Origin of the sequence: Paenarthrobacter sp. YIM B13468 (assembly GCF_042788025.1) — a bacterium.
GTDB classification, from domain to species: domain Bacteria; phylum Actinomycetota; class Actinomycetes; order Actinomycetales; family Micrococcaceae; genus Arthrobacter; species Arthrobacter aromaticivorans.
This window is the reverse complement of the sequence record NZ_JBHZPI010000001.1, coordinates 343,706-401,376: the sequence shown is the minus strand read 5'-3', so window position 1 is coordinate 401,376 and position 57,671 is coordinate 343,706. Positions and strand designations below refer to the sequence as shown.

47 protein-coding genes and 1 pseudogene (2 of these 48 running past the window's edge) are annotated in these 57,671 nt (G+C 61.7%); 11 read left to right on the top strand and 37 right to left on the bottom strand.

Features of this window, described 5'->3' with window-relative positions; translation table 11 throughout:
* Positions 1 to 1,341 carry the 3' portion of a phosphomethylpyrimidine synthase ThiC gene (gene thiC / locus ACFX4T_RS01795; protein WP_275963194.1) on the top strand. 507 nt of this gene lie to the left of the window's left edge, so only the last 1,341 of its 1,848 coding nucleotides appear in the window; its start codon lies off the left edge, out of view; its stop codon occupies positions 1,339 to 1,341.
* Here thiC and ACFX4T_RS01790 read toward each other — a convergent pair.
* The gene (locus tag ACFX4T_RS01790) at positions 1,324 to 2,046 is read right to left on the bottom strand and encodes an alpha/beta fold hydrolase (protein ID WP_377650587.1); all 723 of its coding nucleotides are present in this window, start codon (positions 2,044 to 2,046) and stop codon (positions 1,324 to 1,326) included. The two genes, thiC and ACFX4T_RS01790, sit on opposite strands and share 18 nt — an antisense overlap.
* 106 nt (positions 2,047 to 2,152) lie before the next feature.
* On the bottom strand, positions 2,153 to 3,730 hold the full coding sequence (gene ffh / locus ACFX4T_RS01785; protein WP_216923851.1) for a signal recognition particle protein: 1,578 nt from the start codon (positions 3,728 to 3,730) through the stop codon (positions 2,153 to 2,155).
* A 172-nt stretch (positions 3,731 to 3,902) separates the two neighbouring features.
* Between ffh and ACFX4T_RS01780 the strand changes: the two genes are divergently transcribed.
* The gene (locus ACFX4T_RS01780) at positions 3,903 to 5,303 is read left to right on the top strand and encodes a glucose-6-phosphate dehydrogenase (RefSeq protein ID WP_216923852.1); all 1,401 of its coding nucleotides are present in this window, start codon (positions 3,903 to 3,905) and stop codon (positions 5,301 to 5,303) included.
* A 93-nt stretch (positions 5,304 to 5,396) separates the two neighbouring features.
* On the opposite strand, the gene ACFX4T_RS01775 is transcribed toward ACFX4T_RS01780, so the two are convergent.
* Both ACFX4T_RS01775 and ACFX4T_RS01770 read right to left on the bottom strand, forming a co-directional pair.
* Positions 5,397 to 5,735 (bottom strand): P-II family nitrogen regulator, encoded by a 339-nt coding sequence (locus ACFX4T_RS01775; RefSeq protein WP_017199639.1) that lies wholly within the window; start codon positions 5,733 to 5,735, stop codon positions 5,397 to 5,399.
* Positions 5,732 to 7,063: an ammonium transporter gene (locus tag ACFX4T_RS01770; protein WP_216923853.1), complete on the bottom strand. Its 1,332-nt coding sequence runs from the start codon at positions 7,061 to 7,063 to the stop codon at positions 5,732 to 5,734. The genes ACFX4T_RS01775 and ACFX4T_RS01770 overlap by 4 nt, the downstream gene beginning before the upstream one ends.
* 227 nt (positions 7,064 to 7,290) lie before the next feature.
* Here ACFX4T_RS01770 and ACFX4T_RS01765 point away from each other — a divergent pair, with 227 nt between their 5' ends.
* A complete protein-coding gene (locus ACFX4T_RS01765) occupies positions 7,291 to 8,520 on the top strand; it encodes an MFS transporter (RefSeq protein WP_377650586.1) in 1,230 nt (409 codons plus the stop codon).
* Between the two features lie 54 nt (positions 8,521 to 8,574).
* Here the strand turns inward: ACFX4T_RS01765 and ftsY are convergent, their stop codons facing one another.
* Entirely contained in the window at positions 8,575 to 9,783 is a 1,209-nt protein-coding gene (ftsY, locus tag ACFX4T_RS01760) for a signal recognition particle-docking protein FtsY (RefSeq protein WP_216923855.1), read from the bottom strand.
* Between the two features lie 20 nt (positions 9,784 to 9,803).
* Positions 9,804 to 13,388, bottom strand: a complete 3,585-nt coding sequence (gene smc / locus ACFX4T_RS01755) for a chromosome segregation protein SMC (RefSeq protein WP_377650585.1) — start codon at positions 13,386 to 13,388, stop codon at positions 9,804 to 9,806.
* 368 nt (positions 13,389 to 13,756) lie between these two features.
* On the opposite strand from smc, the gene ACFX4T_RS01750 reads away from it, so the two are divergent.
* Positions 13,757 to 18,499 (top strand): DUF4082 domain-containing protein, encoded by a 4,743-nt coding sequence (locus tag ACFX4T_RS01750; RefSeq protein ID WP_377650584.1) that lies wholly within the window; start codon positions 13,757 to 13,759, stop codon positions 18,497 to 18,499.
* 143 nt (positions 18,500 to 18,642) lie between these two features.
* Here ACFX4T_RS01750 and ACFX4T_RS01745 read toward each other — a convergent pair whose 3' ends face one another.
* The 6 genes and pseudogenes from ACFX4T_RS01745 to ACFX4T_RS01720 all read right to left on the bottom strand — a co-directional run bounded on the left by ACFX4T_RS01745 (position 18,643) and on the right by ACFX4T_RS01720 (position 23,167).
* Positions 18,643 to 19,680: a hypothetical protein gene (locus ACFX4T_RS01745; RefSeq protein WP_377650583.1), complete on the bottom strand. Its 1,038-nt coding sequence runs from the start codon at positions 19,678 to 19,680 to the stop codon at positions 18,643 to 18,645.
* On the bottom strand, positions 19,677 to 20,987 hold the full coding sequence (locus tag ACFX4T_RS01740) for an MFS transporter (protein ID WP_377650582.1): 1,311 nt from the start codon (positions 20,985 to 20,987) through the stop codon (positions 19,677 to 19,679). The genes ACFX4T_RS01745 and ACFX4T_RS01740 overlap by 4 nt, the downstream gene beginning before the upstream one ends.
* An 8-nt stretch (positions 20,988 to 20,995) precedes the next feature.
* The gene (locus ACFX4T_RS01735) at positions 20,996 to 21,703 is read right to left on the bottom strand and encodes a hypothetical protein (RefSeq protein WP_216923859.1); all 708 of its coding nucleotides are present in this window, start codon (positions 21,701 to 21,703) and stop codon (positions 20,996 to 20,998) included.
* The gene (locus ACFX4T_RS01730; RefSeq protein WP_377650581.1) at positions 21,700 to 22,134 is read right to left on the bottom strand and encodes a hypothetical protein; all 435 of its coding nucleotides are present in this window, start codon (positions 22,132 to 22,134) and stop codon (positions 21,700 to 21,702) included. The genes ACFX4T_RS01735 and ACFX4T_RS01730 overlap by 4 nt, the downstream gene beginning before the upstream one ends.
* A gap of 46 nt (positions 22,135 to 22,180) precedes the next feature.
* Positions 22,181 to 22,348: pseudogene (locus tag ACFX4T_RS01725) on the bottom strand (DNA-formamidopyrimidine glycosylase); the annotation flags it as partial.
* A 354-nt stretch (positions 22,349 to 22,702) separates the two neighbouring features.
* Positions 22,703 to 23,167 carry a GNAT family N-acetyltransferase gene (locus ACFX4T_RS01720; protein WP_377650627.1) on the bottom strand — a complete coding sequence of 155 codons (465 nt, stop codon included), beginning with the start codon at positions 23,165 to 23,167 and terminating at the stop codon, positions 22,703 to 22,705.
* 284 nt (positions 23,168 to 23,451) lie between these two features.
* Here ACFX4T_RS01720 and ACFX4T_RS01715 point away from each other — a divergent pair, with 284 nt between their 5' ends.
* Positions 23,452 to 23,973 (top strand): GrpB family protein, encoded by a 522-nt coding sequence (locus ACFX4T_RS01715; RefSeq protein ID WP_377650580.1) that lies wholly within the window; start codon positions 23,452 to 23,454, stop codon positions 23,971 to 23,973.
* Positions 23,974 to 24,095: 122 nt separating this feature from the next.
* Here the strand turns inward: ACFX4T_RS01715 and ACFX4T_RS01710 are convergent, their stop codons facing one another.
* The 8 genes from ACFX4T_RS01710 to ACFX4T_RS01675 all read right to left on the bottom strand — a co-directional run bounded on the left by ACFX4T_RS01710 (position 24,096) and on the right by ACFX4T_RS01675 (position 34,563).
* Complete coding sequence (locus ACFX4T_RS01710) at positions 24,096 to 25,223, bottom strand: ROK family protein (RefSeq protein ID WP_377650579.1); 1,128 nt, start codon at positions 25,221 to 25,223, stop codon at positions 24,096 to 24,098.
* Between the two features lie 106 nt (positions 25,224 to 25,329).
* Complete coding sequence (locus ACFX4T_RS01705) at positions 25,330 to 26,007, bottom strand: YesL family protein (RefSeq protein ID WP_377650578.1); 678 nt, start codon at positions 26,005 to 26,007, stop codon at positions 25,330 to 25,332.
* A 12-nt stretch (positions 26,008 to 26,019) separates the two neighbouring features.
* On the bottom strand, positions 26,020 to 26,997 hold the full coding sequence (locus tag ACFX4T_RS01700) for a carbohydrate ABC transporter permease (RefSeq protein ID WP_377650577.1): 978 nt from the start codon (positions 26,995 to 26,997) through the stop codon (positions 26,020 to 26,022).
* A gap of 13 nt (positions 26,998 to 27,010) precedes the next feature.
* Entirely contained in the window at positions 27,011 to 27,979 is a 969-nt protein-coding gene (locus ACFX4T_RS01695; RefSeq protein ID WP_377650576.1) for an ABC transporter permease, read from the bottom strand.
* An 82-nt stretch (positions 27,980 to 28,061) separates the two neighbouring features.
* On the bottom strand, positions 28,062 to 29,762 hold the full coding sequence (locus ACFX4T_RS01690) for a hypothetical protein (RefSeq protein ID WP_377650575.1): 1,701 nt from the start codon (positions 29,760 to 29,762) through the stop codon (positions 28,062 to 28,064).
* Positions 29,763 to 29,851: 89 nt separating this feature from the next.
* Positions 29,852 to 30,067, bottom strand: a complete 216-nt coding sequence (locus ACFX4T_RS01685; RefSeq protein WP_377650574.1) for a hypothetical protein — start codon at positions 30,065 to 30,067, stop codon at positions 29,852 to 29,854.
* A gap of 104 nt (positions 30,068 to 30,171) precedes the next feature.
* Positions 30,172 to 32,082 (bottom strand): family 49 glycosyl hydrolase, encoded by a 1,911-nt coding sequence (locus tag ACFX4T_RS01680; protein ID WP_377650573.1) that lies wholly within the window; start codon positions 32,080 to 32,082, stop codon positions 30,172 to 30,174.
* A gap of 63 nt (positions 32,083 to 32,145) precedes the next feature.
* Positions 32,146 to 34,563: a TIM-barrel domain-containing protein gene (locus ACFX4T_RS01675; protein WP_377650572.1), complete on the bottom strand. Its 2,418-nt coding sequence runs from the start codon at positions 34,561 to 34,563 to the stop codon at positions 32,146 to 32,148.
* A 137-nt stretch (positions 34,564 to 34,700) separates the two neighbouring features.
* On the opposite strand from ACFX4T_RS01675, the gene ACFX4T_RS01670 reads away from it, so the two are divergent.
* Positions 34,701 to 35,729, top strand: coding sequence for a LacI family DNA-binding transcriptional regulator (locus tag ACFX4T_RS01670; RefSeq protein ID WP_377650571.1), 1,029 nt, complete (start codon positions 34,701 to 34,703; stop codon positions 35,727 to 35,729).
* A gap of 150 nt (positions 35,730 to 35,879) precedes the next feature.
* On the opposite strand, the gene ACFX4T_RS01665 is transcribed toward ACFX4T_RS01670, so the two are convergent.
* The 6 genes from ACFX4T_RS01665 to coaD form a co-directional block, all read right to left on the bottom strand.
* Positions 35,880 to 37,931: an ATP-binding protein gene (locus tag ACFX4T_RS01665; protein WP_377650570.1), complete on the bottom strand. Its 2,052-nt coding sequence runs from the start codon at positions 37,929 to 37,931 to the stop codon at positions 35,880 to 35,882.
* 188 nt (positions 37,932 to 38,119) lie between these two features.
* Entirely contained in the window at positions 38,120 to 39,061 is a 942-nt protein-coding gene (gene mutM / locus ACFX4T_RS01660; protein ID WP_377650569.1) for a bifunctional DNA-formamidopyrimidine glycosylase/DNA-(apurinic or apyrimidinic site) lyase, read from the bottom strand.
* A gap of 19 nt (positions 39,062 to 39,080) precedes the next feature.
* The gene (gene rnc / locus ACFX4T_RS01655; RefSeq protein ID WP_216923862.1) at positions 39,081 to 39,791 is read right to left on the bottom strand and encodes a ribonuclease III; all 711 of its coding nucleotides are present in this window, start codon (positions 39,789 to 39,791) and stop codon (positions 39,081 to 39,083) included.
* A 23-nt stretch (positions 39,792 to 39,814) separates the two neighbouring features.
* Positions 39,815 to 40,018 carry a 50S ribosomal protein L32 gene (rpmF, locus tag ACFX4T_RS01650; RefSeq protein WP_011775139.1) on the bottom strand — a complete coding sequence of 68 codons (204 nt, stop codon included), beginning with the start codon at positions 40,016 to 40,018 and terminating at the stop codon, positions 39,815 to 39,817.
* 33 nt (positions 40,019 to 40,051) lie between these two features.
* Positions 40,052 to 40,579 (bottom strand): DUF177 domain-containing protein, encoded by a 528-nt coding sequence (locus ACFX4T_RS01645; RefSeq protein WP_216923863.1) that lies wholly within the window; start codon positions 40,577 to 40,579, stop codon positions 40,052 to 40,054.
* Between the two features lie 183 nt (positions 40,580 to 40,762).
* A complete protein-coding gene (gene coaD, locus ACFX4T_RS01640; protein ID WP_216923864.1) occupies positions 40,763 to 41,245 on the bottom strand; it encodes a pantetheine-phosphate adenylyltransferase in 483 nt (160 codons plus the stop codon).
* 35 nt (positions 41,246 to 41,280) lie between these two features.
* On the opposite strand from coaD, the gene ACFX4T_RS01635 reads away from it, so the two are divergent.
* Positions 41,281 to 42,531: an aminotransferase class I/II-fold pyridoxal phosphate-dependent enzyme gene (locus tag ACFX4T_RS01635; protein ID WP_223946314.1), complete on the top strand. Its 1,251-nt coding sequence runs from the start codon at positions 41,281 to 41,283 to the stop codon at positions 42,529 to 42,531.
* Complete coding sequence (locus ACFX4T_RS01630) at positions 42,528 to 43,322, top strand: spermidine synthase (protein ID WP_216924140.1); 795 nt, start codon at positions 42,528 to 42,530, stop codon at positions 43,320 to 43,322. The genes ACFX4T_RS01635 and ACFX4T_RS01630 overlap by 4 nt, the downstream gene beginning before the upstream one ends.
* Here ACFX4T_RS01630 and rsmD read toward each other — a convergent pair.
* The 4 genes from rsmD to thiL are packed head-to-tail and all read right to left on the bottom strand — an operon-like array spanning position 43,319 to position 48,249.
* Complete coding sequence (rsmD, locus tag ACFX4T_RS01625) at positions 43,319 to 43,885, bottom strand: 16S rRNA (guanine(966)-N(2))-methyltransferase RsmD (RefSeq protein WP_216923866.1); 567 nt, start codon at positions 43,883 to 43,885, stop codon at positions 43,319 to 43,321. The two genes, ACFX4T_RS01630 and rsmD, sit on opposite strands and share 4 nt — an antisense overlap.
* A gap of 57 nt (positions 43,886 to 43,942) precedes the next feature.
* Positions 43,943 to 46,198, bottom strand: a complete 2,256-nt coding sequence (locus tag ACFX4T_RS01620) for an ATP-dependent DNA helicase RecG (protein ID WP_377650568.1) — start codon at positions 46,196 to 46,198, stop codon at positions 43,943 to 43,945.
* Entirely contained in the window at positions 46,188 to 47,267 is a 1,080-nt protein-coding gene (locus ACFX4T_RS01615) for a DAK2 domain-containing protein (protein WP_377650567.1), read from the bottom strand. Before ACFX4T_RS01615 ends, ACFX4T_RS01620 begins: the two co-directional genes overlap by 11 nt.
* A gap of 22 nt (positions 47,268 to 47,289) precedes the next feature.
* On the bottom strand, positions 47,290 to 48,249 hold the full coding sequence (gene thiL, locus ACFX4T_RS01610; RefSeq protein WP_377650626.1) for a thiamine-phosphate kinase: 960 nt from the start codon (positions 48,247 to 48,249) through the stop codon (positions 47,290 to 47,292).
* A gap of 245 nt (positions 48,250 to 48,494) precedes the next feature.
* Between thiL and ACFX4T_RS01605 the strand changes: the two genes are divergently transcribed.
* Positions 48,495 to 49,004 (top strand): DUF3515 domain-containing protein, encoded by a 510-nt coding sequence (locus ACFX4T_RS01605; protein ID WP_216923870.1) that lies wholly within the window; start codon positions 48,495 to 48,497, stop codon positions 49,002 to 49,004.
* A 72-nt stretch (positions 49,005 to 49,076) separates the two neighbouring features.
* Here the strand turns inward: ACFX4T_RS01605 and ACFX4T_RS01600 are convergent, their stop codons facing one another.
* The 6 genes from ACFX4T_RS01600 to leuC form a co-directional block, all read right to left on the bottom strand.
* Complete coding sequence (locus ACFX4T_RS01600; protein WP_216924142.1) at positions 49,077 to 50,216, bottom strand: D-alanine--D-alanine ligase family protein; 1,140 nt, start codon at positions 50,214 to 50,216, stop codon at positions 49,077 to 49,079.
* Complete coding sequence (locus ACFX4T_RS01595; protein ID WP_223946318.1) at positions 50,216 to 51,268, bottom strand: NAD(P)H-dependent glycerol-3-phosphate dehydrogenase; 1,053 nt, start codon at positions 51,266 to 51,268, stop codon at positions 50,216 to 50,218. Before ACFX4T_RS01595 ends, ACFX4T_RS01600 begins: the two co-directional genes overlap by 1 nt.
* A complete protein-coding gene (locus tag ACFX4T_RS01590; protein ID WP_377650566.1) occupies positions 51,265 to 52,098 on the bottom strand; it encodes a lysophospholipid acyltransferase family protein in 834 nt (277 codons plus the stop codon). Before ACFX4T_RS01590 ends, ACFX4T_RS01595 begins: the two co-directional genes overlap by 4 nt.
* A gap of 11 nt (positions 52,099 to 52,109) precedes the next feature.
* Positions 52,110 to 53,435 carry a UDP-N-acetylglucosamine 1-carboxyvinyltransferase gene (gene murA / locus ACFX4T_RS01585; protein WP_216923873.1) on the bottom strand — a complete coding sequence of 442 codons (1,326 nt, stop codon included), beginning with the start codon at positions 53,433 to 53,435 and terminating at the stop codon, positions 52,110 to 52,112.
* Positions 53,436 to 53,641: 206 nt separating this feature from the next.
* Positions 53,642 to 54,241 (bottom strand): 3-isopropylmalate dehydratase small subunit, encoded by a 600-nt coding sequence (gene leuD, locus ACFX4T_RS01580; protein ID WP_216923874.1) that lies wholly within the window; start codon positions 54,239 to 54,241, stop codon positions 53,642 to 53,644.
* Positions 54,242 to 54,250: 9 nt separating this feature from the next.
* Positions 54,251 to 55,702 carry a 3-isopropylmalate dehydratase large subunit gene (gene leuC / locus ACFX4T_RS01575; RefSeq protein WP_377650565.1) on the bottom strand — a complete coding sequence of 484 codons (1,452 nt, stop codon included), beginning with the start codon at positions 55,700 to 55,702 and terminating at the stop codon, positions 54,251 to 54,253.
* Between the two features lie 151 nt (positions 55,703 to 55,853).
* Here leuC and ACFX4T_RS01570 point away from each other — a divergent pair, with 151 nt between their 5' ends.
* Both ACFX4T_RS01570 and ACFX4T_RS01565 read left to right on the top strand, forming a co-directional pair.
* Complete coding sequence (locus ACFX4T_RS01570) at positions 55,854 to 56,573, top strand: IclR family transcriptional regulator (RefSeq protein WP_014922101.1); 720 nt, start codon at positions 55,854 to 55,856, stop codon at positions 56,571 to 56,573.
* 27 nt (positions 56,574 to 56,600) lie between these two features.
* Positions 56,601 to 57,137: a DUF1697 domain-containing protein gene (locus ACFX4T_RS01565; RefSeq protein WP_377650564.1), complete on the top strand. Its 537-nt coding sequence runs from the start codon at positions 56,601 to 56,603 to the stop codon at positions 57,135 to 57,137.
* A 6-nt stretch (positions 57,138 to 57,143) separates the two neighbouring features.
* Here the strand turns inward: ACFX4T_RS01565 and ACFX4T_RS01560 are convergent, their stop codons facing one another.
* Positions 57,144 to 57,671, bottom strand: the end of a protein-coding gene (locus ACFX4T_RS01560; RefSeq protein ID WP_377650563.1) for a GTPase. Its footprint extends 1,092 nt past the window's final position; only the last 528 of its 1,620 coding nucleotides appear in the window; its start codon lies off the right edge, out of view; its stop codon occupies positions 57,144 to 57,146.

Genomic DNA, 57,671 nt, shown 5'->3' with positions numbered 1-57,671 from the left:
GAAGTGGCTGCCGGGCGCGCCATCATTCCCAACAACATCAACCACCCGGAATCCGAGCCCATGATCATTGGCAAGGCCTTCTTGGTCAAAATCAACGCCAACATCGGAAACTCGGCCGTCACCAGTTCCATCGCCGAGGAAGTTGACAAGCTGCAATGGGCAACCCAGTGGGGTGCCGACACCGTCATGGACTTGTCCACTGGCGACGACATCCACACAACCCGCGAGTGGATCATCCGCAACTCCCCCGTTCCGATCGGCACTGTACCCATCTACCAGGCCCTGGAGAAGGTCAACGGCGAAGCCAACAAGCTCACGTGGGAAATTTTCCGGGATACCGTCATCGAGCAATGCGAACAGGGCGTTGACTACATGACAATCCACGCCGGAGTGCTCCTGCGGTACGTGCCCTTGACGGCAAACCGTGTGACAGGAATCGTCTCCCGCGGCGGCTCGATCATGGCGGGGTGGTGCCTGGCGCACCACGAGGAGAACTTCCTCTACACGCATTTTGATGAGCTCTGCGAAATCTTTGCCAAGTACGACGTCGCCTTCTCGTTGGGCGACGGCCTGCGTCCCGGCGCCACAGCCGATGCCAACGACGCCGCGCAGTTCGCTGAGCTCGATACGCTTGCCGAGCTGACCCAGCGCGCTTGGGAATTTGATGTGCAGGTGATGGTTGAAGGACCCGGGCATATTCCCTTCCACTTGGTCCGCGAGAACGTGGAACGCCAACAGGAACTCTGTAAAGGTGCCCCCTTCTACACCTTGGGACCGCTGGTCACGGACGTTGCTCCTGGCTACGACCACATCACATCGGCAATCGGTGCAACGGAAATTGCGCGCTATGGCACGGCCATGCTCTGCTACGTGACGCCCAAAGAACACCTTGGACTGCCAAACAAGGACGATGTGAAGACCGGTGTGATCACGTACAAGATCGCAGCGCACGCAGCGGACCTCGCCAAGGGACACCCGGGCGCAAACGAACGCGACGACGCTTTGTCCAAGGCCAGGTTCGAGTTCCGTTGGCGCGACCAGTTCGCACTGTCCCTGGACCCGGTTACCGCAGAAGCCTTCCACGACGAAACACTTCCCGCCGAACCTGCCAAGACCGCGCACTTCTGCTCGATGTGCGGACCAAAATTCTGCTCGATGCGCATCAGCCAGGACATCAGGGACGAGTTCGGTTCGGCCGACGCGCAGGCCGCCATTGCCGGTATATACGACGGCATGCGGGAAAAGAGCGAAGAATTCCTGGCGTCGGGTGGCAAGGTGTACCTGCCTGAGCTGCAGCTTCCCACTACCCGGACGGCGGAGACTTCAGGAAACCTTAACTGACCTCGTCCGGACAACATCGGCAACAAAAGAGCGAATAATCCGGTCTCCATCCACTGAATCCTGGGGCCGGTGCCCTCCAGCTGCTACGCGGCGGAGGGCACCGGTGTCCTCCAGGTACCCTGCGATTTCTTCGTACAGTGGTTCCCACCCGCCCGTAAGGACAAGGGTAGGTACGCCAGGAACGATGTGCAGGGATGCCTCCCAAGGAGGTGCCTGCAGCCGGAGGCGGCGTGCGGAACGGCGCGCTTCGGGCGTGTCCAGCCCGCTGGCTTCGGCCGAAAAAGCACGCCTGAAGTATTCGCGTTCGTAGTCGGCGTCCTTAAGCTGGTTCCGCACGTCAAACAGCGGTTCCATGAGCGAACGATGGAATGTCGTGGCAGGCAGCTCGGCTGTCAGGGATAAACAAGCCGGTTCAACCAGTGTCAGTGAATGCACCAGGTCCGGGCGTTCAACTGCTGCGAGCATGGCGGAGATTGCACCTTGCTCATGCGCCACCACATGGCCGCCACCAGAATCCACCAGCGAAGCAACCACGATGCCGACATCCGCAGCTACGTCGGATTCCATGGGTTCAGCCACGGGATCAAAGCCGTGCCGGCGGAGGAACAGTGCGTCATATGACAGGGCCATGCCGTGCTGCTTGGGCCATGCCGAGGCGCCAAAACTCCCCAGTCCGTGGACGAAGACTACGCGCTGCTTGTGCATGGATTCACCCTAGTCCAGAGCCCTGACATCCCCGCCAAAAAGCAGTTGGCGCCGTTATGGGAATTCACAACGGCGCCAACTGTCACAGTGAGTCGGAGGTTCCGGGTTACTTGCCCAGGAACTTCTCGAAGCCCTTGGGGAGGTTCAGCGTGGACGGATCGAAGTCCGCAGCGCCCTGACCGAACGCCGCTCCCGTGGGGGCTGCCGAGGCCGCATTGGCCCGTTTGGCCTCGGCGTCCCGGAGTTCCTGGGCTGCCTTTGCGGGGTTGCCGGAGCGCGCCTTCTTCTTCGGAGCGTTTTTGCCGCCCTTGCGGCCTCCGCCGGGGCCACCCATTCCCGGCATGCCCGGCATACCGGGCATACCGCCCTGGGCCATCTTCTTCATCATTTTCTGGGCTTGGGCGAAGCGCTCCAGGAGGCCGTTAACCTCGGAGACGTGCACACCTGAACCCTTTGCGATGCGGGCCCTGCGGGAGCCGTTGATGATTTTGGGAGCTACGCGCTCGTGCGGCGTCATGGACCTGACGATCGCCTCAACGCGATCGATTTCGCGTTCGTCGAAGTTCTCCAGCTGCTGGCGGATGTTTTGGGCACCCGGCATCATCATGAGCATCTTCTTCATGGAACCCATGTTGCGGATCTGCTGCATCTGGGCGAGGAAGTCATCCAGGGTGAAGTCTTCCTGGTCGGCGAACTTCTTCGCCATCCGGGCAGCTTCGTCCTTGTCCCAAGCCTTCTCAGCCTGTTCGATCAAGGTCAGTACGTCACCCATGTCCAGGATGCGCGAAGCCATCCGGTCCGGGTGGAAGAGTTCGAAGTCGTCCAGGCCTTCACCAGTGGATGCAAACATGACCGGCTTACCAGTGACGGACGCAACGGAGAGCGCGGCACCACCGCGGGCATCGCCGTCGAGCTTGGACAGCACGATGCCGGTGAAGTTGACGCCTTCATCAAACGCCATGGCCGTGTTGACGGCGTCCTGGCCGATCATGGAGTCGATGACGAAGAGGACTTCGTTCGGGATGATCGCCTGACGGATCCTTCGCGCCTGGTCCATCATCTCGGCATCAACGCCGAGGCGGCCCGCGGTGTCAACAATCACGACGTCGTGCAGCTTCTGGCGCGCTTCTTCCACACCGGCACTGGCAACCGCCACAGGGTCACCGGCCGGGTGGTCCAGCTCGGAGGTTGCTCCCGGGTGCGGCGCGAAGACAGGGACGCCTGCGCGCTGGCCGACAACCTGAAGCTGCGTTACGGCGTTGGGCCGCTGGAGGTCGCAGGCAACCAGCATGGGGCTGTGGCCCTGCGCCTTAAGCCACTTGGACAGCTTGCCAGCAAGGGTGGTCTTGCCTGCACCCTGGAGGCCGGCCAGCATGATGATGGTGGGGCCGGTCTTGGCCAAGCGGATGCGCCGTGTTTCACCGCCGAGGATCTCCACGAGTTCCTCGTTGACGATCTTGACGATCTGCTGGCTCGGGTTCAAGGCACCGGAAACCTCGGCGCCAAGAGCCCGCTCGCGAATGCGGGACGTGAATTCGCGGACCACCGAAACGGCAACATCCGCGTCCAAAAGGGCACGGCGGATCTCCCGGACGGTGGCATCGACATCAGCCTCGGAGAGGCGGCCCTTGCCACGGAGGTTCTTGAAGGTTGCTGTCAACCGGTCAGAGAGTGAATTGAACACGCGCCGTGCACTTCTTTCGATGGTCTGCGATTGGCGGCCAGTGCGGCACGCCAGAGTCTTGACTTATTCTTGCCCCAAACAAATTTGCCTCAACCCCAACAAATCCGTGTCAACCAAGGGACTCGACTATCTAGGGTACCAAGTCGCACCTGCAAGATGGCATGCTGGCACAGTGACCAGCAAAACAACTGTGAAAACGTTGCTCATCCTCGGCGCGTCCGGGGACCTTACAGGCAGGCTGCTCCTCCCGGGACTGGCAGGGCTTATAGCCACGGGTCGGGCGCCCGGGTTGCGACTGGTGGGGGCCGGGTCCGACCCCTGGACGCCGGAGCAATGGCAGGAACGCGTCCATGGAGCATTTGCGGCCGCGTCAAAGACCGCCGATGCAAATGGACGCAACGCCTTGGCAGCTGTGGCCGGATCCACCGAATACCACCAAGTGGATGTCACTACCGACGGGCCCTTGGCGGACCTCTTGGCTCGCCTGGAGGGACCCATAGCCATCTATTTCGCCCTGCCGCCCCACATCAGCCAGAAAGCGTGTGAAGTCCTCCGTCGCGAGCAAATGCCCGCTGGCACCCGCCTGGTGATGGAAAAGCCCTTCGGTTCCGGAAGCGAATCTGCACGCGAACTCAACCAAACGCTGGCCACTCTCGTGCCTGAGGACCACATCCACCGAATGGACCACTTCCTGGGCAAGGCCACTGTCCTGAATATCCTCGGCTTGCGGTTCGCCAACCGATTCCTTGAGCCTGTGTGGAACCGCGACCACATCGAAAAGGTGGAAATCGTCTTTGACGAGGACCTCGCCCTTGAAGGACGGGCCCGTTATTACGACGGCGCCGGTGCGTTGCGTGACATGATCCAGAGCCATTTGCTGCACATCATGGCGTTCATCGCCATCGACGCGCCAGCCAGCATCAATGAACGTGACCTCCGCGACGCCGTGGCTACGGTCTTGAGGGCCAGCAGTATCAAAGCCCCTTACCGCGATTCAACGCGGCGGGCGCGCTACACGGCAGGAACGCTCGGGGAACGGACAGTGCCGGATTACACCGCCGAGGAAGGCGTTGACCCCTCACGCAACACCGAGACACTCGCCGAAGTCCGGGTGGACATTGATAACTGGCGGTGGGAGGGAGTTCCCTTCCTCCTGCGCTCCGGCAAGGCCTTGGGGCGCCGGAGGAAGGAAGCCGTGATCACCTTCCGGCCAGTACCGCACCTGCCCACCGGCTTCTCCGGCGTGGACTCCCCCAACCAACTCCGGATTGGGTTCGGGCCAGACACCCTCCAACTCGACGTCGATGTCAACGGTCCAGGCGACATCTTCGCCTTGGACCGGGCCAGCCTCGTCGCAGAGCTGTACGCGACAGACATGCTTCCGTACGGTGAAGTACTTGAAGGCGTACTCACGGGCGATCCCTTGCTCTCCGTCCGAGGCGACACAGCCGAGGACTGCTGGCGGATCATTGAGCCCGTCCTTCGGGCTTGGGAACGGGATACAGTCCCCTTGGAGGAGTACGACGCCGGTGGCGCCGGGCCGGCGGACTGGCCCACCGCCGTCGTAGGTTAGGCCGGGCGACCCTCATAGGGCGTTAGGAAACCGTCCAGACATGAAGCGGGCCGGATACCTGAGAGGTATCCGGCCCGCTTTATTTATTAGGACTTAGATAGCGGCAGCGCCGCGCTCCCCGGTCCTTACTCGAACTGCTTCGTAAACATCCACGGTCCAGACCTTGCCGTCTCCGGCCCGGCCGGTGTTCGAGCTTGCGATCAGGACATCCAGGATGTCGTCTGCTTGCTCGTCCGTGGCAAGAACCTCAATGCGAATCTTTGGCAACAGGTCCACGTTGTATTCGGCTCCGCGGTACACCTCGGTGTAGCCACGTTGCCGGCCGTAGCCGCTTGCTGCGCTGACCGTCAAGCCTTGGACGCCGTACGCTTCCAGGCCTTCCCGGACTGCTTCAAGCTTTTCCGGGCGGACAATCGCTGTGATGAGCTTCATGCCTGGACACTCTCCTTGCCTTCTGCGGGCGTCTTGGCTGCTGCGGACTCAGACTTTCCGGTCATGGCCTCGTGCAGCGGCTGGAAGCTGCCACCGTGGCCATTGACACCGAACTCGTAGGCCGTTTCGGCGTGGAGGCTGAGGTCAACACCCACGTTCTCCTGCTCCGTGGAGACCCTGAAGCCCATGGTCTTGTGAATGGCAATGGCGATTATGGCTGTCATGACTGCCGAGAAGGCAATTGCGACTCCGGCAGCTGCGAGCTGGGCCCACATCTGGGTCATACCGCCACCGTAGAAGAGACCACCGGCAGTGACGCCTTCGCTTGGGGTGGCGATGAAGCCCAATGCCACGGTGCCGATGATGCCCGACACGAGGTGGACGCCGACAACATCCAGGGAGTCATCGAAGCCCCAGCGGAACTTCAAGCCGACTGCCAGGGCTGAAGCGACACCGGCTACAACACCGAGTCCAAGGGCACCCACCGGGCTGACATTGGCGCAAGCGGGAGTAATGGCAACCAGGCCTGCAACTACACCGGAAGCTGCACCCAATGAAGTGGGGTGCCCATCGCGGATGCGTTCGGTGACGAGCCAGGCGATCATGGCGGCGGCGGGGGCCGCCAGCGTGTTGATCCAGATGAGGCCAGCCTGTTCAGCAGTGGCTGCTGCACCGCCGTTGAAGCCGAACCAACCGAACCAGAGGATGGCTGCACCGAGCATGACGAACGGAATGTTGTGCGGGCGGTGGTTCGGGTCCTTGCCGAAGCCGCGGCGGTTACCAATGATCAGAACGAGGACGAGTGCTGCAACACCTGCGTTGATGTGCACGACGGTGCCGCCTGCGAAGTCAATGGCCGGGCCGAGGGCCTTGCCGATGGCTCCTTCAGCGCCGAACAAGCCGCCACCCCAAACCATGTACGCCAGCGGCGCGTAGACGAGGGTGACCCACACTGGAACGAAGAGGCTCCAGGCGCCAAACTTGGCGCGGTCTGCGATGGCACCGCTGATAAGGGCAACCGTAATGATGGCGAAGGTGGCCGCATAGCCGACCTTGATCAAACCATCGGGAGTGCTGATGCCTTCAAGGCCGAAGGTGGCAAACGGATTGCCCACGATCTCCATGAAGCCTTCGCCGGAGCTCATCGACGAGCCCCACAGCACCCAGACAACACCCACGATGCCGATGGAGATGAAGCTCATCATCATCATGTTCAGTGCTGCCTTGGCGCGGGTCATGCCGCCGTAGAAGAATGCCAAACCGGGAGTCATGAACAGCACGAGTGCCGCCGCCACCATGACCCATACGTGACCTGCGGTAAGTTCCATGGTGCACGTTCCTCTCTTGCTAGATCTGCGGTTCAACCGCGGTCTGACGCCGTTTTGCGTCCTGCTTAAGATTTTTGTGCCACCGTGTTTCGCCTGCGCAGGTTTTACATTGCGGGCTCGTTACAACAACCTCCCCAACGTAAATGGTGCATATCCCCGTTGTTACGGATATGTTTCATGCGTCACACTTCCCCGAAAACAGCCAGAATTTGAAGGACCCGCACCGCATGACTGAACAGCCCCGATCCGTTGAAGAGCCGAGGATCAGGCCGGAGAAGGAACCACTGCCCCGCGACATCAAGGTGATGTTGGCCGCAGCCTTCCTGATTGCGCTGGGCTTCGGTCTTGTAGCGCCGGTGCTCCCGCAATTTGCCACTACCTTCGACGTCGGTGCCACCGCTGCCGCCGTCATTGTCAGCATCTTCGCTTTTATGCGCCTGGTCTTTGCGCCGGCAGGGGGCTCCCTCATCGGTCGCTTCGGCGAGCGGAACGTGTATGTATCCGGCCTACTGATCGTTGCCGTTTCCACTGCCGCCTGCGCCTTCGCCCAGAATTATTGGCAGCTGCTGATTTTCCGGGGCCTCGGCGGAGCGGGGTCCGTAATGTTTACAGTCGCCGCCATGGGACTGCTCATCCGTTTGGCGCCACCTGAACGAAGAGGCCGGGTGTCGGGCGCGTACGCGTCGGCTTTTCTGATTGGCAGTGTCCTCGGCCCGGTTGTTGGTGGCCTGCTGGCAGGCTTTGGCCTTCGGGTACCGTTCCTTGCCTACGCGGCGGCCTTGCTCGTTGCGGCGCTTGTAGTCCGCACGATGCTCAGCGGCGAGGGCACCTCAGCCCAGGATGGCAGCCCTGCCCCACCCATGACGCTGAAGGAGGCGGTGACGGATTCCGCCTACCGGGCTGCAGTGTTTTCCAGCTTCGGCAATGGCTGGGTGACTTTTGGCGTCCGCATGGCAACCATCCCGCTCTTTGCCGTCGCGGCACTTCACTCGCGGCCGGAGACGGCGGCGTGGGCCTTGGCCGTCTTTGCCGTAGGCAATGCCACAGCTTTGACGTTCTCGGGACGCCTCGCCGACGCCTGGGGAAGGAAGCCCCTGCTGATTTCGGGCCTTGTCATCACTGGCCTCGCCACCGGTGTCATCGGGTGGACGACGGACCTTCCGGCATTCTTCGCCGCTTCCGCTGTGGCAGGTTTCGGCTCCGGTCTGTTGGGCCCCGCGCAACAGGCCGCCGTCGCTGATGTCATTGGCCGGGGCCGCTCCGGCGGAAAAGTACTGGCGGTTTTCCAGATGGCCGCAGACACGGGCGCCATAATCGGGCCCGTTGTAGCCGGCATCCTCGCCGATCGCTTCGGCTACGGGCTTGCGTTTGCCGTCACGGGCGGCGTGCTGCTGCTCACCGCCGCTGGCTGGCTGTTGGCGCGGGAACCGCTTAAAAGCAAAAGTGACTGGCAATAGTGGTTGGTAGAGCGTTGAAGACAACCACTATTGCCAGTCAGTTGGGCGATTGCGCTAGTTAAGAAGGGCGTCCACGAAGCCCTCGGCCTCGAACGGCGCGAGGTCGTCCGGACCTTCGCCGAGACCGATAAGCTTGACGGGCACACCCAGCGACTTCTGGATGGCGACCACAATGCCGCCCTTGGCCGTGCCGTCCAACTTGGTGAGCACAATACCTGTGATGTTGACCACCTCGGCAAAGACGCGTGCTTGATTCAGGCCGTTCTGGCCCGTGGTGGCGTCAAGGACCAGTAGGACCTCGTCCACTTCAGCCAGTTTTTCGATGACACGCTTGACCTTGCCGAGCTCGTCCATCAGGCCGGTCTTGTTCTGCAGACGCCCAGCGGTATCCACCATCACAACGTCGACCTCCTGGTCGATGCCGGCCTTGACGGCTTCGTAGGCAACAGAGGCGGGGTCGGCGCCGTCGATGTCGGACTTGACGGTGGGTACGCCAACACGTTGGCCCCACGTGGCCAACTGCTCAGCAGCTGCTGCGCGGAAAGTGTCCGCAGCACCGAGCAGCACGTCCTTGTCCTCGGCCACGAGCACGCGCGCCAGTTTGCCCACGGTTGTGGTCTTGCCCACGCCGTTGACACCAACAACAAGCACGACGGCGGGTCGGTCAGCTTTGCGCTCGACGTTGAGGGAACGGTCCATGGTGGGATCCACGAGCTTGATGAGTTCTTCACGGAGCATGTCTTTGACATGCTCGGGGCTGCGGGTGCCCAGCACCTTGACGCGTTCCCGGAGGGCATCGACCAATTGCATGGTGGGCTCGGTGCCAAGATCGGCGAGGAGCAGCGTCTCCTCAACCTCGTCCCACACGTTCTCGTCGATCTTGTCCCCGGACAGCAGAGCCAGCAGACCCTTGCCCAGAATGTTGTTCGATTTCACCAAACGGGCGCGGAGGCGGGTCAGGCGCCCTTCCACAGGCGCCGGCGTCTCTACAGCGATGGTCTCCAACCCGGCGGCATCATCCGGAACATCAGCACCTTCGACTCTTCCGTCGAAAGTTGGGGCAGGAGGTGCGATTACGGCATCCGGTCGGTCCTCCACAAGGGTTCCGCTGCCTGCGGCCGATGACTGAGCGGGGTCATTGGCATCCCGCGTTCCAGGGTAGTTGGCGCCGGACTTCCGGGCCTTCATCAGTACCGGCACCAGCCCGCCGACCACGACGAGCGCAGCGACAATGGAAAGAATTATGGGTAGGAAATCGTTCACTCCCCTACCTTCTCATAAAGCTATGCCCCGGCACCGAGCCGTTGGCTGATGACGGTGGACACCCCGTCGCCGCGCATCGTGACGCCGTAGAGGGCATCGGCCACTTCCATGGTGCGCTTCTGGTGCGTGATGACGATCAACTGGCTGGACTCCCGGAGCTCTTCGAAGATCGTGATGAGCCGGCCCAGGTTGGTGTCGTCCAAGGCCGCTTCCACTTCGTCCATGACGTAAAACGGCGACGGTCTGGCTTTGAAGATCGCCACCAGCAGTGCCACAGCGGTGAGTGAACGTTCGCCACCGGAGAGCAGGGACAATCTCTTGATCTTCTTACCTGCCGGCCGGGCTTCGACCTCGATGCCAGTGGTCAACATGTCGTTTGGATCCGTCAGGACCAGCCTGCCCTCGCCTCCTGGGAAGAGCCGCGCGAAGACGCGGTCAAACTGGGCCGAAGTATCGGCAAAGGCTTCGGTGAAGACCTGCTGGACGCGGTTATCCACTTCCTTGATGATGTCCAGCAAGTCCTTCCGGCTGGACTTGAGGTCCTCCAGCTGCGAACTGAGGAACTGGTGACGCTCCTCAAGGGCGGCAAACTCTTCCAGGGCCAGAGGGTTGACCTTTCCCAGTGCCGCCAGTTCCCGCTCAGCCTTTTTGAGCCGTTTCTCCTGCTCCGCCCGGTCAAAGGGAATTCCTTCCACCAGCGGTGCACCCGTTTCGTCCACAGGCGCACGGAGTTCCGCCCACTTGTCAGTGGTTGCGCCGGCTGGCTGAGGGACAAGTTGATCCGGGCCGTAATCTGCAACGAGTTGTTCGGCCGATAGTCCGAGTTCCTCGATAGAACGGGCCTCCAACGCCTCGATTCGAAGACGCTGTTGGGTCCTGGCCATCTCGTCCTTGTGCACGGAGTCGGTAAGTTCGGCGAGTTCCTTTGCGAGGTCATCGTTTCCGGAACGCACGCCGGACAGTTCCTTCTCCAGTTGCTCACACGCTTGCTCGGCAAGGTCGCGTTCATGGCCGGCGAGATCCACTGAGATATCGATGAATCGAAGCACCTGCTCAACTGCCGACACCACTGCACCAGCACGTTGGGCTTGGGCGCGCCGCCTCTGCGCCCGGCGGGCGGCCTCTTCACGGGCCCGCCGCTCTGTGGCTGCTGCACGTTCCAGGGAGGCAGCCCGGCCAGCGATGGCTCCCACTTGTTCTTCGGCGGTGCGAAGGGCCAACCGAGCGTCCATTTCGTTGGAACGGGCCAACCGCGCCTGCGCCGAGAGTTCATCCCGCTGGTCCGTGGATGGTTCCTCATCCGGAGCTTCCTGGGCGGCGGCGAGCCGCTCAGCCGCAACTTCAAGGTCCAACCGGGCTTCTGCGATATTCGCTTCCGCACGCGCCAGTGAAGCCTCCAGGCGTTCGCTTTCACCCACCGCACTGCGAAGAAGTGAGTTCAAGTGCCCCAGGCGCTCTGCCACGGCAGCAAGGCGGGCATCGGATTCATGCAGCCTTTCCAATGCCGCATCAGCCCGGTCCTGGGCTTCGGCGCGACGAGCTTCAGCGCCAGCCAGGGCAAACCGTCCCCGCTCCAAGCGTGCCGTAACTTCGTGGAGCCCGGCCACGGCGTCGTCCACTGCTGCCTGGATCTCCAGCAGGGAGGGCGCCGTGGCTGAACCGCCCTGGACCGTCAGTGCAGTGAAGATGTCGCCTGCACGGGTGACCACCTTGATTTCCGGGTGTCCACCAATCAGCGCTGCCGCACCTGCCGTATCATCGACGACGGCGATCCCAGCCAGCAGGGCCAAGGCACCCTGGGCAGCTGGTTCCGTAACCTTGAGGACGTCCACCGCCCACCTGCTGCCAGCCGGCAGCTCCAAGGGGGACGCCGATTGACCAGCCCCATGGTCGACGTCGGCCAAGAGCAACGCGGCCCTGCCGGCGTCGTCCTCTTTCAACTGTTGGATCGCGGCGACGGCGACAGTGGAGTCCCCGACCACGAGGGCGTCCGATGCAGAGCCCAGTGCCGCTGCTATCGCGGCCTCATAACCGGGCTCAATAGCCAGCATCCCTGCAAGGGGCCCCAGAATGCCCTGGACATCGCCGGAAAGCAGATGCTCCGAGCCGTCCTTGCGATTCAGCCCCAAAAGAAGTGCATCGCGGCGGGCGGTCAGGGCATCCCGCTGGCGAAGTGCTTCCCTTTCTGCGGATTTCAGCTCTTCGATCTCCGCCAGCACGGCGTCCAGGGCCTCGGTGGCATTCTCGTACTCGGCGTCAAGACTCTCTTCGCCATCTTCAACCCCTGCAACCTGCGATTCGAGTGCTGCGAATTCGCTCTGGGCGTGGCGGCGTCGCTCGTTGCCCGCGGCCAGTGATTCGCGGAGGCGGCCACGCTCGGCCTCCGCCGCTTCTGCCCTGGAGCGTGCCGCCGCGACCTGGCCCGCGAGCCTGGCGAGTCCTTCACGACGGTCTGCCGCTGCCCTTAGCATGGCCGTCAGCCGTTTGTCCTCGGCGGCTGCGAGCGCCTCCGCAGAATCCTTAGCCACTGTTGCTTCCAGGAGGGCGGCCTGCTTGGCGAGGATGTCATGTTCCAAGGCGGCCTGTTCGCCGCGGGCCTTCGCCGCCTGGCGTTCCAGTTGTTCGGGGTCCCGGCCCGAGTCCGGCACAGCTTCTGAGGAGCCCAACAGCCGGCGACGCTCGGCTGCGAGGGAGCCCAGCGAGCGGAGCCGCTCACGGCCTGCAGACAGCTGGTACCAGTTGTCCCGTGCTGCGTTGAGCCGGGGGGTTGCTTCCGCTGCTTGCTGTTCCAATGCGGCCTGGCGTCGCCGGCCGTGGCCCAGTTCTGACTCGACCACCTGGCGGCGTTCCTTGAGGGCGGCTTCGTCTGCGACGTCCTGTTCCAGGCTCGATGTCAGTGCAACGAGGTCGTCGGCGAGGAGGCGTGCGCGGGCATCCCTGACATCGAACTGGACTGTTTGTGCACGTCGGGCGATTTCTGCCTGCTTGCCCAGGGGTGTTAGTTGGCGGCGGATCTCTGCGGTGAGGTCGCCAAGCCGGGCAAGGTTGGCCTGCATGGCTTCGAGCTTGCGGACGGTTTTTTCCTTGCGGCGGCGGTGCTTGAGGATCCCGGCTGCTTCCTCGATGAAACCGCGGCGGTCTTCGGGCGTCGCGTGTAGCACGCGGTCCAGTTGGCCTTGGCCCACTATCACGTGCATCTCGCGTCCCAGTCCTGAATCGGACAAAAGCTCCTGGATGTCCAGGAGCCGGCACGGCGCACCGTTGATGGCGTATTCGGAGCCACCTGTCCGGAACAATGTCCGGGAAATGGTGACTTCGCTGTACTCAATGGGAAGCGCGTTGTCCGCGTTGTCGATGGTCAGGGAAACGTGCGCCCGCCCCAAAGGAGGCCTGCCGGACGTGCCGGCAAAGATGACATCTTCCATCTTTCCACCGCGCAGCGTCTTGGCACCTTGCTCCCCCATCACCCATGCCAAGGCATCCACGACGTTGGACTTACCCGAGCCGTTCGGACCGACGACGGCGGTGACGCCGGGCTCGAAGTCGAACGTCGTGGCCGACGCAAACGACTTGAATCCGCGGACAGTCAGACTTTTCAAATGCAAGGCGGTTCGGTTCTCCTGGGTGGCCTGTTGTCAGCCCTTGGGGGGCGGCTGTATCTCCCTAAATCTACTGCCGTTTGGCCGAAATCCATGGATCTGTAACGGGAAAGCCTTGCGGCAAGGATGCCGCGCCCCTACACTCCTGCCAAGGGTTACTTGGCGGATTCGCTCCGGTGATCCGGCTTTGACCTGAAGGTCCCTCGGGTAAAGGCTGGATACGGTCCAGATATTCGGAAACGATCATCCAAGTGCAGGACCCATATTCCATAACTGAAGATCTTGGTTTGACCCTGGCTGGGGAGCGGCAAGCAGGGACCGTGCGCTAAACGCGGACCCATATTCGCAATTGGCGTACCACTCCAGGAGTTCTGATGACCGGTCCTTCAGCTACCCGACCACAGCAAGTCCTCAAAGGCTTCCTCTTGCCTTTGGTGATTGCCATGGTTGCAGCTTTGCTGCCTCTTACTGCCCCGGCGGCCGTCGCAGCGGGACCTTGCGACCCCGGTATGAACCCCGTGGTGTGTGAAAACTCCAAAGCCGGAAGTCCACCTTCAGAGTGGGACATAGCCGGCGCCGGGGATGCCGGGATACAGGGATTTTCCACGGAGATCAGTGTCAACGCCGGGCAGCCGATCAAGTTTAAGATCGATACGAACGCCGCCAACTACACGATCGCCATCTACCGCACAGGCTGGTACGGCGGGAACGGCGCCCGGAAGATTGCCGATGTGACACCCTCGGTACTGCGACAGAACCAACCCCAATGCATCAGCGATCTGACCACCGAACTCTATGACTGCGGCAACTGGGCCGTTTCAGCTACCTGGCAGGTTCCGTCGACAGCCGTCTCGGGCATTTACATAGCTCTTCTCACACGGCCTGACAACGGAGACCAGAGCCACATCACGTTCATTGTGCGAAACGATGGCAACCATTCCGACGTCGTCTTCCAGACCTCCGATACCACGTGGCAGGCGTACAACGGTTATGGCGGTTCCAACTTCTACCAGGGCGCGGCCAACGGCCGGGCCTACAAACTCAGTTACAACCGTCCCATGGATACCCGTGGCGGGATCGGCGGGCGGGACTTCTACTTCGCCAATGAGTATCCGATGGTCCGCTTCCTGGAGCAGAACGGGTACGACGTCAGCTACATAAGTGGTCTGGATACCGACCGCAGCGGCGCCCAGTTGCTTAACCACAAGGTCTTCCTGTCAGTGGGCCACGATGAATACTGGTCCGGCCCCCAACGCGCCGCCGTCACCGCGGCCAGGGACGCGGGGGTAAACCTGCAGTTCCTCTCCGGCAATGAGATGTACTGGCGCACGCGTTTCGAGGCCTCGACGGTTGACGGGGGCGCTGGCCGCACTTTGACCTGCTACAAGGAGACGTGGGCCAACACCAAGAGCGACCCAAGCACCCAATGGACTGGTACGTGGCGGGACCCACGGTTTGCTTCGCAAAGTGCTGGCGCAGGCTTACCGGAAAACGGGCTTTCCGGGACTCTCTATATGTCCAACTACACCGATCTCCCCGTAACCGTATCCGCAGAGGAAGGGAAGACGAGGCTGTGGCGAAATACTTCCCTGACTTCGCTGCCTGCAGGTTCCTCGGCTGCTTTGGCCCCCCACACCATCGGATATGAGTCCAACGAGGACCTGGACAATGGTTTCAGGCCGGCAGGGCTGATCCAGCTGTCCACCACAGTTGGGGACGTTGATCAGTACCTGCAGGATTTCGGCAACACGGTCAAACCGGGCCGCACAACACACCACCTGACTCTGTACCGTGCCCCCAGTGGTGCCTTGGTGTTCTCTGCCGGCAGCGTCCAGTGGACCTGGGGCCTGGACCAGGAACATGATGGCGGCGGCGCAGCGGCCGATCCCCGGATGCGGCAGGCCCAAGTCAACCTGCTCGCAGACATGGGTGCTCAACCCGCTACACGGGCAGCCGGCATAGCCGCCGCAACGGCCAGCACGGATCTGACCGGGCCAACCGTCACCATTGCCGCACCAGCCAACGCTGCCACCATCGCCCACGGAACAAGCGTCACCGTATCCGGTACTGCTTCAGACACCGGCGGCGGCGTTGTGGCCGGCGTCGAGGTGTCAACCGACGGTGGCGCGACGTGGCACCCGGCACAAGGGAAGCAAAACTGGACCTACAACTACATCCAGAAAGGCCTCTCATCGGCCACTGTCCAGGTACGGGCCATCGATGACAGCGCCAACATTGGTGCCACGTCCACCCGGAACCTCACAATCACCGGCCCCTACAGCGTCTTTGGCCAGACTGTCCCCGCCATCCAGGACGCCGGCGACGCCGGGGCCTATGAACTCGGACTGCGGTTCTCACCAACCGTAGATGGTTTCGTCACGGGTGTGAGGTTCTTCAAGAGCCAGGCCAATACAGGAACGCACATCGGTTCACTCTGGAGCAGCTCCGGCGAGCGCCTGGCCACGGCCACTTTCACCAACGAAACAACCTCCGGCTGGCAGCAAGTCCTCTTCAGCCAAGCCGTCCCTGTGGCAGCAGGCCAAACGTACACAGTTTCTTACTGGGATCCGAACGGCCACTATGCCAGCAAGGAATACCAGTGGGCCTACAGCGGTTCAACGGAAGCACCGTTAACAGTTGCCGGCGGCTTCGGTGCCCAGCCTGCGGGCGTCTACAGCGGATCGGGATTCCCGATCGCCAGCCACAACGGCGGCCACTACTTCGTTGACGCTCTTTTCAGCACGGTTGACACCACGCCGATGACGGTTTCCGGACAAAATCCTTACCCGTCCTCTTCCAGCGTTTCCGTCAATACCAAGGTCAGTGCCGTGTTCTCCAAACCAGTCACTGCATCCAGCGTCCAGCTGACGTTGAAGTCCCCCTCCGGGACCGTGGCGGGCACCACCGCGTACGACTCCGCTACGCGTCGGGCGACGTTCACGCCATCATCTGCCTTGGCTTTCAGCACGACGTACACGGCGACCCTCGCCGGCACCGATTCGATCGGCGGATCGGTAACTGCGGGCGGAACCTGGTCCTTCACGACGGCGGCAACCCTGCCGGTCGCCGGGGATTGCCCGTGCAGTCTCTTCGATGACAGCGTTACCCCTGGAATCGCCGAGATCCGGGACGGAGTTCCACTAACGCTTGGCGTGCGTTTCTACAGCGTCAGGGCCGGCGAGGTCACCGGCGTCAGGTTCTATAAGTCGGCCGGCAACACGGGCACCCACAATGGGGCCCTGTACACCGCGGCCGGACAACAATTGGCGACAGTAACCTTCGCCAATGAGAGTGCTTCCGGATGGCAAACAGCGATCTTCGGCCAGCCTGTCCAGATCGCTGCCAACACGCAATACATCGTCTCCTACACATCGCTGACCGGCACATACTCGGCCACCACAAATGGCTTCGGTTCGGGCATGAGTGTTGGGCCCTTGCGGACAGACTCGGATGCTGGTGCTTACACGTACAGCGGAGGCTTCCCCGCTTCCAGTTCAACCGCCAGCTATCTGGTTGACGTGGTCGCCATGATTCCACCGCCCGCCTTCACGGCAAGCGCACAGTCGCCTTTGCCCGGCGCATCCAGTGTCCCGCTGGACACCAAGGTCAGCGCCGTACTGTCCGAAGCAGCCACACCGTCAAGCGTCACGCTTGGAGTGAAAGCAGCCAGTGGCGCCGCCGTAGCCGGAACAACGAGCTATGACCAAACAACGCGCCAGGTGACGTTCACCCCCGCCTCGCCTCTCGCCGCGGGTACGTCATTCACGGCCACTCTGGCTGCAACATCGTCTGCCTCCGGGCAGCAGTTGACTGGTGGCACTTGGACCTTCACCACGGTTCCAGCCCCTCGTGTTCCGGGCTCGTGCCCCTGCACCCTGTACCAGGACAGCGTCACACCGGCGACTGCCGAGGTTGATGATGGTACACCGCTGACGCTGGGCGTCCGCTTCTCCAGCGACACTGCAGGCCAGGTGACGGGCATCCGCTTCTACAAGTCCGCTGGAAACACCGGAACGCATACGGGTTCGCTGTACTCTGGTGCCGGGCAGCTCCTTGCATCGGTCACGTTTACCAACGAGTCCAGTATGGGTTGGCAGACAGCAACCTTCAGCCAACCAGTTAATATTGCCGCTGACACTGAATACGTTGTTGCGTACAAGTCTCCGACCGGCAAGTACTCCTACACCGCCAACGGCTTCGGTGAGGGTCTCACCAGCGGACCCCTGCGAACCGCGTCAGACGCAGGCGCGTACTCTTACAGCAGCGATTTCCCGAACGTGCCCTCCACGGCAAGTTATCTGGTGGACCTGGTGCTCACGGTGCCGGAACCTCCACTGACGGTCACGGCCCAGGTGCCGGCACCGGGCGCTACGGGCATCCCTGCCGACGTCAAACCCTCGATAACGCTCTCCGCTGCTATTCGATCCGGGGCATCGATGACGTTGACTGCCAATGGCGCGTCTGTAGCGGGAACCACCGCGTTGTCAGCAGACAGCAAGACCGTGACGTTTACCCCGACAACGGCCCTGCCCAGCAGCGCGTCAGTATCCGTCAGCGTGACGAACGTGGTTTCGCAACAGGGGCAAACCCTGCCGCCAACCAGCTGGCAGTTCACTACAGCCAGCCCCACCGTGCAACAGTCCACCATCTTTGGGTCGCTCCTACCGCAAGTGGCCTCCGCTTCGGAAACGAAAGCGGTGGAACTGGGGACCGCATTCAGCGTCTCCCAGGCAGGCAACGTGACAGGCATTCGTTTCTATAAAGGCACCGGGAACACCGGTACCCATGTTGGGTCGCTGTGGAACGCGGCCGGCACCCGCCTGGCACAAGTGACCTTCGTCAACGAGACAGCAACCGGATGGCAAACAGCCACACTGTCCACACCAGTGGCACTGGCTACAGGTCAGAGGTATGTAGTCTCCTACCGGGCACCCAATGGCAGGTACTCCTACACCACCGGCTTCTTCAACCAAACGTGGACCAGTGGCGTCTTCACGGCTTCCGGTCCCGATAATGGCGTGTATCGGTACGGTGCCTCTGGGACAATGCCAAACAATTCCTGGAATGCCACGAACTACTTTGTAGACGTGGTCTACTCCATCCAATCCGGCGGCTAGGTCCGCCTCCGAACTGCTGGCGTCCGGCCCCCTGAACTCCAGGGCCGGACGTCGGCATTTAACGTCAGCAAACAAGCTTCAACGCAACGCGTACTCACCGGCCAGGCTTATTCACCGGACCAAGTCTTCAACGCACCATGTCTTCAGCGGACTACGCTCGGCGACCACGCATGGGGGATAAACAGGCTTGGCTGTGACGCGGTATCCGTTGCCAGCTTCCAGATATTGCTGTCACCTGGGGTATCTTCGTCGGCCAATCCGTAAAGGACGTTTTGATTGTCCAACCATTCAATCTGGTCATCCACGCTTCGTTTCTCGGGCAGGACGGTTTCCTGTCCGGTAGCGAGGTCAAGGACAGCGACATTCCAATGCGCAGTCAACGTCCCGCCGTCGTTCTTCTTGTAGGCGATTCGCGTGCCGTCAGGAGAGATGGAAGGGCACTCGACGTTATCGTGGACCGCAGTCAGGGTCTTGGCCGACAAACTGCCACGAACAAGCCAGATACGCCCGGCGGAAGCCGCAGTCGCGTAGAAGACGTCGCTTTGCCCAGGCGCAAAGGTGACCCCCCAGATGTTTCTGTCCGTGGCCTGCAAGCGCTCGCCGTTGACTATCAGGGCGAAGTCCTCCAGATTCCCCGAACCACCTGAACGAGCCGCCGTGAAGTTGATTTCAGTCGCGGTGGAGAACCCTGCGGTGGCATACGAGTGGCCGGTAACGAACACAGTTGTTGCAATCATGGATCCGTCTGGACTGGTTCGTGTCCGGCTCGGTATTCCCGGCAGGGGCCATGCCCGCTGCTGCTGCCAGTCTCTATTAAGGACGGCCGCTTCGAAGGCAGTCACGATCCCCCGGTTCGTCCTGAGGCAAACCACTGTAACGGCAGTTCCGTAGACCCTGTCACAGGCCTGTTCGCTGACAGCACGCGTGCCGCCAGGGTTCGAGAGCGGCACCGTGGCCGCATTACCGTACCCCTGTCCGCCTGCCGTGTTCCGGAACAGGACGAAGGGGACACCAGGCAGTGGCTGGCCCGCAGTAACACCCACAGAGGGCGCAGCCGTACGGCTCTCCTCGAAACGCTGATAGGCGCCAACCGCATAAATGCCCGCTGCCGCAAGCACCAGCAATGTGACTGCCAGGAGAATGCCCCAACGCAGTTTCCCTCCCGTGAGGGTGCTCATCATGCGTTGACCGGCTTTGGCTTGGCCCCAGGCAGAATGAAGACGACCGCAACCACGGCGCATGCCAACAACGCTCCGGCTGCAACCATGGCTGTGGAGGCTCCTACTGCGTACCAGAGAACGCCAAAGCCGGCCGCGGCCGTCATCCGGCTCAACGCAACCACAGTCTGTGCAGAGGCGATACCTGTGGCAAGCTTCCCTGGTGGAGTCAACTGGCTGGCCAGTGCCGCCAGCACACCGTCAGTGGCTGCGTAGAACCCGCCAAGAAGGATCAGGCAACCCAGGGTGCTCCATAAGCCACCGAACGGGGCCGCCGCCAGCAAGTAGCAGGCAAGCAGCGCGATGTGGCCGCCCACGAAGACCGGCACCCTGCCCACCCTGTCAGCCAGCCGCCCCAGCGGAATCGCAAACGCAAGGAACACGATGTTGGTGCCGACGAAAAGCAACGGAAACCACTGCACGGCGAAGGAGTCCCGGTCCTGCAACACGAGGTAGATGAAACCGTCACCAATGGTCAGCAAGCCAAGGAGACCCGCAGAGATCAGTAACCTTCCCAGGCCTGGCTCCCGCAGGTGGCTCCACGAGAACGCGAAGAGCCGGCGTCGCTGCTTCGGGAGGACGGCTGTTTGCCCTGCGCCTTCGATCCCCTTGAGCCCATCCGCCCGCAGGTCCGGCACCACCAGCCCCAGAACTGCAACGCCGATAACCGCAAAGGCCAGGGACACCACAAAAACGGTGCTGAAGCCATTGGGGATCATGAGCAGCACTAGGAAGGCAATCATCGGCCCCGCAGCCGCCCCGATGTTGTCCAGCATCCTGTGTACGCCAAAGGAACGGGCCAGGTGTTCCGGTTGCGCTGAAACAGTGATCAGCGCGTCGCGTGGCGCCGTGCGAATGCCTTTGCCGATCCTGTCCCCGGTCACAATCGCGGCTACCGCCCAGAACCCTCCTGCGAAAAGGAATCCTATCCTGGCGAGCATGGACAACCCGTAACCAGCCAATGCGATGCGTTTTGGGTGTCCGCTGCGGTCCGCAGCCCAGCCCGCGGCGATCCTGACAAGTGCGCTCGCGCCCTGGTTGATGCCGTCGATGAATCCGAAGGCGATGGTCGAAAGGCCCAGGAATCCTGTCACATACAGCGGGAGGATTGCCGTCACAGACTCTGAGGACACATCCGTCACCATGCTGACAAGGCCTAGCCACAGGATGACCGGAGACAAACGAAACGGCACCTCGCTGGATAGTGCCGTTGTGGCTCCCCTGGGTTTTTCCCGTTTGCCACCGCTGCGATCCGAAAGTGAGATGTACATAGGTGCCCCTAGTCCGCCGTCGTGTGCAGGCTGCCCAAAAGCTGGAAGCGTGAAACGCCGGTTCCAGTCACCGAAACTGACACCGTCACCGTGTCCGTACCGCGCACGAACCTCGCGGCCACAGCTCCGTCCGGTGCGGGCGCATCCTCGGACCAGAAGCCTTGCCCGACCAACGACTGGCGGAAGGCTCCCAGAACCTCCTCCTGAGACGTGCCCACGACTCCGTCCGCCGTCAGCTGCAGGACGTTGCCCGAAGTGGAAATACTGGTGGAGCCCACGGTAGTCCCGGCCGGCATGGTCACAACGCTGCTGGGCCAGCCCTCTACCAGTGAGCCCTTCGCTGTGGCGGATTTCGGCAATGGACCAGTGATGAGTGGGGCCGGTGCAGACGGCACCGGGAGCCCGGTGGGTGTGGCTGTCACAGGAGGCAGGACCTCCAGCGGCTTTGCTGTTGTTCCACCGTCGCCTGAACCGTCCGCTGGACTGCTTGCCGAACTGCCTGACGTCGGACCGCCCGACGTCGGACTGCCGGAGGGAGGCGCACTGGCGCTGCCGGAAGCGTTGCCGTTCGACGGATCCCCGCCAGGACCCGACGATACGGAGCTCTGGGCCGTTGCCGGTCCGGGTTTCGAAGCCATCTGGTCTAGCACGAGGGCTACCGCGGCGATGAGGACGGCGAGGCAGATGCCCGCGATCACCAAGCGCCGCGCCATCATGGCTTGCCCGTACTTGCCGCGCCGCCGAGGAGCTCGTTGGCCTTCGCCTCAAGCCCGTCGTCGACGAAATCGTAAATGAACGATGCCAGCCAAATCACCACGGTCGCGGCGATCCAGCCCAAGATGCCGTTGATGGTGAAACCGTTCGAAAAGATGCTTGTTACCACAAGAATTGCCAGGGTGGCCAGGAGTCCCGCAGCCATCGTCACTGCCTTGCTGAGGACCCGCTTACGCCCGTCTGCCCACTGCGCGTGGCGGCGGTGGAACATGGCCAGGATCAAGGGCTTGACTAAAAGCGTGGCCGCCGTGAACACCACGACGGCCCAAAGAAACCCGGCTCCCAAACGGACCCCGGGAAGAACTGACGCCACCCACAACGTGATGGCGTTGAAAACCAGTGCGATGGCGATCCGAACCGCCAAGCTTTTCATGGGGACAGTCTGCCATTGCGATCCGGATTCCGGAACAGTTTTGGCCCTACCAACGCCCATTTCGCGGCCGTGGCTGGCAAACCGGACACGTGTAGGACGAGCGGTTCATGAATTGCTCACGTTTGATGATGCTCTGCAAGCCTGCTGCCTCGCAACGGCTGCACAACTCGCCTGCGCGTCCGTAGGCGTTGAGAGAGCGGGCGAAGTATCCCGACTACATACGTTTGTGACATTGAACTTTACTTGGCGGCGAAGGATGCGTTTCAGCAGGTCAGAGTGCATTTAACGCATTTAGGACGTTATCGCACCGGGCCCGGCCTACGGACCAGAGTACGACCTGTGGACTTCAACTGGGAAGGGACGCAGTCGAAGGGAGAAGCCGCCCGCCGGGCCACCTACGTGGTGCTCGACGCCGCCGGCCATAACGCCCATCTCGGACGCCCGGACCTTACTGCCGCGCTGATAAGAGATTGGCTCATACGGATTAGGACATCTGTCCGGTGAGGGATCGGCGAACGAACGCTCAACGACCGATGATGCGCCTGGGTAGAACTCGGCGGCCGGTGAACTAGGTGAGGCTAAGTAGCATGGTGTCGGACCCACCGTTCCGTCCGACAACCTGAAAGCCTCGACGTTCGTAGAGGCGTCGGGCGGGGTTGCCGTCTTCGACGCTGAGGCTGATGGCATTCACTCCACGTGACTTGGCAATATCGATGAGTTCGCCCAAAACTGCGCTGCCAATGCCTTGTCCTCGAAATCCATCGAACGCCGTGATGCTCAACTCCGGTGTGTCGGCATTCACGAATCCGTACCCGGGATCGCTTTCCGGGAGGAAGACGAGCCAGGCGACCGACCGGACACGGCCGGTCGCCTGGTCCAGGATCCCAAAGTCACGATCACCAGGGAAATGTCGGAAGTAGTGGGAGAGTTCGTCTGAATTGTCGACATCTTCATAGGTGAAACGGGACGTGTTCCAATTCATGTTTGCAAGGGTGGCCTGACGCAGTAGCGGCCGGTCATCTGCAGAGAGCATTCGGAAAGTCACTTTCCCTACCGTAATTCCCCTAGCCCGGTCAGGGAACCCAGGGGTAAAGCTTGGTTTCGTTGCAGTCCCCGGTTTTCCACATAAGCCAAAACTCCGATTCCGAATGCCGTCAGGTTCGGGCGAGGACTCCATACCGCCTCAAAGCAATACAACGTCGCTCACAGCTCCAAGGGAAACCGCTAACGACAGAAAACCGCCAACGCCACTTGGGCCACGAGCACAGCTGACAAAGGGACCGCAAGTCTCTTGAAGGCGGTGAGTAAAGTGGGTGCATGAATTCCCCTACGGATGTCGTCGCCTATCGAGATTCTTGGCCCGACGACTTCCACAAGATCGCAGAGAATCTGCGGCCGTTTCTCGCAGGTTTCCCTCACAGCATTGAACATGTCGGCAGCACCAGCGTTCCCGGACTGGATGCCAAGCCAATTATCGATATCGACGTAGTCGTATCCAAAGCCGCCCTCGTTGACGACGTCATTCTTGCCCTCGAAGCAGCAGGCTACACATACCAAGGCGATCTCGGCACTGAAGGAAGGCAAGCGTTCGACGTACTGCCAGGGTTCACTTACCACCATCTGTATCTGGTTGTCGCCAATTCCAAACCGCACAGAGACCACGTCGACTTCCGCGATTATCTGAGGTCCCATCCCAAACAAGCCGACCGATACGCGGCCGTCAAGCGGGAGCTGTCATTCTTGCTCGCCACCGACCGTCAGCAATACGTCGCGCGGAAAGGTGCCGTCGTGGAGGAATTGCTCTTGCAAGCCCGCACAGATGCGACTCCGGCAATCTGACCGGAGACGGTTCGCCTAGCGAACACGCTTCGGTCCCTTGAGGTAAGTCAGGGCGCTCACACGACGGATTTCCCCTCGGGGCGGGCGAACCTGCAGGGGCCCGGGTCTCGGCCGATGCACCGCTAGATGGTTTCAGTGCGCAGGCTGAGGTCGATAGCGTGGTCCTCTAGATAGTCCAGGGCACGCTTGACTGCTCCGATCGCGACGATTTCCTCCCCCAGGGATGAGATTGCCAGTCGCGGAGGAAGTGTCGAGGTGTAGGCGGACAGCTCGTCTCCAATCGTTGCCAGCAACGCATTTGTTGCATGTGCGACTCCGCCTGCGATTACCACAAGCTCCGGGTTGACCATGGTACTGAGCGAGCCGATGACCCGTGCCATGCGTCTGGCCACCTGGTCCAGGATCGTCAAAGAGGTCGGGTCGCCGGCCTCCGCGGCCGAGATTACATTTGCCGAAGTGAGGACCTCGGGCCGGCCGCCGCAGAGTTCTTTCAATAGCGTGGGGCGGCAACCTGCCGTAATGGACTCACGGGCCAACGAGGTCATCTCCGGGTCTATGCCGATCGTGCCGTTTACCCCTTCCAGATGCGAAAGGTATCCCAGCTCTCCGAATCCACCGCAGTGACCGTGCAGCAGGCGTGCCGACTCCATCACGCCCGCGCCAAGACGCTCCCCTGCGAGCAGGAGAACAAGGTCCTTGACTCCCGCAGCAGCTCCGCGCCAGCATTCGGCGAGGGCGGCCAGATTGGCGTCGTTTTCGACCAGGACATTCCAGCCGAACATTTCCGCGAGTGATTGCCGGACGTCGAAGGACTCCCAAAAGTCTTGGGTCCTCAGGACATCGCCGTCACGGCTTACGGGAGCTGCGACTCCGACAGAGGCTATGAGAACGTCAGCAAGTGCGATATCTGCGCAAGTTACGGTGTCAGCGATTGCAGACCGGAGAACACCAGCCCGCTGTTCCGCTGAAGTTACCGCCCCGTGGACCTCCACGGTGGTGCTGGCCAGGCTCTCCCCCACGGCATTAGCCACAATCACCGTGATCTTGGCAGCGCCGGCATCAATGCCCAGGAGATACGTTGCTCGCTCGTCAAAAGCGAAGCGCCTGGCGGGCCGGCCCTTCGAGTAGCCGCCCGATACGCGTTGGCTGTCCAGCTCCCGCAGCCAGCCTCGCCCAACGAGCTCATCGCAGACCGAAATGACTGTGGCTCTGGAAAGACCCGTGGCGGCCATCAGATTGCTTCCGGTCATGGCCTCGGCGTTCCGCAGAATATTTAGTATGGCGTTCATATTCACCCGACGCATCAACTGTGTTGATGACGCTGTCAACAGTCCCAGAATTCAGCCCTCCAAATTCTCACGGTTGCTGCTGGATGTTCTCCTCGCGCTGGCCCGGCGCGAGGCGCTCTTTGGTGTCCATTCCGTGAAGACGCCCGAACGAATAGACAGTCATGACCACCAGGAGGATCGGCAGTGCCAGCCCGAACACGATCAGAACGCCCGGCCAGGTCATCCACACCCAGGCCGTAACGCACAGAACAAGGATCAGCATCACGCTGCACAAAGGCCGGGCAATCACCATGTGGAGTGAAACCCTGGCAATCCACCAGGGCCTCTCATCGTAATTTGAGGCCACCGCCCAGGACACAAGGACGAACAACGCATAGAAGACGTTCACGAGCAGCACCACACCGGAAGCCGCTGCTCCTGCCGGTCCCATGTTGTTCCAGTTGACAAGGTAGTAGTCCCAAATGAGCAAGGCCCATACCAGGAACTGGGGCCAACCAAACACGTTGGCCGGCCGCCACTCCTTCTTCCAGGCCCGGTGAAAAGTCATCCAGGTTTGCTTCACGGTCCAGCGGCGGTCCTCTGAGAGGGCCCAAGTCCGGCAACTCGCATAACAGGCCGCGATCGCTGGAAAGAAGCCTGTGACGCCGAAGCCGAGCAGCGTGTGCACGATCAGTGCCACGTTCAGCACGAACACCATCATGATGATGCGGGCGATCAATTCGTACCCCGCCGCAAGGTTCTTCATGGCAAGCCCCGATCAGCCCTTCACCGCGCCGACCATGACGCCCTTGTTGAAGTACTTCTGCAGGAGCGGGTACAGAACCAGCAGCGGCAGGCTGGACACGATGATGACACCGAATTTGATCTGGTCGGCGAACTCTTGCGCCTGGCCCGAGGATTGCCCCACAGAGCCGCCCGCACCCTGCTGAGACTGATTTGCGACAAGAATCTGCTGAAGGACGTTCTGCAACGGCTGAAGATCCTGATTTCGGATGTAGATCAGGCCGGTGAAGAAGTCGTTCCAATGGCCGACAAAGTAGTACAGGCCGATGACGGCAATGATTGCGGTGGAGAGGGGAAGGACGATTTTGGCGAAGTAGCCGAAGTACGTGAGTCCGTCGATCTGCGCGGCGTCGTGAAGTTCCTCCGGAAGGGAACTCTCAAAGTACGACCTCGCGATGATCATGTTGAACACTGAGAATGCTCCCGGAAGGATGAACACCCACATGTTGTTCAGCAGCCCCAGCTGCTTGACGAGAAGGAACATCGGGATCAGGCCGCCACCGAAGAACATGGTGAAGGCGAAGAGGAACATGATGATCCGACGCGGCTTGAATTCGGGGCGCGACATCGCGAACGCCGCCGGAAGCGTCACCAGCAGGTTGACCGCGGTACCGACCACCGAGTAAATCAGTGTGTTGCGGTAGCCGGTCCAGATGCGCTCATCGGCCAGGATCAGTTCGTAGCCTCCCCAGCCGAGACCTTGGGGCAGTAGCGTTACCTGTCCGGTGGCGACGGAACGGGGGTCGGAGAATGACGCGATGATGATGAACCAGAGCGGGTACATCACGGCGAGCAGGATCAGGACAATCAGGATTCCGATGATGATGTCCACCGCCCGGTCCCCCGGCGTGCGCTTGTACGCCCGGGCTTTTCTCGATCCGGCCCTGGGGCCTGGGGTCGCCTTCAGCTTCGGTGCCGGGTCTCCGGAGGACAAGAGTTGTTTGTTGCTCATGATCGCTTCGTTCCTAGAAGATGCTCGTGTTGCTGGACTTCTTGGCGATGTAATTCGCCAAGATCAGGAACCCGAAGTTGACCAGCGCGTTGAACAGGCCGATTGCGGTCGAGTAGGAGAACTGATTCCCGAGGATGCCAACGCGGTAGGTGTAGGTGGAGATGACTTCGGATGCTGTGATGTTGAGCGTGTTTTGCATCAGGTACACCTTCTCGAAGCCGACGCCGAGCACGCTGCCCATGTTGAGGATCAGCAGGATGCCCGCGGTGGGGAGCAGTGCGGGCATGTCCACGTGACGGATCAGCTGGAGCCGGCCAGCGCCGTCGATCTTTGCGGCCTCGTAGAGGGCCACGTCCACCGATGACAGCGCAGCAAGGTAGATGATGCAATTCCATCCGGTGTGCTGCCAGATCTCCGAAATCCAGTACAGGTGCGCGAACGCGGCCGGGTCTCCAAGCAGGCTCGTGTTTCCAAAGAGCCGTCCCAGGATGCCGCTGCCCGGGGTGAGGAAAATCTGCAGGATGGCGACCATGACCACCGTCGAAATGAAATGCGGCATGTAGGTGATCGTCTGGGTGAAGCCCTTGATCCGCTTACTGCCGATCTGGTTGATCAGGATTGCCAGGATGATGGGCATGATGAAGCCCATGACCAGGGTCCACAGGCTGATCGTCACGGTGTTGATGATGATCTGGCCGAACTGCGGGTTGTTGAAGAACTGTTCGAAGTACTTGAACCCAACCCATTGCCCGCCGGTCAGGCCCTTGGTCACGTCGAATTCCCGGAAGGCCAGCTGGATACCGTACATCGGGATGTACGAGAAGACCACGATGAAGGCGATTGCCGGCAAGACCATGATCCACAGCTGCCAGTACCGGGTGAAATGACGTTGCAGGCGCTTGCACCGCGAACGCCCGGGTTCAGCGCGCAGCCTCTTTACCGCGGCGACGACGACTGCTTCTTCAGTCTGCACATTTGTCATGTCAGGGCCCTCCTCGGGCCGGGTGAAGCCGTTGCGGTGCCGGGCCCTTTTGTCCAGGGGACCGGCACCGCAACGGTCCGTGCTACTTGGAATTGGTGATGGTGGCCGTGTTGTCTGAATTCGTAGTGAACTTCAGGTCCGGGTCGTTCAGCTCGGTGTTGAGGTCAACTTTGTTGTCCTGCATCACCTTGACGTAGCGGTCGTAAGCGGCCTGCTGCAGCTTGATCTGGTCATCGAGCCCGTTCTTCTTCAGTGCTGCGACGTAGGCATCCCAGTCCTGGTCTGCACCGCCCTTGGTGACCCACTGGGCGAACTTGCTCATCGTGGTCTGGGTGATTCCGGTGTTGTTCAGCGAGTACTGCTTGTTCTCATCCGCCGTGAAGGAAACGCCGCCGTAGATGACGTCCTTGTTCAGGTCCATGTTCGCCAGATCCTGCTTGTAGACATCGTCCACACCCCGGACCTCGAACTGTTCTTTGGGCAGGGTCAACTTCACACCCGGCTGCAGGAACCAGCCCGGTGCGCCGTCGGCTAGCGAGTTCTGGAACTGCCAGTCGGAGGCGTTCTTCGTCTTGTCAGCCGGCGGCAGGACCGTGTAGTCCTTCTCACCGTTCTTCTTCACGCCCACACCGAACGAGCCGAAACGCATCTGGATGCCGATGTCCGGGGTGTACATGGCGTCGACGAGCTTGAGGGCTGCGTCCTTGTTTTTAACGTTCGCGGCCACCGAGACCTTGTTCGCGCTGTAATTAATCTGGTCACCGTTGAAGAACCACACCGGCTTGGCGTTGGGTGCATCGTCAGCCTTGAGCTGAGGAATGGTGACGTACTGGTCCGCCAACTGGGAACCGAAGATGTCGGAAGGAGTCCACATCCAGGTCACACCAACCTTGGCGGTGGTCCCCTCCCCCTTCGTCGTGGCTGTGTACTTGGACCAGTCCTGCGTGAATGCCTCGTTGGAAATCAGGCCCTCGCTCCACAGCCCGTGCAGGTAGTTGGCGAGGTCCTTGTAGGCCGGATCCGTGAGGTAGTTCTTGATTGTGCCGTTCTCGGCGTACATTCCTTGGCCGCCACCGGTTACCGGGATGCCATAGCTGCCGAGAAGGACATTGGGCTGGAACCAGCCCCACCCGTCGGCGTTCGGTGCGTTGAAGGTGAGCGGGATCACGGGCTTTCCGTCGCCATTGGGGTCGCCGTTCTTGAAGGCTTCGAGCGTTGTCTTCAGCTCACCCCAGGTCGTGGGAACCGGCAGGCCCAGCTTGTCCAGCCATTTCTTGTTGATGAACATGTGGCTGCTGGAGTTCGCCATCAGGCCGGTGTTGACGCCGGGCGCTCCGAACAGTTTGCCCTCCCACGTCGAAGCGACGCGGGAGTACGGGGAAGCCTCAAACGTCTTGCTCAGGTTCGGCATGTTCTGCAGCTCGGGCGAAAGATCCATGAACAGGCTGCTGTAGTCACCCCAGTCGCCGCTGCCATAGCCCCCGATGGTCACGTCGGCCACTTCGCCGGCGGCAAGCGATGCCTGCCTCTGCTGGGTCCATGATGATGCAGCAGTTTCCTGCCATTTGATCGTGCAGCCACAGGCGGCCTCGAGATCCTTGGTCCATGGCATTCCGGCCATCGCCTTGGCCCGTGCGTCTTTGACGACCTGAACCGTGACGACGGGCTTGCCCGAGGCATCCTTATCGCCGCCTCCGGCGGTGCACCCGGCCAGCGCCAGAGCGCCGGCGATAGCAGCGGCTACCGCCGCTTTCGCCTTCCAATGAGAACGTGAGTTGTTCATGACTGGATTTCCCTCTTCTTTGAGCTTTCTTATTCTCCCGCCGTCTATCGGCAGGAGTCCTACTGCGTGGATGATTTTTGGAGTTGGTTCTAAAGGGTTTGGGCCTCCTGCACCATTCCGGCGGGGACATCGGGGCTGACCTCGATGCTGAACTTGTTGGCGGAGTGGCGGGTCACGAGGATCCCGCATCGCTCGCTGACCGCGAGGGGCTGCAGTTGTTCGACGGCTCCGTCGAGTTGGGCGTCGAGTTCGGATCGTGCGGTGACCAGGACCGTCAAGGGCTGGTCTCTCAGGGAGGTGGACATGGCTGCTCCGGTGTTGAGGTGATGGTTTGGTTGTTGAGGCTGGCAGGTTCCCCCGGCCTGCCGCCTTCGTTGTCTCCGGGCCGGCAGGCTCCGGAAGGTTCCGGTCAGGGGCTGGACTTCCAGGCGTTCCAGCTGTCCCAGTTGTCGCCGTCGAACCCGAGCCGGCCGAGCTGGTTGTCTGCCCAGTTGTTCGCGGTCTTTTCGATGGTTTGGCCACCGACGGAGTAGTTTTCGAAGTTCAGCCCGTTACCGTCGGTGGTTTCGTTGCCGATGCTGACTTTCTCGCCTGCGGCATTGGTGTAGCGCTTGAGGTGGCTGACCTGTGAGGTCCAGTCGAGGCCGTTCCAGGCATCGATCCTGAGGTTTTTGATGTCGATGTTTTCGGTGTTGGAGAGCGCGTAGTCCCGGATGGCGCAGTTGGTCATGCCTTCGACCGTGATGTTGTCGAAGCTGATGTTCTTCACGGTGGTGGCGGGGTCGGCGGTGTTGGTTGCTCCCATGTCCATCCAATGGGACGAGGAGTTGAGGATGCAGGTGTTGTACTTGACGTCCTTCCAATACATCCGGTTGTGGATCACCGTGGTGTTGCTGACCTTGACGTTGTCGATGGTCCGCGGCGTCCAACCCCATTGGATGACGGGCCCGTTCTCGTTCTTCCAGATCACGGTGTTATCGATGGTGACGTCGCTGTGGTACAGCTTCAGCACGTCGTCATTGGCGTGGAAGAACGTGTTCTTCATGGTGCTGCCGTTGTAGAGCTCGATGCCGTCGGTCTGCCAGTACCAGCTGCCCACCTGCTTGTAGTTTTGGACCTGCATGTGGAAGGTCTGCTCGTTCCCGTAGACCACGAAGGAGTAGTACGGGGGCTCGTTGATGGTGACTCCCTGCAGGTCCAGGTGCTGCTCGGCGTCCGAGGACGCGAATTGCAGCATTTTCACGCAGGTGGCGTGGCAGTTGGATGCGCCGCTGAGGTGGTTGTAGTTGTTGTTCGTATCGGCTTCGTACACGTACTGCTCGCCGGAGAGGACACCGTACCCGGTCACTTTGTACAGGGGCTGGTTGTCGTGCGGGAAGCGGAACGCTCCCTTCACATACGCGCCCGGTGCCAGGTAGACCCATTTGACGTTGGCCGGCAGCATCGCGCGGTAGTCCGAGCCCATGTAGTACGTGCCGGGCCTGAAGTAGACGATCTCCTCGGTGATGCTGTCCAGGTTGGTGACGGCCCCCTGCTTTGGATAGTAGGTGGTGCCCGACGTCGGCTTCGGGACCAGGCGGTCCTTCCCGGCACCGCTGAGCTTTGGTTCAGCGAAGATCATCATCGAGTTCCGCGGCTCGGTATGGATGGCCCTGTTGCCGGCGGCGCTGGTGGTCAGCTTGCCGCTGTCTCCGGACATATCGTTGTAGGCCGTGTACAGCTGTGGTGCGAATTCGACCGAAAAGCGGTATCCGGCGTCGGAATACGGCACCTTGACCCGCACCGTGTCACCGTCCACCAGCTGCTTCTGGAAGTTGTAGCTGCTGGGCTTGATCTGGACCTGGTCGGCCGAGGTGATCTTCTGGCCCGTCCGCAGGGTCACGTCCACCCAGACATCCTTGGCGTACTCGAAGCTGGACCAGCTCATGGAGAGCCCGGCCTGGGAGGCGAATTCGGCTCCGTCTTCCTCGGTGTAGCCGACCTTGCCTTTGCCGCTGCGCGGAATGCTCATGTAGGCAAACGAGTCGTAGCTCTTGTCAGGCTTGGCGGCTTCGGCGACTTTGACGTCGTAGAACGAGGACCGGCGGACTTCATCATTCGACGTCGGGCCGGTGGCGTTGAACACGCCGTTGTCGTGCCACCACGTGTGGAGATCGTCCGTGTCTGCGGTAGTGATCTTGGTGGACGCCGGCGCGGGTTTCGGGGCGGCGGTGTCCAGGCCGGCGGCGTGGGCCGGCAGTGCCGTACCGGCACCGATCAGCAGTGCTGTGGCCCCGGCGGCAAGGGTTCTGGCTAGGCGTTGAAGCCGTGCTCTTGGCATGGCGGGTTTCCTCTCATACTTCGTTGTTGGGGGGAACTGAGCGATCAGGATGCCGACCCGGATTTATCCGTCGAATTCGACGGTGAAGCCCTGGCCGGTGTTGGGGACGGTGATCCGGGACCCGTGGACCGAAACGGGGGCACCGTCGAGGGTCGCCGCCTCCGGCTCGGCACCATGGACAACGACGTCGAACTGCTGGCGGGCGAAACCGTCGAAACCGTCGCCGCTCGCCTCCGCGAGGAGGGTGAGGCGCGTGCCGCTGCGGGTGAGGGTGAAGCCGGTCCGGACGCGGCCGCCGTCGTTCGCGGCGAAGGTGAGGCCGTCGTCCTCCTGGAGGAAGGACGCACTGGTCCCGTCGGAGGCAGGGACGAAAACGTGCAGTTCAAGCGTTCCGGGCTCGTAGCCTGCGGTGGATGCCGGAACCTCATCCCACATGGGAATCACTGCACCGGCGCGGGCATACAGGGGGATCCGGTCCATCGGGGCTTCGGCGATGATGTGCTGCTGGCCGGCGTGCAGTTCCCCGTCATGCCAGCCGTACCAGTGCCCGGCAGGAAGGTAAACCTGCCGGTGGGTGGTGCCGGCCTGGGTGACCGGTGCGACCAGCAAATCGGGGCCGAACAGATATTCGTCGTCGATCTCGGCCACGAGCGGGTCGTATTGGTGGTCGAACACGAGCGGGCGCTGGACCGGAGCGCCGGTCTCCGCGGCCTGGACGAACGCGGAATAGATGTAGGGAAGGAGCCGGTACCGCAGGCCGAGCGCCTTCCGGGCGATGTCAAGGACCGCCGGGCCGAAAGACCACGGGTACTGGTCCCGGGTGCCGATGATGGAGTGGTTGCGGCAGAACGGGGTCAGGGCTCCGTACTGGACCCAGCGCGCGAACAGTTCGGGATCGGAGTTCCCGTAGAACCCGCCGATGTCGGCCCCCACGAACGCCTGCCCGGAAACACCGAAACCGGTCGCCATGGCGATGCCCATCCGCAGGTGGTCCCAGTTGGCAAGGTTGTCGCCCATCCAGTTCGCGGCGTAGCGCTGGATCCCGGCAGAGCCGGCGCGCGAGAGGACGAAGGTGCGCTTGTCCGGCATGGCCGCCAGCAGGCCCTGGGTGGTTCCCATCGCCATGAGCATCGCGTACTGGTTATGGAAGCGCTCGTGGGAGTACTGGCCCTTGCCGAACCTCATTCCGGAGGGATCGACAGCGCCCGTGGCGGGCTCGTTCATGTCGTTCCAGATCCCGGCCACACCGGACTCCACGTGGCGGGCGTTCAGCTCGCCCCACCATTCCCGGCCCTCTTCGGTGGCGAAATCCGGGAAAGCTGTCTTGCCGGGCCAGACCTGGCCGAGGTACATGTCCCCGCCCTCGGTTTTGCACAGCACGTCCTTGGACAGTGCGTCGTCAAACACGGCGTACCCGGGCTCTGCCTTGACTCCGGGGTCGACGATGGTGACAAACCGGTACCCGTCTTTGCCAAGCCGGGTGAGCATCCCTTCGGCATCGGGGAAGAGCTCGGTGTCCCAGGTGAAGACCCGGTACCCGTCCATGTATTCGATGTCCAGCCACAGCCCGTCGCACGGAATGCCCTCGGCACGCAGGCGCGCGGCGAGGCTTTCGACGTCCTCCTGGGAGTACTTGTGCCAGCGGCACTGCTGGTAGCCAAGGGACCACAGCGGGGGCAGCTGCGTCCGCCCGGTGAGCCAGGTATAGGCTTCCAGGATGCCGGGCATGTCCGGGCCGGCGAAGACGTATTCGGTGTATTGGCCGCCGGAGAAATGGACACGGTAGTCTCTGTCGCCGGAGAAGTCATAGGCCCCGCGGTAGCCGTTGTCCATGAACGAGGCCGCCATCTTCCCCGTGGCCGCGTCCTGCAGGTAATGGAACGGAATCGAAACGTAGTAGGGGTCAAACTCAGTGCTCGTCGGGACGGACCGCGGGTCATTGGTTTCGAGCCCTGCGGTGAACTTCCCTGTCGCCGAGGGGTCCAGTACGTCGGTGTTCCACATTGTGAAGCCACGGCCGCGGCGGTTTCCCCGGCCGGTCTTTTCTCCGAGGCCGAACACCGCATCCGCTTCGCCGTGTGCGCGGGCGAAAGTAAAAGCGTCGTTCAGCGTCGCAAACGACTGGTATGCCCCGTCATGGTCACGCAGGGTCCGGAACACGGTGGTGCCGTCGGGCCGGTGGATGTCGATCCGGAACGGGTCCAGCCACACCGAGACCACCAGGTCAGCGGTCGAAAGGCGGGCCCGCTCACCGTCGACCGTGAACTCGAACGGCGCGCCTGCCCCGGCCGTGTCGGCGCAGACCGCCAAGGTGGGCTCCTCATCGAACACCCCGCCCCGGCTGATCTTGATCCTCATGACGTCGTCGCGGATGACATCGATGCGCAACTGCTCGCCGTGCAACTCCGCCGTCAGGCCTGAAGGTGTCGCGCGCACGTCATCGACGCGGACGAAGTGGAGGTAATTCTCGTAGGTATTCACTGGTTCCCTATCGGATGTGAGGTGCATCATGTTGAGCGCTAAACAAGGCGTGAATTAGTATAGCGATATACTTGGTTCTGTTGTCAAGAAGGGCCACCCCGCAATCCGGGGGCACGGCCAGCGAAAAAGGGGGAACCATGCCGGTTACACTCAAGGACATAGCCGAAGAAGCGAACGTCACATTGATGACCGTCTCCAACGTCATCAACGGTCGCGGCAAGGCATCGAAGGCCACCGTGGACAAGGTCATGGCGATTGCCGCCCGGCTCGGATACGTTCCCAATGCCGCCGCGCGCAGCCTGGCCGCCAAGTCCTCACGCATGATCGGGTGCTTGATCTCCGGCCCCGAGGACGAGAACCTCTTACGGAACCCCTACAACGCTGCGATCGTCGGGGCCATCGAACCGGCGCTCCGCCATCGCGGCTACCACATGCTCCTTCAAGGAATCGCGGACCCGTCCGCTGTTCCGGCAGCATTCCAGGCCTGGAGCCTGGACGGGGCGATCTTCATCGGGTTCTATGACAGCGCCCTGGACACCATGGCCCCGGGGCTGGCAAAGCCGGTCGTCGCGGTGGAAAACTACGCCGAGCATCCTGGCATCACGAACATCCGCCTCGATGATCGCCACGGCGGCTACCTCGCAACAAAACACCTGATCGACAACGGCCACCGCAACATCGCGTTCGTCGGTCCGCCGGCACGGGAACACGGAGTCATCAGCGAACGGTATGAGGGCTACAGGAACGCACTTGCCGAAGCGGGCATCGCGGCCGACACCTCACGGGTCGTTCCCGACGTTTATTCCCTGGAAGACGGCCGGTTGGCCGGTGCGACGCTGCGCAGGCGCTGCCCCTCGGTGACCGCAGCCTTCGCGACCTCCGACTCCATCGCGGTCGGGCTCATACAGGGTCTTACCGAGACCGGAACAACCGTACCCGACGACGTATCGGTCGTCGGCTTCGACGACCTCGACCTTGGTACTGTCGTCACGCCCCGGCTCACGACGGTTGCCCAGGATCTCTCCGCCCAAGCTGCCACCGCCGTGGAAACACTCCTGGCAAGAATCGCCGACCCGGGCTCAATGCCCGACGACACGGTCCTCGGCGTCAACCTGGTCGAAAGGGCGTCCGTCAGGAAAATCGGCGCACGATCACACCGGTCGTGAAGAGTCCAGCCGGTGCGGGGAGCGGCGAGGGCCAAAGCTGACCGTTTCGCCTGGGAGAAGATGACGGTCCCCCGATCACGGGCTCCCTACAGTTTGCTGGAGGGGAACAAAAGATCGACGGGGGGTTCACGATCAGGTCCCACCCCATCCTTAGCTCAACGGCAGGCCGAGCCTATCGAAGAACGCCCTGTTCCGCTGTGTGGCCGCATTGACGAGACCGTCGAAGCTGATGACTTCGACGTAGGCCTTGTAGGGCTCGATGTAGCCGAAGTACCCGAGCCCGTCATGTGTTTTGGTCAGGCCCGACAGCTTGCACATGCGCTCCATCGTCGGAGTCAGGTCGGCGATGACGTAGCAGAAAGCCGGCGGCTCCTGCGCGCTCGACGGGATCGGTCGCCCGGTTGCAGTCGCCGCCTTGCCCTCGCGGACACGCGCGACGTAGTCGAGGCATTGTGCGATGGGGTTCTTATCCTCCGCCGTCGCATCATTGCGCATGGGTCGCTTGAGCTCGACGACGACGATCGACTGCAGCGGCAGCTTCTGCCCTTCGGACGCGAGCACGGGCAAGTCCGGCTCGAGCACGCGGGTTGCCAGAATGTCTGGTCTGTTCGTCGAGGCATCGTCCGTGACGGGCATATTCTTGAGCGTCTTGTCGGACGCGAGGTAGTCGTGGAAGACGAGCCGCTCGTCGAGGATCCAGAGGTTTGACGCGTCGACCCCGACCTCGTTCGAGTCCTTCCTCATCGGGAAGAGCAGCTCATGGATACGGTCCTCGCGGGCGTACTTGCCGTTGCCGTCCGACTCGATGAGTTTCGCGAGGATGTCGAGGGTCGTTCGTCGTCGGGCGACGTAGTTCGCCAGGTCGGACTGGTTGAACTCCTTCACCGTCTCGAGGTACTTGGCCAGGCGCTCGTCGTAGTCTTCGGGCTTATCGCCGCTCGAATCCGCGAATACGGCCTGGCCCTCTGCCAGCAAATCGGTTTCGATCCTCTGGGCGTGCTTGTGCAGCTCCATTTCGAGGTCGGCGTCCTTCGTCGATGGGTCCACGACGATCCCGGCTGATTCGATGCGCTTCATGAGCGGACGGTACTTCGGACCCTTGGTGCTCACGTATTGGTGGATCCGCTCCTTGCTCGCGACCTGCGCCGATGCCAAGGGCTCTGCCAGCGCCTTCGAGACCTCCTGCAGGACGCCTGTACGGATATCTTCGAGCGTCGGCTCGTCGATCAGGGCGTCGCCCGCCATGCGCTCCGGCAGGTCGAAGTCCGTGCGGTCGGCCCTGACGTGGTCGTTGAGGTAGGTCGAGGACAGGTAGCAGACGTAGGTGAACTCGGTTGAGGTGCCGTCTTTCATGCGCGCGTAGAGGCCCGGCAGCTTCCCGGCGATGCTCTCGTCTTTGACTACCCGGTTCGCGGCGCACCAGTGCAGGCGCGGCGTCGCGTTGCGGGCCGAGGTCTTGAGGCGGAGGTTGAGCATCTCGAACGTCTGGCCCTTGACCTCGAACGCTGCTGCGGTCTCGGAGTGCCCGAGCTCTTCGACAAAGTCTTTGAGCGAGAACGTCTCATCGTCGTCAGACACGAACACGTCGGGAGCGCCGCCGTCGCGGAGAAAGTACCAGATGCAGTGCTCGAAAATTTCGCGCGCGATGGCCTCAACCGTCTTGGCCGCGCTCTGCTGGTACGGCTTCTTGAAGCCGTCGAGACACACAGAGCTGCCGGCATCGGTCAGTCCGTCGGGCGCGTCGTCGGGCACGACGTCCTGACTGACCGAGAACCTGAACTGACGTCCCGCAAGGGTCCCGCCCTCGTAGTAGGCGCTGCGCACCTCGACGCGATCGAACGCCACAAGCCAGAGGAGTCGGCCCACGCCGCGGCAGCCGATACCGGCCTTGTAGTCGCTGTCGAGCGTCTCGAAGGACGTCATGTTGTCGGGCGTGAACCCGATGCCGTTGTCCTCGACGCTGAAGCCGGTGATGATCTTGAGCGGTGCGCGGCCTGGAGAGCCCGCGCTAAGGTCGAACGCGCCCTGCCGCTCCCGGTGGATCCGGACGGTGAGACGCCCTCGGCCAGCAGCATCGTCGGGGAACCGCGCGTCGATCGCCTGAATACCGTTGACGACCGCCTCGTGAAGCGGGAGCAGCGCATGGGTTTTCGGCAGTGTCGTGTTCCGCACCCGCCCTGCCAGCGACGTCGTCAGCGCCATGGTTCCTCCCCCGTTCGTTCGATGTTATGGACAGTAGCAGCGACCACTGACGTTGAAACTCCTAATGCCTCGTTCCGGCAGCCGTGACCCGTACACCTTCAAGTCACGTGCGGTGTTTCGAAGCTCTATACATTGACGTACAACCGATCGAACGATGGCACGAGGCCGGAAGGGGCACGTTTCGATCATCAGCGAGTCTTCGATGAACGTTTCCGCTGGCAAACCGGGCAAAAGTGGCTGGAGCGGTTCATGAACTTTTCGCGTACGATCGGCGTTTCGCAGCGCTTGCACGGGTGCCCGGCGAGCCCATAGACATTTAGATTTCGGGAAAACCAACCCGAATCGCCGTTGACGTTGACATATAAGGAGTCAAAGCTCGTGCCTCCGGCAGCCAACGCCGCATTCATCACGTCCTGTGCGGCCTCCACAAGCCGGGCGGCATCACCGCGCCGCAACGTGTCGGTAGGTCTTGCGTAATGGAGGCGGGCGCGCCACAGGGCCTCGTCAGCATAGATGTTGCCGATCCCGGAAATCACCGACTGGTCCAGCAATGCCCGCTTCAGGCCTGTTTTTCGGCTCTTTACTTTGCGATAGAAGGTGTCAAAGGAAAAGCAAGGGTCCAGCGGGTCCCTGGCAATGTGGGAGGCTTCCTCGGCGATTTCGGGCAGGGGCGTCTCCCCCAAACCTCCAGGGCCGCCGTCGGAAGTTGGCACCAGGGACGTCACGAACAGGCCACCGAAAATGCGCTGGTCCACGAATCGCAGTTGCTCCGGCATGCCGTCCACCGGGCTGAGGCAGATTCTGACTTTGAGATGCTTCTCGTCAGGGACATGGGGGTCCTGCATGAGCAATTGTCCGCTCATCCCCAGATGAGCCATGAGCGCTACCTTGGGCAGCGTGCTGTCAACGGAACCCAGGGTGTCCATGGCGAGCGGCATCCAAAGAAACTTACCGCGCCGGACGACGTCCATTACCGTGGCGTGCTCAAGATTCCCGATGAAGTCCTCGGTGCCGAGGCCATGCCTGCGGATGGAGCGGGAGTCAAGGACGTCAACCGCGGTGATCGTGCGGCCACGAACCCAGCGGGCCAAGCCGCGGCGAACCACTTCTACTTCGGGAAGTTCAGGCATTGGGTCTGTGGACTCGGCTTCAGGCGGAAGCGGGTCCGGCAGGAGCTTGGTCGAGCGCGGTCAGGGCACGCCAGGCGTCAGCGGCAGCTTCCTGCTCGGCTTCCTTCTTCGAATGGCCAGCGCCGCGACCATAAGGAGTCCCACCAATGTTCAGGACAGCCTCGAATGTACGAGCATGATCCGGGCCCGAGCCTTCCACGGCATAGTGGATTGCTCCGAGTTGGCGGCTGGCGGTCAGTTCCTGGATGCTCGTTTTCCAATCGGTGCCGGCTCCAAGGGCGCCGGCGTCCTTCAGGAGCGGGCCCACAAGGCGCATCACCAGCTGGCGTGCCGTTTCGATGTCGTTGGAGAGGTAGGTGGCGCCAATGAGCGCTTCCATGGTATCCGCGAGGATCGAGGCCTTGTTCTTGCCGTCGGTGAGCTTCTCGCCCTGTCCGAGGTAGATGAACTCGCCCACACCAAGCTCGCGACCAATTCCTGCGAGGGCGCGCGTGCTCACGACGGCGGATCGCCGCTTTGCGAGCTCACCTTCAGGCAGCGCTGGGTTCTCGCGGTAAAGCGAATCGGTCACAGAGAACCCCAGAATGGAGTCGCCGAGGAACTCGAGACGCTCATTGGTGGGAATCCCACCGTTCTCATACGCATATGAGCGATGTGTCAGAGCAAGACGAAGCGTCTCGGTGTCAATGGAGACACCGAGACGCTTCAGAAGCTCTTCAGTTGAAGACATCCTTTGTCAGCCTATTGGGCAGATTAGGCGTCTGCTACCTTGCGGCCCTTGTATTCAAGGAACAGCGCGGTGCCGGCAGAGTCAGTGACGACCTTTGCCTGGTGCGGCAGGCTGTAAGTAACCTGACCGTTTTCGATGGTCTTGACCAAGTTGGGGGCAGTTGCCTTCCACTGGGCACGGCGGGCGCGTGTGTTTGCGCGAGACATTTTCCGCTTGGGAACAGCCACGGCTATCTCATTTCTCTCTTAGTCCAACACTTACTAATCAGTTTGCCGGTCAGTCTTAGCCAGATCAGCTAGGGCAGCCCAGCGAGGGTCAATGACCTCGTGGTGGTGCCCCGGCTCGTCTTCCAGGCGTACTCCACATTCGGAGCAAAGGCCCTGGCAGTCTTCCCGGCACACCGGCTGGAACGGCAGCATAGTGACAACTGCGTCCCGCAACACCGGCTCAAGATCGATCAGATCGTGCTCGACTCGACGTTGCTCTTCATCGTCTTCTTCGTCCGAAAGCTCGACGCCTTCATAGAAGAAAAGTTCTTGCACATTGACTTCAAGGTCATACGCAAGGGGATCCAGGCATCGACCGCATTCGCCGGTTACTTCGACGATTACGGATCCTGATACCAGAATTCCTTCGTGTACGGCCTCGAGGCGAAGATCCAACTCGACATCCGAGCCTTCCTTCACGCCAATGAGCGCCACACCAAGGTCACTTGGCGCAGGTACATGTTCGTTGAGTGTCCGCATGGTCCCTGGACTGCGTCCAAGGTCCTTGACTACCAGCGCCAAGGGCGAACTTGCATCTCGCTTAATGAGAACTCCTGTAGAACATATGACCGACGTACCATCTTAGCCTGATCAAGCCTGAGGACTCAAACCGGTGCCGGGCGCGCGAAGAGCGTCACGGTTTCAGCTGGGATCCACCGCAAGAAGCTGCGAGGTACCTATAAAGACTACCCCCTTGCGGGAGGGTTACGTTCCAGACTCGCCAGCGAGGAGCCGCTTCAACACGGATTTCGGTACGAAATCGGAAATGTCGCCGCCCAAGACATTGACCTCTTTGATCAAGGTGGAAGAAAGGTGGACGTAATGCGCTTCTGCCGGCAGGAAGACGGTTTCGACGCCGGTAAGCTGACGGTTCATGGTGGCCATCGGCAATTCGTAGTCAAAGTCCGAAGACGAGCGAAGGCCTTTAACAATTGCCGAAATACCCCGATGCCGGCAGTACTCGGCCAACAGCCCCTCCCCCATCGGCTCAACGATGATGCCACGCAAGGACGCCAGAGTCTCGCGGGCCATCTCCATCCGGTCTTCGAGGCTAAAGCGGTACTTCTTGGCGTAGTTGGTGGACACGGCCACGATGACTTCGTCAAACAGGCCAGCCGCCCGCGCGATGACTTCGAGATGTCCGTTGTGGATAGGGTCAAAGGATCCAGGGCATACCGCACGTCTCATGAGACGAACCTACCCCATAGCTTCGCCGGGATACCATGGCTGACATGTCACCAGCAGGCAGCACTTTACCGCTCAACACAACGGCCCACGGTTCCTCGCCATGGCAACGGGCCGCTACTGGCGCCAACCTGCTCTCCCCTGACGGAAACCTCGGAGTGACCATCTTCGAGGAGATGACCACCTTGGCAATATCCTCCGGCGCAATCAACCTCGGACAGGGCTTCCCCGACGAAGACGGACCCGTGGAGATAAAAGCCGCAGCGCAGGCAGCCATCGCCGCAGGAGCCAACCAATACGCTCCTGGCAAGGGCATCACGGAATTGCGCGAAGCTGTCGCCGAACACCAACTCCGGTTCTATGGACTCACTCCAGACCCGCAGACAGAAGTCGTCATCACTACGGGCGCCACGGAAGCCATAGCGGCGTCACTTTTGGCTTTCATCCAGCCCGGCGACGAAGTCCTGACCTTCGAACCGTTCTATGACTCCTATGGAGCCATCATCGGATTGGCCGGAGCACAACATGTCACTGCTCCCCTGACCGCTCCGGATTTCCTTCCGGACCTCTCCAGACTCGAAGAGGCATTCAGCAACCGCACCAAAGTGGTGCTCCTGAACAACCCACACAATCCCACAGGCGCCGTTTTCCCCCAAGAGGTCCTGGAAAAGGTGGTTGAGCTAGCCAGGAAGTACGACGCCATCATTGTCAGCGACGAAGTCTACGAGCACCTGACCTTCGGCGTAACGCATATTCCAGTAGCTTCCTTGCCTGGGGCTGCGGAACGGACCCTCACAATCTCGTCTGCAGGAAAGACCTTCTCCTTCACCGGGTGGAAGATCGGCTGGCTCAGCGGCCCCCAGGACCTGGTTGCCGCGGTCCGCACCGTCAAACAGTTCCTTACATACAGCTCGGGCACGCCGTTCCAAAGCGCCATCGCCGTGGGACTCGCCCTTCCCGACACCTTCTACGCCGGCATAGCCGAAACGCTCCGACGCAAACGCGACATCCTTTCCGAAGGCCTTCGCGCTGCAGGATTCAACGTCTTCACGCCACGCGGTACGTACTTCATCAACGTCGACACAGAACCCCTGGGCATCAAAGACTCCGTGGACCTGGCACGCCGCTTGCCTGGCCTGGTAGGTGTCGCTGCGATCCCGGTTCCTGTTTTTTGCCATCCTGAAGGAGCGCAGCGGACCCGAAGCTTGTTGCGTTTCGCCTTCTGCAAAAAAACCAGTGTCCTGGAAGAAGCGGCCGAACGACTGGCCACGCTTAAGGACCTGCTCTGAACCGCAACGACTCCGGCCGCCATCACGCCACGCGTTTCCTGCGAACCTCAGGACAGCACGCCACTGTTGATGCCGATACGCTCATTGAAGGCAGTTACATCCTCAGCATCGGTGGCGCTGAACAATCCCACGTGAACGTGGCCAACCCCTCGGAGATCTTCTACGAATATCTTCGCAGGATCGGCCATGTTGTGGATCTGGCCGCAGAGCCTGGTGAGCCACTCTCCGTGCTTCATCTCGGCGCCGGTGCCCTGACATTGGCCCGTTACATCCAGGCCACGCGTCCAGGTTCGGACCAATATGCCGTGGAACTCGAACGCGAATTACTGGACTTTGTCCTGCAAAAGCTACCCATGCCCGAGGGCACGCGGCTGCACACGCACATAGGCGACGCACGCGAGGCGCTGGCCGAACTTCCCGCGAACGTGAGGTTCGACGTCGTCATCCTTGATATCTTCTCCGGGCCGGAAGCACCCGCCCACATCGCGTGCAGGGAGTTTTACGAAGAGGCCGCTGCCCGCTTGGGGCCAGACGGCGTACTGATCGTCAACGTCGGCGACGAACCGGCACTAACGCTGGTGCGAAGCCAGGTAGCAGCCCTCCGGCAAGCCATGGCGGACGTAGTCGCATTTGCCGAGACGGGAATGTTCGCGGGGCGCTACCCCGGCAACATCATCCTGGTAGGCACCCGAACGCCATGGCCGGAAGCGTGGACCAGCGCGCTGCTCTCGCGGGGCCCACACCCGGCAACAGTCCTCCATGGCGTGGACCTGGACAGAATTTCAGACTAGGAGGGTTCAGCGAACCATAGTTTGGTCTCGCCGTACTTCTTGTCAGCGAAACATTCCAACGCTTCAGGCCAGGCCGGTTCGGCACTCCTGGACGACCTCTCCACCACCACAACCGCCCCTTCATCCAAGTGAGGCGACAATTTGGCCAGCACGGCACTCAACGCTGGTTCGTCCAGCGGGTATGGCGGATCCAGGAACACCAGGTCCCACACATCGCGTGCTGTGGCGCGCTCCAGAAAAGACTCCACCTTGGATCGATGGACTGAGACTTTCTTGCCACCCAGGATTTGGTTGACCAAGTCCGCGTTGCGCTGGCAGGCATCGCTGGCCTTGGCATCGAATTCCACCAGATCCACGCTGCGGGCGCCCCGGCTCGCGCTCTCCACACCCAGGGCTCCGGAACCGGCATAGAGATCCAGCACCCGGGCATCGTCGATGACAGCCAAAGACTCGAGCCGGGAAAACAGTGCTTCCTTAACACGGTCCGTAGTAGGCCGCGTTGCGGTCCCGGGCACGCTCGTGAGCGGATTGCCACCAGCAACTCCGGCAATAATCCGGCTCACAGCGCCTCTCCATTGCCGGTGCCCGGCCCTTTACCGATTCGCGTACCTGGGGATTCTCTAACCGCGTTCAAGGAACGCCTCCTTTTCAGGGTTCAAGTATTCATCAATGGTCGCCGCCAGGACCGGCTGGTGTCGCAGCGCCGGGTCATGTGCCACCAGCGCCTGTGCATCCGCGCGAGCACGGGCAATCAGATCTTCATGCTCCAGGACACGCAGCAGCTTAAGCGTGGAGCGCCCACCTGATTGTGAGGCACCGAGGATATCGCCCTCACGGCGGAACTTCAGGTCTTCCTGGGAGAGCGCGAACCCGTCGGTGGTGGACGCCACGGCGTCCAACCTTCGACGGCTCGGATGCCCAGGCTCCAAAGTAGTTACCAGGAGGCAAGTCCCCGGCAGACCGCCACGACCAACCCGGCCGCGAAGCTGGTGGAGTTGGGAAATACCAAAACGATCGGCGTCCAGGATGACCATCAGGGTGGCATTGTGAACGTCGACACCCACCTCGATGACCGTGGTGGAGACCAACACCTTGGTCTGGTTTGCCGCGAACGATGCCATGGTCTCGGTTTTAAGCAGCGGGTCCTGACGACCATGGAGGGGCGCCACGGGCACCCCGGCCAAGGATGGCTCCTGCACCAGGCTTTCGACGACGGCTGTCACCGAAGCGAGTTCGCGGGCCGGACCTTCGTCCGAAAGTTCGGCATCCGTTGGTTCCGCCTCTCCTGGCCTGAAGTCGCCGTCGTCGTCGGACCCGATTTTGGGACATACAACGTAGACCTGATGACCGGCGTCGACTTCTTCCCGCGATCGTTTCCAGATTCGCTCCGCCCAGCCCGGGTTCTCGGCGAGCCCTACAACATGCGTGGAAATGGGCGCCCGCCCAGCGGGGAGTTCATCGAGGATGGAAGTCTCAAGGTCGCCAAACACGGTCATCGCCACTGTGCGGGGAATCGGCGTGGCAGTCATAACCAGCAGATGCGGCGGACGTTGGGCCTTGGCACGCAGGGCGTCACGTTGCTCCACGCCGAAGCGGTGCTGCTCGTCCACCACGATCAAGCCGAGGTCCTGAAAACTGGTTTTGTCGCTCAACAGAGCGTGGGTGCCGATCACGATGCCGGCGTTGCCCGAGGCGGCGTCGAGCATGGCCTGCTTTCGGGCGGAGGCAGGCATGGATCCAGTCAGCAGGGTCACCATGACGCCAGCCTGCCCGGCATCGGCTCCAAGCATGCCGGCACCCCCGAACATATGATCGCGGGCCAGCGGACCCAGGGTCCTGCGGATGGAATCGAAATGCTGTGCAGCCAAAACCTCAGTGGGCGCGAGGAGTGCTGCCTGTCCCCCCGCGTCAACCACCTGCAGCATCGCCCGCAGTGCCACAATGGTTTTGCCCGAACCGACCTCACCTTGCAGGAGTCGATTCATGGGAGTGTCCTGGCCAAGTTCTTCGGAAAGTGTCTTTCCCACTGCTGTCTGGCCAGCGGTGAGCGTAAAGGGCAGGTTCCGGTCAAACTCGCCCAGCAGGCCGTCGCTGACTGGGCGTCGGGCAGTGGCTTCCTCTGCAGCAAGCTGGGCACGTCGTCGCGCCAAAGCCGCCTGCAGCACCAACGCCTCCTGGTAGCGGAACCGTTCCTGTGCCCGCTGCCAGTCCTTTGCCGTTTCAGGCGAATGGATCAGGCGGTACGCCTCAGCCACACTGAGCAGTCCGCCCCTGCTGACAATCGGCTCCGGAAGGGGATCGGCCAAGGCATCGAGGTCCAGGGTTTGCAGCAACGCGGTAATCACCTTGTGGATGGACCAGCTTGTTAGTTTTGCCGTGGCGGGATAGACGGGAATCGGCATGGCTGCCAGCTTTTCGGGGTCAATCGAACCGTCAGTATCCGGATCCTCATCCAGCAGGAGGAAGTCTGGATTGGTCAGGCCCAAAGCTCCCGCGTAGCGGGTCACCTTGCCGGAAAGCATTGCACGGCGTCCGGGGAGGAGCTCGGCCTTGGCCCGGAAACCATTGAAAAAACTGACTTTCAGGGTGCCGGAAACGTGGCTTCCACCGGCTTCATCGGTCACCACGACGTCCGTGATGGAACCCCGGCGGGCACGCATCTGACGGGTGCTGTTGGACAGGACCCGCGCAATTAGAGTGACTTCCTCATCCAGGGGAAGGTTGCTGATGGGAGTAAGTTCGCCCCTGCTCAAATACCTGCGCGGAAAGTAGTTCAGCAACGCGCCGGTTGTCTTGAGGCCTAGGTTCTTTTCAATGACGGACGCCGAGCGCTTGCCGATCCTGCGTTCCAGGGGCAGTTCCAGCTCAGTGTTCATGCCGTGGCTGGCCCGGGATGCTGCTGGGGTCTGCAGTTTGTGTTGCTTGCTGGTCGCGGTGACCGTCTTCAGAATCCCTGGACCCCTCTTCAGAATCCCGGGGAAGGGCAAGTTGGCTGACTGCGATGTCCGTTGGCTCCCCCAGAGACCGGATCAGCGCTACTGCCGGCGCGGGATCAGGTACGTGGACATGCACCCGCCAACGATAACTGGCCTCAGCGGTGGATTCGTCGTCGTCTGGATGGTGACCTGTATTGCCAACCTGGCTCATGATGACGGAATCACCCATCTCGTCCAGGCGTTGGCGCAGCACGGCCGCGTCCAAGGGCGAAAGGCTGATGGTACACATCACTTCAACGCCGTCGTCGGCCGGCATCTGCTGGTGGATGTGCGGATCCTGCAGCTGGTAGCCGTGGAGGCCATCCAGGAGCTCATCCTGCAGTTCTTCGCCGAGCACTGCGGAGCGGAGACAGTCCAGCACCAGCAACATACCTACACCGCCGGCGTCAACCACATGCGCCGCCTGCAGGGGTGCGAGTTCGTCCTCTGTGCGTACGACGGCTTGAAAGGCAGCTTCCACCACGGCGTCCAAAGCAAGGCCCAGTGCGTGGTTGCTGTCATCACTATTCTGGGAGGAATCTACCGCTTGGGCTGCATGGGCCGCTGCTTCAAGGACGGACAGCATGGTTCCGGATACCGGTTCGCTCAAGGCCGACCAGGCTCGGATCTGGGCCCTGTTAAGGGCCGTGGCCAGGAGTGGCGCACTCAGGCGCGCCTTTCCAGCAAGCGGCTCCGCCGCTGCGCACAAGAAAACAGCAAAGAGGGTGCCGGAGTTACCCCTTGCCTGTTCCATGGCGGCCTGACCAGCGCGCGACAGCACAGCACCGACGTCGTTACCGGCCTCGACAGCGTCAGGAGCGGTGCCAGCCAACGCGGACACAGCCGCGCGCGCGGTGAGATAAAGATTGGTTCCAGTATCGCCGTCTGCGACGGGAAAGATGTTGATCGCGTTCAGGCGGTCGCTATGGTTGCCGAGGACCACCTCTGTCTTGCCGAGCCAACGTTTCATGGCGTGCGCATTCGCGGCGATCTTAGTCTGCAAAATGATCCCATCCCACGGTGTCAGCAGCTTGTCCGGCAATCCGGACGCCGCTGCCTTGAGACTGGACAACGGCCTGAACTGAGCCTATCGCAGTGAAGCCCTGCGGCAGCTGAATTCCAGCTGGGAACGTAGCCAGCAGTCCGTGGTCTTCTCCGCCGCCCAGAACCCACGGCATGGAATCTACGCCCAGCAAGGCGGCAGCTGGTTCCAGCGGAAGTGTGTGGGCCTTCAACGCCACAGCGTCAAAGTCCAGGATGACGTTGCTTGCCGCGGCGAGCCGGCCGCCGTCGCGCAGCAAACCATCTGAAATGTCCATCATTGCTGTTACGCCCGAACGTGCGGCTAGCGGCCCGGCAGCCAACGGCGGCAAGGGCCGGCATTGGCTATCCAACAGTGCACGCTGCTCAGTTGAGAGGTCCGTTACAGCGACATCGCTTTCCAACAGCGCCAGGCCGGCGGCGGCTCGCCCCAGGGTGCCTGCCACTGCCACGACATCTCCCGGCCTCGCGCCGGAACGCAACACGGGCGTCTGTCCAGCCAAAGTACCGACGACGGCGACAGTCACCGCAATCTCCCGGCCACGGCCCAGGTCACCCCCAGCGACGGAGCAATCAGGAACCCCCAGCCTGATGATCCCAGCGGTGAGGCCATCCGCGAAGTCCTCAACCCATTGAACTGGCGTGGCCGACGGCATGGTTAGGCTCACCACCAGTGAGGTAGCCGTTCCGCCCATGGCGTTGATATCGCTAAGGTTCTGTGCCGCGGACTTCCATCCGACGTCGTATCCGGTGGTTCGATAGCCGTTGTTCCACTCAAGCCGGAAGTCCTGGTCCTGGGTCTGGGTATCGATGGAAATCAGTGTGCGGCCGTCCGGGGCGGCAACCATAGCGGCGTCGTCGCCGGGACCCAGCAGGACACTGGGGCTGCTGTTCAGGCGGGGGAAGATCAGGGCAAGGAGCTCGGACTCCGAGAGATCTGCGACTGTTGGACAATCTTCCGATAACTGTTTCGGGGCTTCGGATGACTGTTTTGGGGCTTCGGATGGCTGTTTTGGGGGCACGGCTCTACGCTATCGCGGGACACCGACAAAATACCGCCGGAGCCTGAGCCGGGCGCCCCGTCGGCAATGTGACTCTCCTAACCGGTGCACCAACCGCATGCCAAGCGGCCTCGTGCGCGGGATAGGCTGGGGTGATGCACCGAAAGACCCTTCCGCGGACCGCCGTGGCCTTCAGCCTGGCCGCAGCGTCCGTCCTCGCAGTGTCAGCCTGCGCCCCCACCGTGGACGTCACGGCGGCAACCGACGCCGCCAATCCGGCCTGCGCCCCAATGATGGTGGCGCTGCCGGACAAGATCGGCGATGCCGCGCTCCGCAAGACCAACAGCCAGGCCACTGCTGCCTGGGGCGATCCTTCCCAGATCATCCTGCGCTGCGGTGTAAACGTCCCTGGACCAACCACTGACCGCTGCGTCAGCGTGAATGACATCGACTGGGTGATCAAAGAAGGCGATGGCGTCTATACCCTGACCACCTTTGGACGCGAACCGGCAACGGAAATCCTCGTCGATCCGGTCAAATTGGAAGCCGCCAACATCAGCTCTGCCACAGTCCTCACCGAACTTGCCGCCGCTGCCGGCAAAATCAAAGCAACGCGGCACTGCGTGGGTCAGGAAGACCTGCAGAACCTCCCGACCGCCAAGTAGCGGGCACTCAACCGCATACACAGCAGCTGGTGCCGGTCGTTCCAACCGACACCAGCTGCTATTTGCCAGGGTTCAGCGCAGGCCCGTTTTGCGGGTCAGTGCCAAGTGGATGAGTTCATCGATCAGCTCGGGATACGACAGGCCTGAGGCCGCCCACATCTGCGGGTACATGCTCTTGGGAGTGAAGCCCGGCATGGTGTTGATTTCGTTGATAATCAGTTCACCCGCGGGCGTGTAGAAGAAGTCCACCCGGCTCAGGCCTTCCGCGCCCACGGCGTCAAAGGCGGCAGCGGCCAATTCCCGAACGCGCGCAATGGCTTCGTCCGGCATATCAGCCGGGCAACTCAGCGCGGCAGCACCATCTTCAACATACTTGGCAGCAAAGTCATAGAACTCGTGTTCCCCCATAGCCACCGCAATTTCGCCGGGCATGGAGGTGCGGGGCGCATCGGTGCCCCTGCCTTGCAGCACAGCGCACTCGATTTCGCGCCCGACAATCCCGGCTTCGATGACCAGCTTCAAGTCGTGGCGGCGGGCTTCCTCGATGGCGGCGTCAAGGCCCTCCAAAGAATCCACCTTGGAAATTCCCATCGAGGAGCCTGCACGGGCAGGTTTAACGAAGACCGGGAAACCGAGCTTGTCTACGCGCTTGCGGACAGCCTCGGCGTCCGTGAGCCATTCTCGGTCCGTGACGGCGATATAAGGCCCCACGGTCAGTCCAGCGGCTTCAAAAACTACCTTCATGAAGTGTTTGTCCATGCCGACTGCCGAAGCGAGCACGCCGGCACCAACATAGCGTGTGTCGGATAGCTCCAAGAGGCCTTGGACTGTTCCATCCTCGCCCCAAGGGCCATGAAGCAAAGGAAAGACGACGTCCACGGAACCGAGTTCCTCGGGTATCGCATTCGGCGCGGTCACGATCAGCTGGTGCTCACCGCCCACCTCTGCCAAGGTGACAGTCCGGTCCGACGGCGAAACCTCAGGAAGCGCCGACGAGCTCAAGGACCACTGGCTGGTGTCCCCCGATGCAAGGACCCATTGTCCGGACTTGGCAATACCAATCGGCACGACATCGTATTTGCTCTTATCAATGGCACCCATGACGCCTGCCGCCGTTACGCAACTAACAGCGTGTTCGCTGGAACGTCCGCCGAAAAGGACCGCTACACGGGGTCGACGGCCGGTCACGGGGGTGGATTCTTCAGTCACAATCAGTAGTCGCCTTCGGACTTAAGGGCCCGGGCCAGCAATCGCGGCCCCAGGTCATCAACGGACATTTTGCCTTCAAGCACCGCCACAACGGCGGCGGTAATGGGCATTTCGACGTTCAGTTTGCCCGCCAATTCATGCACGGCAGGGCCGGATTTAATGCCTTCAGCGGTTTGCGTCATCTGTTCAGCCACCTGCTCGAGGCTCAGCCCCTCGCCCAAAAGCCTTCCAGCTGTGTGATTTCGGGAAAGCGCAGATGAGCACGTTGCAACGAGGTCGCCGAGCCCCGCGAGACCCGCCATAGTGTGGGCCTCTCCACCCAGCGCCAAGGCAAGCCGGGACGTCTCAGCGAGGCCTCGTGTGATGACTGACGCTTTGGTGTTGTCACCCATCTGTCGCCCCTCGCAGATACCCACGGCCAGGGCAATCACATTCTTGACGATCCCGCCGATCTCAACGCCCACAACATCGGTGCTGGTATAGGGACGGAAGTACGGTGCGGTGCAGCAGAGTGCGATTGCGGCGGCGGTATCGGCGTCACTGCACGCAACTACAGACGCAGTGGGTTGTTCCCTTGCAATCTCCATGGCGAGGTTGGGTCCAGAGACCACCACCACACGTGATTCGGGGATGCCGAGCTCCTGGGCGATGACCTCGCTCATGCGTGCATCAGTCCCCAGTTCGAGGCCCTTCATGAGCGATACGACAATTGCGTCCGGTGCGAGCAGGCGCTTCCATTCTCCCAACTGGGGCCGCAGCGATTGGGCCGGCACGGCCAGGACCACGAGACCGGCATCCTGCAGGACCTCTGCAACATCCGTGGATGCGGTGACTGCGTGGGGAAGTTCGATGTCCTTCAAGTACTGCTCATTGCGGTGATCCGCGTTGATTTGATCAACTACCCGGGCGCGCCGCCCCCAAATACGGATCCTCCGCTCCACCCCGGCAGTTGCAGCAGCATCCGCGAGGATCTTGGCGAACGTAGTTCCCCAAGAACCTGCGCCAAGTACCGCTACGGTGTCCGGAGCAGGGACAGGGCTTTCAATGACCGTCATTTGCTGCCCTCCGATTCCGGATCCTCAAGAGATGCTTCGTTGCCAGCGGGTTCTGCAGCCGTTTCAGGCGCTGCGCCCAGTGCAGCGTTTGAACCCCGCTCCACGAACCGGCCATGTTTGGCTTGCTTATGAACGGCCGGATCCCAGCGTTCGGCGGGCGGGTCCTCATCGCGAAGGGTTGCCAGGAGCGCGGTGACCGCGTCCATGATGACGTCTGTAGCTTCGGACAGCGTGGCCCGGTCCATGGGCCGGTCCGCGAAAGCGCTCAGATCCACGGGCTCACCGACGAGAACCCTGACGGTCTTTCGAGGAAAGATGTGGAAGCGCTTGGCGTATCGGGGGAAAACCTCATGGGCCCCCCAGTGAGCCATTGGAACTACGGGTGCACCTGTCTGCAATGCCAAGCGGGCAGCGCCAGTGTGCCCCTTCATCGGCCACAGGTCCGGGTCCCGGGTCAGGGTTCCCTCGGGGTAGATAATGATCGCACCTCCGGCGTCCACCACCTCTTTGGCGACTTGCAGCGAGCGGTTCGCTCCCGCCGTCGAGCGTTCAACCGGAATCTGGTTCGTCGCCCGCAGCAAAGTTCCCAGCACAGGTGCTTTGAAGAGTCCTGCCTTCGCGAGGAAGTGCGGAGGACGTTTCTGGTTGTACAGCATGTGCCCGATCACGACGGGATCAATTTCGGTGCAGTGGTTCGGTGCTGCGATGAAGCCGCCCGCGGGGAGCTTCCCAGCGCCCTCCCACTTCTTGCCCATCAAGACGTTCATCAACGGACGCGCAATGCCCGCCAGGAGCATGAACGTAGCCCGGCTCTTGGCCGATTCCTTCAAAGGGTCCCCCGCTACTTGGTGGTGATGATGTCGAAATCGGCGCCCAGGCCAGCGAGCTTCTCCGTAAAGCGCTCATATCCGCGGTTGATGATATCGATGCCAGTGACCCTGGAGGTGCCCGTCGCGGCCAAAGCTGCGATGAGGTGGCTAAAGCCACCGCGAAGATCAGGGATGTCAATCTCGGTCCCCCGCAGCGGCGTGGGACCGGAGATCACGGCAGAATGCAGGAAGTTCCTCTGGCCGAAGCGGCAGGGGACGCTGCCAAGGCACTCACGGTGGACCTGGATGTTTGCACCCATCCGGGCCAGGGCATCGGTAAACCCGAAACGGTTCTCATAGACCGTCTCATGCACGATCGACACACCCTCCGCCTGGGTCAAAGCCACCACCAAGGGCTGCTGCCAGTCAGTCATGAAGCCTGGGTGCACATCCGTCTCCAGGACCAGTGGGGAAAGCTTGCCTCCGGGGTGGTAAAAACGGATGCCGTCATCACCAATGTCCATGCCGCCCCCCACCTTGCGGTAGGTGTTCAGGAAGGTCATCATGTCCCGCTGTGAAGCGCCTTCAACAAAAATGTCGCCACGCGTCACCAACGCGGCCGAGGCCCAGGACGCCGTCTCGTTCCGATCCGGAAGGGCCCGGTGGTTATAGCCGCCCAAGTCCTTGACACCCTCGATACGGATAGTGCGGTCAGTCTGGACGCTGATGATCGCGCCCATCTTCTGCAGCACGGCGATGAGGTCGATGATCTCCGGTTCCGTTGCAGCGCCGCTGAGTTCCGTGATTCCTTCCGCGCGCGTGGCGCTCAGCAACACTTGCTCGGTGGCACCCACAGATGGATAAGGAAGGGAGATCTTGGCGCCGTGCAGGCCGTTGGGCGCGGAGATGTGGATGCCCCCCGGGCGCTTTTCCACGACGGCGCCAAACTGGCGCAGGACGTTCAGGTGGTAGTCGATAGGACGATCGCCGATTTTGCAGCCGCCGAGGTCCGGAATGAAAGCCTCTCCGATCGCGTGGATCAAAGGGCCGCACAGCAGGATCGGGATGCGTGAATCGCCGGCGTGCGCGTCAATAGCGGTGCTGGATGCCGTTTTGGCATCCTTCGGATTCAGTGTCAGATCGCCCGTGGCGGGGTCCTTGACCACAGTCACCCCGTGGAGCTTCAGGAGGCTGGTAACAACCTCCACGTCCTTGATTTCCGGCACGTTCCGAAGCACTGATGGTTCGCTGCCCAGCAACGCCGCCACCATGGCCTTGGGCACAAGGTTCTTGGCACCGCGAACGGTCACCCGCCCTGTCAACGGGACGCCACCGCGGATTGTCAGAACACTACTCATCTATACCGGTTTCCTCACGACTACTCGCCCCCCATACTTACAAAGGCTCCAGCTAAGCATAGAAGCTCGGGTTACCTAACCGAAATGGAGCCGCCCCGTGCCGGGCAGATCCTGTATCCATCAATCCTCCGAAAAAAGGACCGGCGAGCCCACCCTAAGGGGCCCACCGGTCCTGGTTCCGCAGCATTCAGCCGACGACGGATCCGTCAGCTTTTCGCCGGAAGGGTCTTCGGTTTGAAGGCGGGCCTGGTGGCCTCGTAAGCGGTGATGTCTTCCTCGTGCTGGAGGGTCAGGCCGATGTCGTCGAGGCCTTCCAGGAGGCGCCAGCGGGTGTAGTCGTCGATCTCAAACGGGGCCACGACGTTGCCGCATTCCACCGTCTTGGAGACCAGGTCCACCTTGACTTCGGTGCCGGGGGCATTTTCCAGGACCTTCCAGATGAGCTCGATGTCATCCTGGGCAACCTGGGCGGCCAGGAGTCCTTGCTTGCCTGAGTTACCACGGAAAATATCGGCGAAACGAGAGGACAACACGGCCTTGAAGCCGTAGTCCTTCAACGCCCAGACGGCGTGCTCACGGGAGGAACCCGTGCCAAAGTCGGGGCCGGCCACCAGCACGGAGCCGGCCTTGAACGGGGCCTGGTTGAGGATGAACGACTCGTCCTTGCGCCACGCAGCGAAGAGGGCGTCTTCAAAGCCTGTGCGCGTGATGCGCTTGAGGTAGACCGCCGGGATGATCTGGTCGGTATCCACATTGCTCTGGCGCAGCGGAACACCGATGCCGGTGTGGGTGGTGAATGCTTCCATGGGATCCTCCTAGACTGCGATTCCGGTCAATGTGCCTACAGAAGCGGGCTCAAGGTCCGACGGCGAGCTCAATGTTCCGCGAACGGCTGTCGCGGCAGCCACCACGGGAGAGACAAGGTGCGTACGGCCACCCTTGCCCTGGCGGCCCTCAAAGTTGCGGTTGGACGTTGATGCGCAACGCTCCCCCGGCTCCAGCTGGTCCGGGTTCATACCCAGGCACATGGAACAACCGGCGAAGCGCCACTCGGCACCGAAATCCTTGAACACCTTGTCCAGGCCCTCAGCTTCAGCTTCCAGACGGACACGGGCGGAACCTGGCACCACAAGCATTCGGACCTCCGGATCCTTCTCGCGGCCGCGGATAATGTCCGCCGCGGCCCGCAGGTCCTCAATCCGGGAGTTCGTGCAGGAGCCCAGGAACACGGTATCCACGCGGATGTCCTTCATGGGTGTGCCTGCCTCAAGGCCCATGTATTGAAGCGCGCGCTCCGCGGCAGCCTTGGCGTTCTCATCTCCGAAGTCTTCCGGGGACGGAACCTTGGCTGACAGCGAAACGCCCTGGCCAGGGTTGGTGCCCCAAGTGACGAACGGCTCGAGGGTGTTGGCATCGAGGTCCACTTCGACGTCGAACGTCGCGTCGGCGTCAGTGTGGAGCGTGTTCCAGTACTCGACGGCGGCGTCCCAGTCCGCGCCTTCGGGCGCATGCGGGCGGCCCTGCATGTAGTCGTACGTGATCTGGTCCGGAGCCACCATGCCGGCTCGGGCGCCAGCTTCGATGGACATGTTGCAGATGGTCATGCGGGCATCCATCGACAGGGCCCGGATGGCGGAACCACGGTACTCCAGGACATAGCCCTGTCCACCGCCCGTCCCGATCTTCGCAATGACGGCCAGGATGATGTCCTTGGCAGTGACGCCGGGACGCAGTGTCCCTTCAACGTTGATCGCCATGGTCTTGAACGGCTTCAAGGACAGCGTCTGGGTTGCCATGACGTGCTCGACCTCAGAGGTTCCGATACCCATGGCCAGTGCACCGAAGGCGCCGTGCGTGGAGGTGTGCGAGTCGCCGCACACCACCGTCATGCCCGGCTGGGTCAGGCCCAGCTGCGGACCCACAACGTGCACGATGCCCTGTTCCTTATCGCCGAGCGAGTGCAGGCGGACGCCGAATTCCTTGCAGTTGGCGCGCAGCGTTTCAATCTGCGTGCGGCTGGTCAGGTCCGCGATGGGCTTGTCGATGTCCAGTGTGGGAGTGTTGTGGTCCTCCGTGGCAATGGTGAGGTCGGTGCGGCGCAGCTTGCGGCCAGCCAGGCGCAACCCTTCGAAAGCCTGCGGTGACGTCACCTCGTGGACCAGGTGCAAGTCAATGAAAAGAAGGTCGGGCTGGGCATTGGCTCCTTCGCCTTCACCCTTGCGCACTACATGCGCGTCCCAGACTTTCTCGGCCAGTGTCTTTCCCACGGCCTTGCTCCCTTCACTGAAGTTGGATGTTCTTCATCCACTGAACTGTTCTTCTAACCACTGAACTCTTCTAACCACTGAACCAGCAGGGCCGCAAAATAGGCTAGTGAAACAACTTGCATCTCAGATATTGAGACGGCAATATCATTACATGGACAATTCTAGTGGAGTCGGGGTCATTGATAAAGCGGCCCAAGTACTCGATGCCCTCGAGGCCGGGCCAACAACACTTGCACAACTTGTAGCGGCCACTGGCCTCGCCCGGCCCACCGTTCACCGGCTCGCGCTGGCCTTGGTCCACCACCGGCTGGTCAGTCGCGACATCCAGGGACGATTCGTTCTGGGCAGCCGCTTGGTGGAACTCGCATCCGCGGCCGGTGAAGACCGGCTCATCGCTTCTGCAGGGCCGGTACTCATCCAACTGCGGGACGCTACCGGCGAGAGCGCCCAGATTTTCCGCAGGCAGGGCGATTGGCGCGTATGCGTTGCCTCAGCGGAGCGTCCGATCGGGCTGCGCGATACCATTCCGGTGGGAACCCAGCTGTCCATGAAAGCCGGTTCGGCCGCGCAGGTCCTCCTCGCTTGGGAAGACCACGACCGCCTGCTGGAAGGACTCCAGAACGCCCGATTTACGCCCACCGTCCTGGCAGGAGTACGACGCCGGGGCTGGGGTCAGAGCCTGGGCGAACGCGAGCCGGGGGTCGCCTCGGTTTCCGCTCCGGTCCGTGGACCCTCTGGACGGGTCATAGCCGCAGTGTCCATTTCAGGTCCCATTGAGCGCCTCACGCGTCAGCCAGGACGATTGCACGCCGAGGTCGTCTGCAATGCCGCCCGGGTACTGACAGAAGCCTTGCGCAAGAACAACGACTAGACCCGCTGTCTTTGAAGGGGGACGTCCATGACCATCTACGCAGTATTCCTCAGGGGCATCAACGTCAGCGGGATCAACATCAAGATGGCCGACCTGAAATCGGCACTTAAGGGCTACCCATTCTCTGACGTGAAGACGCTGCTGGCGAGTGGAAACGTTGTCCTGAAGAGTGATCTGAGCATCAAGGATGTAAAAGCCCAGTTCGAAAAGTGCCTGCGTGAATCCTTCGGCTACGACGCCTGGGTTGTTGTCCTCACTTCTTCGCGGGTGGCCGAACTCGTGGATGCCTGCCCGTACCCTGCCGACGACAAAGCCACGCACAGCTACATCACGCTCACCTCGGACAAAGCCATGCTGGACGAGCTCTTTGAGGCCGGAGAGGCCCTTGGTGGCGTGGAACAGGTGCGGCTCGGACCGGAAGCTTCCGCTTGGCTATCACCGGCCGGAGGCACCTTGGATAGTCCCTTCAGCAAACTCTCTGCCAAGCCGCGGTACAAGGCCAGTACCACAACGCGGAACCTTCGGACCCTGATCAAAGTCAAGGACGCTGCGGCCGATCTATAGACGTCCCTATCCTGTGCGCGCGGTTTTTATCGCCGCGTTGAAGGCACCTAAACGGGCAATCTCCACCTCCACCGGTTCCACGATGCGCTGCTCAGCTACGCCTGCTATCGCGGTTTTCAGTCTTTTGGCCACGCCCTTGGCGCGCAGGCGAGCGGCCCAGCCGCCGATGATTCTGCCGAAGATGGCAAGAACAATCCCCAAAACCACTCCGCAGGCCACCATCAACGTAGGCCAGGGCCATCCCTCAGTCCTCGGAACCTCCGGCACAGGCATTTGGAAATAGCCGAGCGCGGCCAGGAGCCCAAGCCAACCAAGTCCGCCGACCGCCAGGAGAAGTGCGATCCATTGAAGTGAGTTGAACAACAACCACCAGAACGGGCGTTTTGACGTTTTGAGATCCGTCCCGGCGATGGCTTGGTCCAGGGCATCCGGCAGTTGCTCGCGGCTTTCCCTGGCCACAGCACGGATGGACGCCCGCCACGGGCCAGGAGCGCCTTCCGAAGCCTCATCCACAAAATCACGCACTGCGGCATC

Excerpts from the sequence above, each read along its gene's own strand:
- ACFX4T_RS01790 (WP_377650587.1), bottom strand. The coding sequence starts at position 2,046 with ATGCACAAGCAGCGCGTAGTCTTCGTCCACGGACTGGGGAGTTTTGGC.
- ACFX4T_RS01775 (WP_017199639.1), bottom strand. The coding sequence starts at position 5,735 with ATGAAGCTCATCACAGCGATTGTCCGCCCGGAAAAGCTTGAAGCAGTC.
- ACFX4T_RS01770 (WP_216923853.1), bottom strand. The coding sequence starts at position 7,063 with ATGGAACTTACCGCAGGTCACGTATGGGTCATGGTGGCGGCGGCACTC.
- ACFX4T_RS01765 (WP_377650586.1), top strand. The coding sequence starts at position 7,291 with ATGACTGAACAGCCCCGATCCGTTGAAGAGCCGAGGATCAGGCCGGAG.
- ACFX4T_RS01750 (WP_377650584.1), top strand. The coding sequence starts at position 13,757 with ATGACCGGTCCTTCAGCTACCCGACCACAGCAAGTCCTCAAAGGCTTC.
- ACFX4T_RS01745 (WP_377650583.1), bottom strand. The coding sequence starts at position 19,680 with ATGATGAGCACCCTCACGGGAGGGAAACTGCGTTGGGGCATTCTCCTG.
- ACFX4T_RS01740 (WP_377650582.1), bottom strand. The coding sequence starts at position 20,987 with ATGTACATCTCACTTTCGGATCGCAGCGGTGGCAAACGGGAAAAACCC.
- ACFX4T_RS01735 (WP_216923859.1), bottom strand. The coding sequence starts at position 21,703 with ATGATGGCGCGGCGCTTGGTGATCGCGGGCATCTGCCTCGCCGTCCTC.
- ACFX4T_RS01730 (WP_377650581.1), bottom strand. The coding sequence starts at position 22,134 with ATGAAAAGCTTGGCGGTTCGGATCGCCATCGCACTGGTTTTCAACGCC.
- ACFX4T_RS01720 (WP_377650627.1), bottom strand. The coding sequence starts at position 23,167 with ATGCTCTCTGCAGATGACCGGCCGCTACTGCGTCAGGCCACCCTTGCA.
- ACFX4T_RS01715 (WP_377650580.1), top strand. The coding sequence starts at position 23,452 with ATGAATTCCCCTACGGATGTCGTCGCCTATCGAGATTCTTGGCCCGAC.
- ACFX4T_RS01710 (WP_377650579.1), bottom strand. The coding sequence starts at position 25,223 with ATGACCGGAAGCAATCTGATGGCCGCCACGGGTCTTTCCAGAGCCACA.
- ACFX4T_RS01705 (WP_377650578.1), bottom strand. The coding sequence starts at position 26,007 with ATGAAGAACCTTGCGGCGGGGTACGAATTGATCGCCCGCATCATCATG.
- ACFX4T_RS01700 (WP_377650577.1), bottom strand. The coding sequence starts at position 26,997 with ATGAGCAACAAACAACTCTTGTCCTCCGGAGACCCGGCACCGAAGCTG.
- ACFX4T_RS01695 (WP_377650576.1), bottom strand. The coding sequence starts at position 27,979 with ATGACAAATGTGCAGACTGAAGAAGCAGTCGTCGTCGCCGCGGTAAAG.
- ACFX4T_RS01690 (WP_377650575.1), bottom strand. The coding sequence starts at position 29,762 with ATGAACAACTCACGTTCTCATTGGAAGGCGAAAGCGGCGGTAGCCGCT.
- ACFX4T_RS01685 (WP_377650574.1), bottom strand. The coding sequence starts at position 30,067 with ATGTCCACCTCCCTGAGAGACCAGCCCTTGACGGTCCTGGTCACCGCA.
- ACFX4T_RS01680 (WP_377650573.1), bottom strand. The coding sequence starts at position 32,082 with ATGCCAAGAGCACGGCTTCAACGCCTAGCCAGAACCCTTGCCGCCGGG.
- ACFX4T_RS01670 (WP_377650571.1), top strand. The coding sequence starts at position 34,701 with ATGCCGGTTACACTCAAGGACATAGCCGAAGAAGCGAACGTCACATTG.
- ACFX4T_RS01665 (WP_377650570.1), bottom strand. The coding sequence starts at position 37,931 with ATGGCGCTGACGACGTCGCTGGCAGGGCGGGTGCGGAACACGACACTG.
- mutM (WP_377650569.1), bottom strand. The coding sequence starts at position 39,061 with ATGCCTGAACTTCCCGAAGTAGAAGTGGTTCGCCGCGGCTTGGCCCGC.
- rnc (WP_216923862.1), bottom strand. The coding sequence starts at position 39,791 with ATGTCTTCAACTGAAGAGCTTCTGAAGCGTCTCGGTGTCTCCATTGAC.
- coaD (WP_216923864.1), bottom strand. The coding sequence starts at position 41,245 with ATGAGACGTGCGGTATGCCCTGGATCCTTTGACCCTATCCACAACGGA.
- ACFX4T_RS01635 (WP_223946314.1), top strand. The coding sequence starts at position 41,281 with ATGGCTGACATGTCACCAGCAGGCAGCACTTTACCGCTCAACACAACG.
- ACFX4T_RS01620 (WP_377650568.1), bottom strand. The coding sequence starts at position 46,198 with ATGAACACTGAGCTGGAACTGCCCCTGGAACGCAGGATCGGCAAGCGC.
- ACFX4T_RS01615 (WP_377650567.1), bottom strand. The coding sequence starts at position 47,267 with ATGAAACGTTGGCTCGGCAAGACAGAGGTGGTCCTCGGCAACCATAGC.
- ACFX4T_RS01605 (WP_216923870.1), top strand. The coding sequence starts at position 48,495 with ATGCACCGAAAGACCCTTCCGCGGACCGCCGTGGCCTTCAGCCTGGCC.
- ACFX4T_RS01595 (WP_223946318.1), bottom strand. The coding sequence starts at position 51,268 with ATGACGGTCATTGAAAGCCCTGTCCCTGCTCCGGACACCGTAGCGGTA.
- murA (WP_216923873.1), bottom strand. The coding sequence starts at position 53,435 with ATGAGTAGTGTTCTGACAATCCGCGGTGGCGTCCCGTTGACAGGGCGG.
- leuD (WP_216923874.1), bottom strand. The coding sequence starts at position 54,241 with ATGGAAGCATTCACCACCCACACCGGCATCGGTGTTCCGCTGCGCCAG.
- ACFX4T_RS01570 (WP_014922101.1), top strand. The coding sequence starts at position 55,854 with ATGGACAATTCTAGTGGAGTCGGGGTCATTGATAAAGCGGCCCAAGTA.
- ACFX4T_RS01565 (WP_377650564.1), top strand. The coding sequence starts at position 56,601 with ATGACCATCTACGCAGTATTCCTCAGGGGCATCAACGTCAGCGGGATC.